This is a genomic window from Sphingomonas sp. (genome assembly GCF_029239295.1).
In the GTDB taxonomy this organism is placed as follows: domain Bacteria; phylum Pseudomonadota; class Alphaproteobacteria; order Sphingomonadales; family Sphingomonadaceae; genus Sphingomonas.
On sequence record NZ_JAQZBC010000006.1, the window covers coordinates 227,520 to 285,190 of the forward strand.

Here is a 57,671-nt window from a genome sequence, read left to right on the forward strand (position 1 = left end):
GCTTTGCCAGCATCGCCGCGCGCTTCGGCGCCAGCCGCCGTCCCGCCCTCTATGTCCGCCTGTCGCGGCAGCGCGATCCTGCCGCGCCTGTCACGCTGGCGATCGGCGAACGGCGTTTCGTGCTCACCGGCAACGCGCGTGCGGTCTGGTCGCCCGATGCGGCGACTGACCGCGCGATCGTCGCCGCAATGCGCGGCGCGCGCAGCATGAGCATCTCGACGCTGAACCGCAGGGGCCGCCCCTTTGCCGACAGCTACGCACTCGGCGGCGCCGCCACCGCGATCGATGCCGCGACGCTGGGGTGCGCCGGCTGAGGCCAGCCAAGCCAGCGACCTCACCCGCCAGCCGAGTGGAGCCTGCGGCCCCGCTGGAAATCAGCCCCTCATTGCGCTATATCCGCACGATGCAGACACTGTCGGCCGCTCCCATGCCCATCCCGGGGCACATCGATCCCGTGCCCGTCGCGCGCGCCATCACGCCGCGCGCCGATGGTCGGATCGACCTCGTCGGGCTCTCCCGCGACGAATTGCGCGAGGCGCTTGCCACCGCCGGGCTTGAGCCGCGGCAGGCGAAGCTGCGAGCGAAGCAGGTCTGGCACTGGATCTACAATCGCGGCGCGACCGATTTTTCGTCGATGACCGACATCGCGAAGGCGCAGCATCCGTGGCTGACCGAACGGTTCGTCATCGGCCGCCCGCAAGTGGTGGAGGCGCAGGTGTCGTCCGACGGCACGCGCAAATGGCTGCTCCGCTCCGACGATGGTCAGGATTACGAGATGGTGTTCATCCCCGACGCCGATCGGGGCACCTTGTGCGTGTCGAGCCAGGTCGGCTGCACGCTCAACTGCACCTTCTGCCACACCGGCACGATGCGGCTGGTGCGCAATCTCACGGCGGGTGAGATCGTCGGCCAGGTCATGCTGGCGCGCGATGGCCTGGGCGAATGGCCCAGCCAGCCCGAAGGGCGCATGCTCACCAACATCGTGATGATGGGCATGGGCGAACCGCTCTACAATTTCGAGAATGTGCGCGATGCCTTGTCGGTCGTCATGGACGGTGACGGCCTCGCCCTGTCGAAGCGTCGCATCACCCTCTCCACCTCGGGTGTTGTGCCGATGATGGCGCGCGCTGGTGCGGAAATCGGCGTCAACCTCGCCGTCTCGCTCCACGCCGTGACCAAGCCGGTGCGCGACGAGATCGTGCCGCTCAATCGCAAATACGGCATTGAGGAGCTGCTTCAGGCGTGCGCCGATTATCCCGGCGCGAACAACGCCCGCCGCATCACGTTCGAATATGTGATGCTGAAGGACAAGAACGATTCGGAGGACGATGCGCGGGAACTGGTGCGTCTGCTGCGCCACTATCGCCTGCCGGCGAAGGTCAATCTGATCCCGTTCAATCCTTGGCCGGGTACCGCCTATGAATGTTCGACGCCGGAACGGATCCGCGCCTTCTCGAACATCATCTTCGAAGCGGGCATCTCAGCGCCCGTGCGCACCCCGCGCGGCCGCGACATCGACGCCGCCTGTGGTCAGCTCAAGACCGCCGCGGAGCGCAAGAGCCGCGCGCAGATGGATCGCGAAGCGGCCGAGGCGGCCGAAGCAACGCCGGCCTGACACCGACAGGCGCCGCCCCGCGGGGTCAAAGGTATTTCGGGGAGGGCCCACGCCCTCCCCTTTTTTATTGCATCAATCGGTTCGATCGCCGCGCGGGCGCAGCTGCCCGGGGGAGATGAAGCCGATCGGCTGGATCGACGCCGCATCCTGCTTCAGCCGCGACGCGATCTGCTGGTAATCGCGTTCCATCTCGTCGGTCACGCTCGCGCGCGATTCGCCGAGCGCCGCCTCGAAATCGCCCATGTACACCTCGCGCGCACCCAGCGACCGGCGAAGCGCGATCAGGCCCGCCCGGCGAACCACATCGCCGAGGTCGGCGCCGGTGAACCGTTCGGTCCGCCGTGCCACCACATCAAGGTCGACGTCCTGCGCCAGCGGCATCTTGGCGGTCTGGATGCCCAGGATGCGCCGCCGCCCGGCCTCGTCCGGCACACCGACATAGATCAGCTCGTCGAACCGCCCCGGCCGCAGCAGCGCCGGATCGATCAGGTTCGGCCGGTTGGTCGCGCCGATCACCACCACGGACTGCAATTCCTCCAGCCCGTCCATCTCCGCGAGGATGGTGTTCACCACCCGCTCGGTCACTTGCGGCTCGCCCAGCCCGCCACCACGCGCCGGCACCAGGCTGTCGAGCTCGTCGATGAAGATCACCGTTGGTGCCACTTGCCGCGCACGCTGGAACAGGCGGGCGATCTGCTGCTCGCTCTCGCCATACCATTTGCTCAGCAGGTCGCTCGATTTGGTAGCGATGAAATTCGCCTCCGCCTCGCGCGCGACCGCTTTCGCCAGCAGCGTCTTGCCGGTGCCCGGCGGGCCATAGAGCAGGAAGCCCTTGGCCGGCCGGATGCCGAGGCGCCGGAACGCGTCCGGATCCTTCAGCGGCAGCTCGACCCCTTCCTTCAGGCGCATCTGCGCATCGTCCAGCCCGCCGACATCGTCCCAGCGGACGGTCGGCGCCTGCACCATCACTTCGCGCATCGCGCTCGGCTGGACGCGCTTCAACGCCTCCATGAAGTCCTCGCGAGTCACCGCCAGCGTGTCGAGCACCTCGGGCGGGATCGTCCGTTCCTCCAGGTTCAGCCGCGGCATGATGCGCCGCACCGCCTCGATCGCCGCCTCGCGCGTCAGCGCCGCCAGGTCCGCGCCGACGAAGCCGAACGTCGTGCGCGCCAGTTCGGCCAGGTCCACCTTGTCGCCCAGCGGCATGCCGCGGGTGTGGATGCCCAGGATCTCGCGTCGGCCGCGCTCGTCCGGCACGCCGACCACGATCTCGCGGTCGAACCGGCCCGGCCGCCGCAGCGCCTCGTCCAGCGCCTCGGGGCGGTTGGTCGCGGCGATGACGACCAGGTTAGCGCGCGCCTCCAGCCCGTCCATCAGCGTCAGCAGCTGCGCGACGAGGCGCTTCTCCGCCTCACCCGACACCTGCCCACGCTTCGGCGCGATCGAATCGATCTCGTCGATGAACACGATCGAGGGCGCGGATTTTGCCGCCTCCTCGAACACCTGCCGCAACCGCCCCTCGCTCTCGCCATAGGCAGAACCCATGATCTCGGGACCGTTGATCAGGAAGAATTGCGCGTCGCTTTCATTGGCGACGGCGCGCGCCAGCCGCGTCTTGCCAGTGCCGGGCGGGCCATGCAGCAACACGCCCTTGGGCGGATCGACGCCCAGTCGCTGGAACAGCTCGGGGTAACGCAGCGGCAGCTCGACCATCTCGCGCAGCTGGTCGATCGTCGCCGCCATGCCGCCGATATCGTCATAGGTGACGTCGGCGCGCCGCGCCTCGTTCGGCTCCTCATATTCGGGCCGAAGCTCGACTTCGGTATTCTCGTCGATGTGGACGATGCCCTTGGGCGCCGCAGTCACCACCACCAGGCGGATTTCCTGCAATGCATAGGCCGGCGCGTTGACGAACTGCTGCATCCCCGGCGGCATGTTCGCCACCCGCTGGTGCCCCGCCGTCGCCACCACATCACCCTGCGCCAGCGGCCGGCCGATGAAGGTGCGTTTCAGCGCCACCGTCGATCCCTGCAGGCGCAGGTTCTGCGCCGCCGGCGCGAACACGACGCGCGTCGCGGGCTTCGATTCGGCACGCCGCACCTCGACGAAGTCGCCCGATCCGACGCCCGCATTGGCGCGCTGCAGGCCGTCGATGCGCACGATCGCCAGCCCCTCGTCCTCATGATAGGGGCCGACCGCGCGCGCAGGCGTCGATTTCTTGCCAACGATCTCGATCACATCACCGTCGGTCAGGCCCAGCGATGCCATGAAGGCGCGCGGCAGGTGGGCGATGCCCCGGCCGCTATCCTCTGCCCGGGCATTTGCGACCTGCAACTTCTGCGCCTGTGTCTCGACATCCGCCAATGCACTTCTCCTCCGGACTAGCCGACGATAGATATGGAAGCGCGCCCGCGTTTTTAGAGGGGGGGTGCCACACCCGACCTAACGCCCCGGATGCTTTCACGTGCCGGTGCGGCCGAATTCGGACAAAAAAAGGGGCCGGTCCGAAGACCAGCCCATGAAAGTTTTTAGGAGAGGATGCCTGAAAGGCCCGCCCTAAGTGGCGAAACGGCGTTTTTTGTGCAAGTGCGAAGAAACGAATGGCGAGTGCAAATCCTGCAATCGTCATAACCTGCTTGTTCCGGCGCGGGGCCGGTTTCATGATGGGTGAGTAAGGGGAATGATCCGCCATGCGTCGTTTGCCGCCGCTGACTGCCATTGAGGCGTTTGTCGCTGTGGCGCGGCTTGGGTCGATCAAGGCGGCTGCGCAGGAACTCGCCCTTTCCAACCCCGCACTCAGCCGGCGGATCCAGACACTCGAACGCTTCCTCGGCCGCCCGCTGTTCGATCGCCGCCACCAGGCAATGGTGATGAACAGCGACGGGGAACGGCTACTGGCGCAGGTCGCGCCGCTGCTCGATCAATTGTCCGACGCGGTCGAATCGATGACCAGTTCGGTCGACGTGCTTCGCCTGCGGCTGGGCGTTCTGCCGCTCTTCGCCTCGCAGCGCCTCTTCCCCCGCCTGGGTGAGTTGCGCGGCGCGCATCCGGAAATCCATCTCGACATCGATACCGGCGCGCATGGCATCGCGCGTCTGGGAGAGGGGCTGGATGCCGTCATCGCGCTGGCGCGCGACATCGATCCCAGCCTGTATGCACGCCGGCTCGATCGCAACCGGGTCTATGTGATCGGCAGCCGCGCGCTGGTCGAGCGGGCCGATCCCATCGTCCGGCCGCAACAGCTCGCGACGCTCACTGCGCTCGTCCATCGTGAGATGCCCGATACCTTCACGGCGTGGCGCCAGGCCGCCGGGCTCTACGATATCGAGCCGCTCGCGGTGGATCATTTCGATTCGGGGGCGCTGATGCTGGAGGCCGCAGCGCAGGGCCTCGGCGTCGCCTTCATGCACGAAAGCCACTTTCAGGACGCGGCCGACCCGCGCCTGGTGCGATTGTTCGATATCGAGGTGGTCAGTCCGTACAGCTATTGGTTCGTGTGCCGCCCGCGGGCACTGCAGCTGAAACAGGTCAGGATTTTTCGCGACTGGCTGGTCGCGACATTGGGGTCCGAAAACGTCTGAACCCGTCGTCGGAGCGGGGCGGCACGGCCATCCGGCCGCGCCTCCCCCGTCGAACGTCACGCAGCGCCCGGCTGCGTGACCGATCGCTTACTCAGCGCGTGCCTTGACGATCTTGCCCGGCTCGCGCGGCGGCTCACCCTTGGGCAGCGCGTCGATCAGCTCCATGCCGTTCGTCACTTCGCCCCACACGGTGTACTGGCCGTCGAGGAAGCGCGCGTCGTCGAAGCAGATGAAGAACTGCGAATTGGCGCTGTTCGGATCATTGGTCCGCGCCATCGAGCAGACACCGCGCACGTGCGGCTCCTTGGAGAATTCCTGCTTCAGGTTCGGCTTGTCCGAACCGTGCATGCCGGTGCCCGTCGGATCACCGCCCTGCGCCATGAAGCCCGGGATCACGCGGTGGAATACGACGCCGTCGTAGAAGCCCTCGTTCGCCAGTTCGCCGATGCGCTTCACATGCTCGGGCGCCAGGTCGGGGCGCAGCTTGATCGTCACGTCGCCGCCATCCAGCGTCAGCGTCAGGGTGTTGTACGTATCGGCCATCGCAAGCCTCCTTCGGGTTTTCCGGAAAGCCCGCGCCCTACCGCTCGGCCCGGTCGAACGCAAACCCGCAGGCGGTTGGCACGCGACTTTCAGCCCGCTAGGAGCCGCGCAGATCAATCCGCCGGAGGAGGCCAGCGATGAGCGAAACCGAACTCCGTACTGCCGAGCGCGCGGCTGAGGATGATCGTCAGCTCGACGCGGATGATCGGCTGAAGCCCGACTATGTCGATGCGGTGCTCGACGCCGTTGAACGCGGTGATCCGGAGGCGGCCCAGCGCCTCGTCGAGCCGCTCCACCCCGCCGACATCGCCGACCTGTTCGAACTGACGCCGGAGGATCGCCGCGCCGCGCTCGCTGCCGCGGTGGCCGATCTGCTCGACGGCGACGTGTTCGCCGAAATGAACGATCACGTCCGCGAACAGCTGATCGACGCGCTCGATGCGCGCCAGGTCGCGGACATCGCCTCCGAACTCGACACCGACGATGCCGTCGCGATCATCGAGGATCTTGACGCCGACGATCAGCGCGAGGTGCTCCGCGCGATGGAGCCCGACGATCGCGCCGCGATCGAGGAGGCGCTGAGCTACCCGGAGGAATCCGCCGGCCGTCTGATGCAGCGCGAGCTGATCGCGGTGCCGGAACATTGGACGGTCGGCGACACGCTCGATTTCCTGCGCGGTGACGAGGAACTCACCACCGACTTCTGGGAAATCTTCGTCGTCGATCCGCAGCACAAGCCGGTCGGCACCTGCGCATTGTCATGGATCCTGCGCACGCCGCGCGCGATCGCCATCTCGGACGTGATGGCGCGCGAACAGACGCTGATCCCGGTCGACATGGATCAGGAGGAGGTCGCGCTCCGCTTCCAGAAATACGCGCTCATCTCCGCCGCAGTCGTCGATGGCTCGGGCCGCCTCGTCGGCATGATCACCGTCGACGATATCGTGCACATCATCCAGGAAGAGGCGGGCGAGGACGCGCTGCTGCTCTCCGGCGCTGGCGAAGGCGACATCAACGAACCGGTGTTCGACAGCTACAAGGCGCGCGTGCGCTGGCTGATCGCCAATCTGTTCACCGCGCTCCTCGCCTCGTTCATCATCTCCCGGTTTGAGGGCACGATCGAACGCATGGTCGCGCTCGCCACGTTGATGCCGATCGTCGCCGGCGTCGGCGGCAATGCCGGCACGCAGACGCTGGCCGTCACGGTCCGCGCGATGGCGATGAACCAGCTGACGCAATCCAACACCTCGCGCGCGATCGGGCGCGAGATCCGCGTTGCGCTCTTGAACGGCGCCACGATCGCGCTGGTGATCGGCACCGGCGTCGCGCTGATCTTCGCCAATCCGTTGCTCGGCGGGGTGATCGCCGCGGCGATGATGACCAACATCCTCGTGGCGGGGCTGGCCGGCGTGCTCGTTCCGGTCGTTCTCGAACGATTGCGCGCCGACCCCGCCGTCGCCTCCTCCGTCTTCGTCACCATGACGACCGATTCGATCGGCTTCCTCGCCTTCCTCGGCCTCGCCAGCGCCTCTGGCCTCGTGGGCTGAGGCTCCCCACATGGCAGCCTCCCCAGCTGCCGGAGAGCCATGCCGCTTCACATCACAAAGGTCGCCTTCGGCCACAGCGCGGTCGAACATCTCGCCGATCGCCTGCGCCAGCGCGGCGAGGAAGGCCCGCTGTTCCTGACGACGCGCTATCTGCCCAAACGGCATGAGGAGATCGCCGGGCAAGGCTCCTTGTTCTGGATCATCAAGCATCAGCTCGTCGCCCGCTCGCCGATCCTCAGCTTCGGTGAGGCGGAGGGCGGCCGCGTCGCGATCCACATCGATCCCGTGCTTCGCCTCGTCGCCGCGCGGCCAAAGCGCGCGCACCAGGGCTGGCGCTATCTGGAGGATGCCGATGCTCCGGTGGATCTCGGCGGTGACGGCAGCGGCATGGCCACCCTGCCCCCCGCCCTGCTCGGCAAGCTGGCGGAGCTTGGCCTCGTATAAGCGTGCGCGCCGATCAGATCAGCGCGCGCACCGTTTCCATGAACCGCACCAGGCTGATCGGCTTCGACACATAGGCTTCCGCCCCCGCCGCGCGGATCCGCTCCTCGTCGTCGCGTCCGGCGTAGGCGGTCACCGCCATCACCGGGATGCGCTGCAATTCCTCGTCCGCCTTCAGCTCCAGGATCAGCTCATAGCCGGTCACATAGGGCATCTGGATGTCCATGATGATGAGGTCGGGCATGCATTCGCGAGTCCGCGCCACCGCCTCGCGCCCGTCGCGCACCGGCTCGGCCTCGAATTCATGCGCCCGCAACAGGTCGCAGAACAGCTTGAGGTTGAGTTCGTTGTCCTCGACAACGAGCACCTTCTTTGCCACGCGCTATGGATCCCCCGATTGGTGAGCGACAATAGGCAATGAAAACAGCCGATTCAAACGGAGAACCTGCCGACGCGCTCGCGCTGCAGGCGCTGGCCTGGACATTGTCGGATTCCGACCGCGCCGGGCGCCTCCTGTCGCTCACTGGGCTCCACCCCGATGACCTGCGCGCGCGGCTTGGCGAGGCCTCGGTGCTCGCCGCCTGCCTCCAGTTTCTGGAGGCGCATGAGCCCGATCTGATCGCCTGCGCGTCTGCGCTGGATTGCAAACCCGAGGCGCTGGTCCGCGCCCGCCACGAATTGGAGAGGCCATGACCCGCCCGCTGCTGATTTCCGACTGCGACGAGGTGCTGATCCACATGGTGCGCCATTTCGGCGACTGGCTGGACGAGGCGCATGACATCGAATTCACCCCGTCGAACTGGGAACTGGGCCGCAACATGCGCCGGCGCAGCGGCGGCGACGCGCCCAGCCGCGAGGAGATGCGCGGCTTCCTCGACGGCTTCTTCCCCGCCGAAATGCACCGCCAGACGCTGGTCCCCCATGCGCGCGACGCGCTGGTGCGGATCGCGGAGGTCGCGGACATCGTCATCCTCACCAACCTGCAGGACAGCTGCCGCACGCACCGCATCGATCAATTGGCGACGTTCGGCATCGCCCACCGCGTCGAATGCAATCAGGGGCCAAAGGGCGGCCCGGTCGCCGCGCTGGTGAAGGAACATGGCAACCCTGTCACCGTGTTCGTCGACGATTTGCCGATGCACCATGAATCGGTCGCCGAACATGCACCGCAGGTCCACCGGCTGCACATGGTCGCGGAACCCGCGCTCGCCCCCGGTGTGCCCGCCGCGCCGGCGGCGCACGCGCGCATCGATGCCTGGCCGGATGCGCTGCCCTGGATCATCGATCGCCTCGCCAGCGGGCGTCCCGCTCCCGCCATCTCGACCGCTGCGGCGCACGGTTGACCAGCGGCAGCGGCTGGTGTTCTACCCCGGACCATGACTGACCGTATCGATCGCAAGCTCGAAGAGCTCGGGCTCACCCTCCCCACGGCGGCTGCGCCCGTCGCCACCTATGTCCCGACGGTCGAGGCCGGCGGCCTGCTGCACGTCTCGGGCCAGCTGCCGTTCCGCGATGGCAAGGTCGTGACCGGCCGCCTCGGCGACGATCTCGATGTCGCCGCCGGCTCGGACGCTGCCGTGCTGTGCGCGCTGATGGTCGTGGCACAGGTGAAGGCCGCGCTGGGCGACCTGTCGCGCGTCGCGCGCATCGTGAAGCTTGGCGTGTTCGTGAATTCGGCCCCCGGCTTCGGCGATCAGCCTGAAGTCGCCAATGGCGCGTCCGACCTGATGGTCGCGCTGTTCGGTGATGCCGGCAAGCACGCCCGCGCCGCGGTCGGCGTCGCCGCGCTCCCGCGCAACGCTGCGGTCGAGATCGATGCCATCATCGAAGTGGCGCGCTGAACCTTCGCGTCACCCGGTCGTTCCGGCGAAGCGTGCGCTTGCCTGACCACCCCTTTATGGAACCGGCGCCAGCCGCGGCTCATCCCCGCGCGCTGGCGCAGTCCCGCACCATCGCCGGCACCTCTGCCATGACCGCTGCCGGGTTCAACGCCCGCGCACCGCGCCGCTTGAGGCCAACGCGCGCACCTGCCGGAGCCGCGGCGTGACCCTCTCGGCGCGCATGATGCACGGCGTCGCCAGCATCGCGGCGGATCAATGGGATGCCTGCGCCGGCACCGCCCACCCCTTCGTCAGCCATGCCTTTCTCTCCGCGCTCGAGGATTCGGGCAGCGTCGGTGGCCGCACCGGGTGGCAGCCGGTGCCCGTCGTCGTCGACGGCGATGATGGCGCCCCAATCGCCGTCGCGCCGGCCTATGCAAAGGCGCACAGCCAGGGCGAATATGTCTTCGACCATCCCTGGGCCGACGCATGGGAGCGCGCCGGCGGGCGCTATTATCCCAAGCTTCAGATCGCCGCGCCGTTCACCCCTGTGCCCGGACCCCGGCTGCTGCTGCGCGATCCCACCGCCGCCCCGGCGCTGATCGCCGCGCTGGAGGCGGTTACCGATCAGCACGATCTGTCCTCCGCCCACGCCACCTTTGTTGCGCCCGATCAGATCGACGCGTTCGAGGCCGCCGGCTGGCTGATCCGCGAGGGCACGCAATTCCACTGGCGCAACCAGGGCTTCGCCACCTTCGACGATTTCCTCGCCACCCTCGCCAGCCGCAAGCGCAAGGCGATCCGCAAGGAACGCGCCGCCGCCGTGGAGGGGCTGACCATCCGCCACCTCGTCGGCGATCAGATCGGCAAGCGCGAATGGGACGCCTTCTGGACCTTCTACCAGGATACCGGCAGCCGCAAATGGGGCCGCCCGTACCTCACTCGCCCCTTCTTCCCGATGCTGGGCGAACGGATGGGCGATCGCGTTCTGCTGATCCTCGCCGAGCGTGACGGTCACCCGATCGCCGGCGCGCTCAACCTCATCGGCGCCGACACGCTCTACGGCCGTTATTGGGGCTGCACCGAGGACGTGCCGTTCCTGCACTTCGAGCTGTGCTATTATCAGGCGATCGACATCGCGATCGAACGCGGCCTCGCCACCGTGGAGGCTGGCGCGCAGGGCGAGCACAAGCTGATGCGCGGCTATGCCCCGGTCCCCACCTGGTCCGCGCATTACTTTCCCAATCCGGGTTTCCGCCGCGCCGTCGCCGATTTCCTCGCGCGCGAACGCGTCGCGGTGGAGGCTGACCAGGAATTCCTCGGTCAGCTCACCCCCTTCCGCAAGGGCGACTGACGCCCGATCCCGGCGTTACCGCTGGCGGACGGATTCGCGATCCGGCAGCGGCTGCAGCCCGGGCCCGGTGGTCGGCACCACCTTGGGCGGAACGATCTTGGTGGACAGCTGGAATGATATGCCCACCACCGCGGCATGGTTCATGTTGGCGCGTCCGTTCACCGCCCGCTGTCGCTGGTTCAGATAGCCGAGCTCAAGCGCCGCGAATTCGGAGATCGGCGTGCGCACCCCGGCAAAGGTCCACAGATCGTCATAGCCCTTGCGCGCCCCCCAATCGGCGTCGGTCAGATTCCAGTACAGCTCGACCGACACCACGCCCACCGGCCCGCCGCTTTCCTTCTTGGTCAGCGGTGTCGCCAGCAGCAATTGCTGCGCGACGCGCAGGTTCCAGTCCTTGCCGGTGGATCGCTGGCGCTGCTCGAACCGGGTCTGCGCGCGAACGCCGATCCGTCCGATCGCGCCGATGCGGTACGACGCCTGTTGAAGGAACCGGTTCTCGTGCAGGTCCTGCGGCAACCGCGCCCCATCGATGAAGGCGTAGAGATAGCCCGCGGACAGGATCAGCGATTCGCTTTTCCGCCAGGAAATGATCGGCGGGATGACGGTGATCGGCGCGGTCGCGGCATTCTTGGTTGACCAGCGCGGCTGGATCTCACTGGTGATGAAAACGTCATCGGACAGCGGCGCCGTCACCTGGATTCCGCCCCATATCTGCCCGCCGTGGTTGGTCTCGGCTGCCACCGGCAGCGCCCATCCTATCGCACTCGCAGCAACAGCCGCCCCCCAGCATCGCTTCAATGGTCATCCTCCCCTGTGCTTCTTCAACACCGAAAAAGGGAGAAGGTGCCGCAGCGCGGCGATTATTTTGCGCTGCGGCTTTCCAATGGTTCAGGATGGCGGTTCAGCCCATCCGCTCCGGCCCATCTGCGGGCGGATGGGTCAGGACCGTGGTGGCGGCGGCAGGTCGGCCTCGCGCTGGCGCATCTTTCGCTCCCGCATTTCCAAGAACCACTTGGGATACAGTTCCTCGTCGGCGATCTGCGGCGTCGGGCGATCACGGTTCACCTTCAGCAGCGCGCTGGCGCCGGTCGGGGATCGCCAGATCCGGTCGAGGTCGCTGGCGTAGCGCGAATTGAACGGCGGGGTGCGGATCAACCAGACATAATCGAACGCCTCGCGCGGGAAGCGCGCCATGGAGAAATCGATCGGCTTCCACCATTCGCGCGGGCACCAGCCTGGCGTCACGATCTCGGACGGATCATGCGCGAACATGCCCGCCTTGCTGTATTTCGCGGTCAGCAGCTGCGCGCCGGGCATCGACCATTGGTCGTTGGCATAGGCCAGCCGCCGGGTCAGCGCGATCGCCGGCAAATGCTCCAGCCGGCTCATCTTCCACTGGTTGTGGCAATTGGTGCCGACGAAGGTGACGACGCGCGCGCCCTCGGGAAGCTTGTCCAGCGCTGCCAGTTCGGTGTCGTAATCGCGGTCGAACAGCCAATAGCTGACGGTATTGCCCGCGATCCGCGCGACGAAGAAACTCGTCGCCAGCATCGCCAGGATGCCGGCCTTGCGCGCGCTCATCCCCGGCAGCGGGCGGATCGCGATCAGCATCACCGCCACCACGAACGGCGCCAGCCGCATATCGGCATAGGCCGAACCGAAAACGATCCGCGGCAGCAGCACGAATACCGCCGCCAGGAACAGCGCCGACAGCACCAGGTTGCGCGAAAAGCCCAGCGCCGGATCGCGGATCGCGTAGAACATCAGCAGCAGATAGACGGCGGTCGAGCCGACATCCCACAGCTCCCACCGGTCGCGCAGCACCATCAGCAGCCACGCGACCTTCGCCTGCCAGTTGAACCAGTCGGCCGTCTGGCCGGTGACATGGTCGCCCGATCGCCAGAAGATCATCAGCAGCATCGGCAGCGCGAGCGGCACGCAGCTCAGCCCGGCGCGGATCCAGCTTTCCACCCAATGGCCCGACCCGGCATCCTTGCGCGCGTCATGCTGGCGGATCATCTCGGCGGAGAACGCCAGCACGCCCAGCACGCCCCAGCCGAACGTATGGCACAGCCACAACAGGCAAGAGATCGGCACGAAGATGATCGCCCGCAGCCGCAACCGGCCCAGCCGCGCCATGCGCAGCCACAGCGCGAACAGGCATAGCGCCAGCGCCATCGACAGGGAGAAGTTCACGAAGCCGAACTGGAACGGGTAGCAATAGGCCAGCGGCAGAGCGAACATCGCGGTCGGCGGGATGCGTCCATGCACCTCGCGCGCGATCCACAGCAGCCCGGCGACGGTCAGCGCCGGGATCGACATCACGATCAGCTTGACGCCCAGTTCCAGGCCAAAGACCTTGGCGAACGGGACGACCAGCAGGTCGATGCCCAGATTGCCGATCAGCGACCATTGGAAATTGTACCATTCGGCCAGCCACGGCGCCTGTTCCACCGGCGTCAGCTGGACGCGGTAGCGGCCCATGTGCCCGGGCAGGTCGACCAGCGGCGGAATCTCCGGCCAGATCAGCGGTATGATCGAGATCAGCGTCGCGATTACGACAAACGCGCGCGTCTGCCACCAGCGAAGGGGCGTCCCCATTTGCTCCATCAAATCGCCTTAAGGGCGACGGGCGACGGGGGGCAAGGGGCGAATGACGCGCCAGCCCAGCGCCGGCGTGCCGGTCGCGATCGGCTGCAACCAGTCGAACCGCTCGCCGCGCTGCAGCCGCGCCCAGAAGCCTTGCGGAAAATCACGGCGGTACGTTTCCGTCTCGCTCAGCCCAGGACACGCCGCGATGTACGATGCCCCACTCGCCATGATGATCCGACGCGCCTCAGCGGGCGATCCGGTAAAGGCGCTCAGCACCCGCTCCATCGGTTCGGGCGCGCGATGGTATCCGCCGGCAATCGCGTCATGATGGGTCGTCGCGATAATGTCGGGCCCGATGTCGATCGGGGCAAAGACGATTCCGCGCGGCAGGCGCCCGATCACGCGAACATCGCCGACTTTTTCGCAGGACGGACGCTGCTGGCCGGCCACCGTACTGCCGCGGCCGATCTTCTCCGGGGACAGGCCGGATTGCGCCGCCGGCCGGTCATCCGCGGCCACTGCCTTCCCGGCCACCACGCCGATCGCCGCCACTTGTCCGGGCGATGCCACCAGCAGCGCACCCGCCGTCGCCACCAGCCGCCTGCCCGTCCCGGGCACCGCCCGCGCCCGCTTCAGCAGCGCCAGCAACAACGTCGCCGCGCCCGGAATGGCCAGCGCGTTGGCGGTTGCCCCCGCCCGGTTGACGAACACCGCCACCAGCGTCGCGAGCGTCAGAATAGCCAGCAACAGCAACCACTTGACCCGCAGCTCGCCCTGCGCCGAACGATAGCCGCGCCATGTCGCATACAGCCCGACCAGCGGCAGGCCGATCGTCATCGCCGCCCAGTCCGGCGTCTGCTCCCACAGCGGCCGCCCCTCGCTCACCCCCACGTACCAGATGTCGTGAACGATCGGCGGCAGGCGCGCGAACGGCCCCGCCAGACAATCCGGCGACACCAGCACCAGCACCCCCGCCGTCAGCCCTCCTGCGCCCAGCAATCCGCCGAGCCGAGCAGCCGCTTGACGCTGCTGAAACAAGGCCGCTGCAACGCTTGTCGCCACCGCCGCCGTCCCCAGCATCGCCAGCCAACCGGGCGCGATGGCATCGCAGGCAGGCGCCCAAAAGTTCGGCCCGCGCGTCACCGCGTGCAACAGTACCGCGCCACCAAACAGGCTCCAGACCAGCCCCAACAGGAAGTCACGGCGCCACGGTTGCAACACCCACGCGAGCGCCGCGACACCCGCAATCGCCGCCGCGATCGGCATGCCCTCCAATGAGATCGTCAGCAGCATCGCCAATGCCAAGCCCGCGATGGCGCCTTGGCCGGCGCCTTCGCGCCCGGGCGCAGGTGTTCGCCCGACCAGCATCGCCACGGCGACCAGCGCCAGCACGATCTGCCAGCCATGATGATCGACCCGCATCGGCCTCAGCTGAAAGACCAGCGGCGCCGACAACGGCACCAGCAGCACTGCATAGCGTGCGGCTTCTGCGCCTGAGAGGCGGCGCGTCATGTCCGCGACCAGCGTCATGACGGCGAGCAGCGACAGTAACGGCACCACCACCATTGCGACCCGAATCGCCGCCTCTTCGCTCACGAACAGGCGCGTCACCGCCAGCACGGTAGCGATCGGCAGATCAACCAGCCGCGACCAATGCATCGGAAAGTTGCCGTTCAGGCGGTGCTGCGCAACGTCCCACCAGCTTTGCCCCGCCAGCCAGTCCCGCACCTCCATCAGGCGCATGGCATCGTCGGGATCGGGGAAGCGCAGGTTCGCGATATCGGCCGCAGTGGCCAGCAGCAGAACTACCGCCGTCAGGAACCACCCGATCAGCACCGGACGATTGATGCCGTGCGAACTCATTGTCCCCCGGGTGGCGGCGCAATTCTCCAGCAACTCGTCCGGCGCGCCCGGCGCGTCGCTCAGCGCGCGGCGTGCTTCCACGGCTGGCACGATGTCACGCTGCCTTCAGCCGCTCGGGCACTCCGCGAACGCTGGCGAGCGCCGCGCGCTCCCCCTCGTTGCCGCTCTCGTGATATTCGGCGTCCTCGTTCACCGCCCAGATATCATACACCCGCGCGCCGGCCTCAATGTTGCGCACCGTCAGCATCGCGGTCATCATCGCGTGATCCTGATTGTTGTAGCGGTGCATACCGTTGCGCCCGACACAATGCAGCATCGGATAACGCGCCTCGATCTCCTGGCGCAGCACCTCGACATTGGCGGCATAATCCTCGTCGTAGACGGGATAGGCCTTCTCCTGTCGCACCACCGTGCCGCCCACCACCTGCTCGGCCGCACACAGCCCCAGCTGCGCCATCTCCTTCGTGGCCAGCGCGACCAGTTCGTCGTCGCTCGCGGACCACAGCCCGTCGCCCTCGAAGCAGAAATATTCGAGGCCGACGCACGCGAGATCGGGATCGGGTACCATCTCGGGCGACCACGACCGGAAGTTCTGGACCCGCCCCACCTTCACCTTGGAATCGTGGATGTAGATCCAATTGTCCGGGAACAGGTCAGGCGATCGGATCATCAGTGCGACCGTCAGGAAGTCGCGATATTTCAGGTTCGCCGCCTCGGGCAACGCGGTCGGCAGTGGATGCAGCCGGCTCGCCAGTTCGCGCATCGGAGCCGAGGAAATGACGTGCGCCGCTTTGATCGCGACCTGAGCGCCCTCGCTGTCAGTCGCGGTCATCGTCCACTGTTGCGTGACGTCGTTGAACGCCAGCTGCTTCAGCTTGTGATCCATCAGCACATGATTGCCATGCGCCACCACATGATCGCGCGCTGCTTCCCACATCATGCCGGGACCCAGCCGCGGGTAGCGGAAGCTTTCAAGCAGCGTCTTCACCGCCATGCCATCGTTCGGGCGCTTGTTGAGGCCGAGGCTGCGCTTCAGTCCATCGACCACCGCGCCCCACAGCGACAGCCCCTTGATCCGCTGCGCCGCCCAGTCCGCGCTCATCTCGTCGCACGGCATGCCCCACACCTTCTCGGTGTAGGTCTTGAAAAAGATCGAATACAGCTTCCAGCCGAACGCGTTGACGGTCCAATCCTCGAAGCTCTTCACGCTCTTGGCTGGCATCAGCCTGGCCTTGGCGAAGCTCGCCATGCACAGCGCCGATCGCAACACGCCGAGGTTCCACAGCGCTTCGAACGCGCGCAGCGGATAGCTGTAGAACTTTCCCTCGTAATAGATCCGGCTCATCCGCGGCCGCTCGATGAAATCGTCGGGCAGGATCTCGTTCCAGAGGTCGACGACCTCCTTCGATCGCGAGAAGAACCGGTGCCCGCCGATGTCGAAGCGGAAGCCCTCATGCTCAACCGTTCGGCTGATCCCGCCGACATAGCGCGGATCCTTCTCGATCACGGTGACCGAATAGCCGGCCTTGCCGAGCAAATAGGCCGCCGTCAGCCCCGCCGGTCCCGCGCCGATGATCGCCACGTCCACCGTGCCGACAGGATTCGCCATCTGATGCTGCCCCATAGCAATGCAGCATCGGCAATGAAGCAGGTTGGTTGAGGCGTGGTTAATGCCCCGCCCGAAGGAACGCGGGGTGATGCCTCAGCGGCTGGCGAGGTGCTGCAGTGCCGGTGAGTCGCGATCATAGACATCGGCGACATATTTCACGCCCCGGCCGGTCTCGGACGGGCTGGCGGTGAAATACATCAGATAGACCGGCACCGGCTCGGGGACTGGCACATGCTGCTCGGGCTGTGAGCTGTCGGGTTTCAGCGGGCGATCGAACAGCCACCGGCCCAGCCGCCCGGCATCCTCCAGCCGGACGCAGCCGTTGGAGAAATGCCGGTCTGCCTTCGTGAACAGGTTCTTTTGTGGTGTGTCGTGGAGGTAGATGCCGTGATCGTTGGGGAACATGAACTTGACCGATCCCATCGAATTGCCACGCCCGGGCAACTCGCGCACGCGCGGCTCAACCGTTCCGTCGGACACGCCCTTCCAGTCGATCGATGCAGACGGGATCACCTGCGCCTCATTGGTCCAATCTGACAGTGCCTCATAGCCCTGCCGCTCCAATGAGGTACCCGCCAGCACCTTGGGCGCGATCCGCTTGCGCACTAGGTCGACCGGAACGTTCCAATAGGGATTGAGCGTGGCGTAGCGGACCAGCCCTGCCATCATCGGCGTCTGCGTCTCCGCCGTGCCGGCGACGACCCGCATCGTCCCCTGTTCCGCCCCGCCGCCGTAATACCACAGCCGTGCCGCCGCCGCGTCTACGACGATGTGCCGCGTGTATGCATCCGGCAGCAGCCGCGCCCGTTCCAGGTTCAGGCGCAATTGCGCGACGCGGTCGACGCTTGCCCCGCCGGTGCCGTTCAGCGCCGCGATCGTCTGGGCGCCGGCGATCCCGTCCGCCGGCAAGCCGCGCGACGCCTGGAACTGCCGCACGCGCGCCCTCAGTTCGGCATCGTAGTTATCGCCATCATCCAGGCCAAGTCGCTCGCGCAGAAGCAGGACGCGCTCGCCGCTCATTCCCGGCTTCAGCAGCGGCCCCGATGGTACGGTGACATAGCTTCGATCTGGCTCGTCGCGCTCACGCTCAGTCTCCGGCGCAGGCATCGCGGCGCGCAACTGAACGTACAGCGGGCTCATCCATCCGAGATTGCGAACATAGTCGACCGTTGATTTGGCCAGCGCCGCCCGCCGAAGCACTTCCTCGGGCTTCAATCGCTTGGGCTTCAGCGTTTCCTCGAGATATTCGATATCGATCGTCGGCTCGCGCATGTCGCGGACCAGGTTACCCAGCGCCCCGCTTAACGCCACTTCCAGATAGGCGAGCGCGCGCGGATTGCCGTCCTGCGCCTCATCGATCAGGCGCCGCAGACGATCGGGCGAATAGCGATTGGGGTTCAGGCCATCGACGCGCACGCTCTCGATCACGTCGATCAGCGCACTCGCCTGCGCACCGGGCCGATCGTCCACGATCCACAGCGGCCAATAGCCGCGTGCACGGTAAAAGTCCTTCAGGTGCCCGCCCACCTGCCCGCGAATTGCCTGCGCAACCGCGTTGGTCGACTCAGCGACTGCGACAGTGTCCTGCGCGGCGGCGACGCTTGGAAGCGCCGCCGCCGGCAGGAGCAAGGTCAGGATAAGCGCCAGCCGGCTTGCGCGCCGCGCCGGCGCGCCCTCGCCAGCCGACAAGCTCAGCCTCGTTCGCCGCGCGGGGTGGGCGGCGGCGGGGGGGGCGGCGGCGGCGGGCAAGGCGGCGCCTGGAAGGCTACATAGACACCATCCGGCGTGTAATAGCCGTCGACCAGACCATCGCCGTTGCGATCAGCGGCTACCGTTCCGGCCAGCGCACCGGGGCCGAGCGGCGGCGCCGGAGCAACCACGTCTTGGCGATTGTCGGCGCAGGCCGTGAGCACGGTGGCTCCCAGCAGCAATGCGCCAAATGTTGCACCCTTCATCGCTATCTCCCTCATCGGCGGGGACTTCAGCCGCCCCAGGCGGACCAAGAACGTTGATAGCGGCAGGATCGTTCCTGATCGGCAACGATCCTAGGGTTTGTCCGGAGCCGTGGGCACGCGGGGGGCCGGGTTGAACCCTTCCCCGACGTGCCGACAGGCCGATTACAGGCGGTCGCGGCGGCCGAGCAGGCGCAGGCGAAGCGCGTTCAGCTTGATGAAGCCTTCCGCGTCGCGCTGGTCGTAGGCGCCTTGGTCGTCCTCGAACGTCACCACCTTTTCGCTGTAGAGCGAGTTGGGTGACTTGCGGCCGACCACGTTGACGCTGCCCTTGTATAGCTTCAGCCGTACCGTGCCGGACACCTTCTCCTGGCTGTGGTCGATTGCCGCCTGCAGCATCTCGCGCTCGGGCGCGAACCAAAAGCCGTTGTACACCAGTTCGGCGTAGCGGATCGCCAGCTCGTCCTTCAGGTGCGCCGCGCCGCGATCCAGCGTCAGCTGCTCGATCCCGCGATGCGCCAGGTGATAGATGGTGCCGCCCGGCGTCTCGTACATGCCGCGGCTCTTCATGCCGACGAAACGGTTCTCGACAAGGTCGAGCCGGCCGATGCCATGCGAGCGGCCGAGCTCGTTCAGCTTGGTCAGCAGCGTCGCTGGCGAACACGCCTCACCGTTCAGCGCCACACCGTCGCCGCGCTCGAAATCGATCGTGATGTATTCCGGCGCGTCGGGTGCGTCTTCCGGGTTTACCGTGCGCGAATAGACGTAATCGGGCACTTCCTCCCACGGATCTTCCAGCACCTTGCCCTCGGACGAGGTGTGCAGCAGGTTCGCGTCGGTCGAGAACGGCGCTTCGCCGCGCTTGTCCTTGGTTACCATGATCTGGTTCTGCTCGGCGAACTCGATCAGGCGGCTGCGGCTGGTGAGATCCCATTCACGCCACGGCGCGATCACCTTAATGTCGGGCGCCAGCGCATAATAGCCGAGCTCGAAGCGGACCTGGTCGTTGCCCTTGCCGGTCGCGCCATGGCTCACGGCATCGGCACCGACCATCTTGGCAATCTCGATCTGGCGCTTGGCGATCAACGGCCGGGCAATCGACGTACCGAGCAGGTACAGCCCCTCGTACATCGCGTTGGCGCGCATCATCGGAAACACGTAATCCTTGACGAACTCTTCGCGCAAGTCGTCGATGAAAATGTGCTCGGGCTTCACGCCGGCCTGCTCCGCCTTGCGACGCGCTGGTTCCAGCTCCTCGCCCTGGCCGAGATCGGCGGTGAAGGTCACGACTTCGCAGTTGTAGGTCTGCTGCAGCCACTTCAGGATGACGCTGGTGTCGAGGCCGCCTGAATAGGCGAGCACGACGCGCTTGATGGAGGAGTCAGTCATGGCGCGCGCGTCTATTCGCTCGCCGCCTCCGCGGCAATCGCGTTTAGATCACCGGGTCGTCAAATGCTGCCACTTCCTGCTCGTCGGGCTCCTGCAGCGCGAACCAGCAATAAGCGAACAGCGCCACGCAACCTACCCCGGCCATCATGTACGGAAGGGAGTGCCAGAAACCGTACAGGCCGACCCCGATCGACGGGCCCAGGACGAAGCTAGCGCCATTGACGCTCGTCACCTTGCCAGCGACCGATCCTTGCGCCGCCGGCCCGACGGCAAGGCTCGATCCCGCAGTGAAGCCCGGCCGGGTGAACCCGAACCCAAGACTGGCCAGCGCATAGCCAGTCGCAATGCCGTAGAGCGACGTGGCGAACCCGGTGATCACCGTTCCCGCGGCGGCGAAAATCAGGCCCACCAGCACCAGCGCGCGGGGCGCCAAGTTCAGCGTCGGGATGATGCCCCATTGCGCCAGCAACGCAGTACCAGCGCCCATCATCAACACGATGCCAGTCGGCTCCAGCGCCATCGACGGGGGCAGACCGAGCCGGTCGATGACCAGGAAGCCAATCGCCTGCCCGGTCATTGCCTGCGCATGACCCATCACCAGGCCCGCAATCATCCAACCCCGTATCCGCCGATCGAAATAGCTGATCTTGACACCGCCTCTGGGCGCGGTGGCACCTCGCACGCTTGCCCCGGTGCCTTGGCCGCCAATGCTGGGGTAACCAGTCGTGCCGCCATGCACCCCCTGGCTCATCCCGCGATCCTCCGGCAGCATGGCGCGCACCGTCAGGAACATTGCGATCCCGAACAGCGTGAAGACAAAGGCAGGTCCGGCCAGACCAATCTCGATCGCGCCGATATGTCCCAGGATCAGATAAGGCGCGATGGCTGGCCCCAGGATGGTGCCAAGGCCAAAGGCGCTGGCGATCAGCGTCAGCGCGCGGGTGCGCTCCTCGCGCGTCGTCTCGCCTGCCACGATCGCCTGAACCGCCGGCGGCGCCGCGGAGCCGAACGTGCCGTAGATCAGCCTGGCCGCGATGAAGAGCAGGAAAGCGGCCGAGCCGCTGATCCACCCATTGATCCCAGCCGCCAGGAAAAGCCCGCAGGTCGCCAGGCTGACGCAGAAACCGCCCATGCCCAGCAGGATCATCAATCGGCGGCCATAGCGGTCCGAACGGTTCGCCCAGAAGGGCGCAGCGATTACCCACAACAGCGCCGATACGGAAAACGCCGCGGCTACCGCGCTGTCCGCGACACCCAGTGAGCGGCCGAGCGCCGGCAGCACCGATTGCAGTGCCGTGTTGCCCGCCGCGATGGTCAGCATCACCATGAACATCAACGCAAATCGTCGGTCGAACGCGCGTCGCTTCTTCCTACGCCTGGGGATGGCGCGGTGTTCTTGCCCCCGATCCTCTGCCATGCGTGTCGATTAGGCGCTTGGGAGCAGCGCGCAACCCCGCTAAGGCAACTGTCTTGCCCGTGCCGCGTTCGGCACAATTGACGATTTTACCGGGGAGTTACTGTTCCTCCATGCCCAGCTCAACCAGTGCGGTGCGCCGCGCCCGAACCAGCAAGGCCGGCGTGCCCAAGCCGTGGCAGATGTTCTTCTCCGGTTTTCTGAAGCATCCGGTCATGGTTGGTTCGGTGATTCCGTCCTCCGCGAAGCTGATCGACAAGATGCTGGCGCCGGTGGACTGGGCCAATTGCAAGGTGTTCGTCGAATATGGTCCGGGGGTCGGCACCTTCTGCCGTCCGATCCTTGAACGGATGGCGCCCGATGCCACGCTGATCGCGATCGACACGAACGAGGACTTCGTCCGCTATCTCGATCACACGATCGTCGATTCCCGTTTCGTCGCGGTCCACGGCTCGGCGGCCGACGTTGAGTCGATCGTGGCCGAAAATGGCCACGAGAAGGCCGATTATGTCCTGTCTGGTCTGCCGTTCTCCACGTTGCCGGCCGGTGTCGGGCCGGCAATTGCGGAGGCGACGCACCGCGTCCTTCGCACGGACGGCGCGTTCCTAGTGTATCAGTTCAGTCCCAAGGTGCGGGATTTCCTGTCGCCGCACTTCGCGCGCATCGACCATGATATGGAATGGTGGAACGTCCCACCGGCACAGCTCTATTGGTGCTGGAAGGACTGATCATAGGGGCTGGCCCGCTTGCGAAGGGCTGCCCGCCGAAAATCACCTCCAATGAAAAGCCCCGCCAGTCTCCTGACAGGCGGGGCTTTCTCGATGTTCGTGCTATCGCGCACTCCGCACCGAGGGCCTATTCGCTTGCCGAACCAGCAGCCATTGGTTTGCGATAATCGAGCGCCGGGGCGCGATTCCCTAGCATTGCTTCATACTTCCAATCGGCGCCGCGAAGCTTCACAAGTTCCGCCTTCGCTTCCGCCAACACCTGCGGGCTACGGAAGAGTTCGGCGGCGGTCAGCGCGATCGTCTTGGCCGCAACAACGCCTCCCTTGGCGCCGATCGACGAGCCCGATGCCGCGACCGCCTGCCAGCTGTGCGCCGGCGTGCCCGGAACCCAGGTTGCGGTGCCGAGCCCGACAGTCGGCGTCACCCAGCTGATATCCGACACGTCGGTCGACCCGCCGCCATCACCGCGCCAGATCTCGCCGACCTCAGCCGCGCTGGTCAGCGGCTTCTGCGCGGGAAGCGTTTTCTGGATCTTCCCGGCCCATTCGAGCTCCTGCGGGGTCCATTTCGGCGCGCCGACCGCTGCGAGATTGCGGTGCATTACGTTAGCGAGCGTATCGTTGCCGAGCATCGAATAGACGCCGCCGGTCGCCTCGAACTCCTGCGTCGTTCCGGTCGCGATCGCGGCCCCCTCGGCGGCCTTTTGCACCCGCGCCATCACCGACTTCACCACGGCCGGATCGGTGTGGCGAACGTAATAATAGCTCTCGGCAAAGTCGGGCACCACGTTCGGTGCCTCGCCGCCGTTGGTGACGACGTAGTGGATGCGCGTCGACATCGGGATATGTTCGCGCAGGTAGTTGACCGCGACGTTCATCACCTCGACCCCGTCCATCGCGGAGCGGCCCTTGTCCGGGGCAGCCGAGGCATGCGCGCTGAGGCCGCGGAAGCGGAACTTGCCGGAGATGTTCGCCTGGCTTTTGCCGACGCTGACGCTGTTGGAATCGCCGGGGTGCCAGTGCAGCGTTGCATCGACATCATCGAACAGCCCGGCGCGGACCATATAGACCTTGCCCGAGCCACCTTCCTCGGCCGGCGTGCCGTAGATCCGCAGTTCGCCAGCCACCTTGTTGGCGATCATCCAGTCCTTGATCGCCAGCGCGGCCGTGATGCTCGCCGCGCCGAAGATGTTGTGGCCGCAGGCATGGCCGGCGACCTTGCCGGGGATTACCTGCTTTTCGGGCGCAGTCGTTTGCGCGAGGCCGGGAAGCGCATCAAATTCCGCCAGGATGGCGATGACTGGGCCCTGGCCGTTCTTGAAGGACGCGACGAAGGCCGTCGGCATGCCCGCGACGCCGGGCGTCACCGTGAAGCCGCCCTTCTTTAACTGGGTCTGCAGAAGCCCGGAGCTTTTCGTTTCCTGATATCCGACCTCGGACAGATCCCAGATCGCCTTTGCGGTGGCAGCGAGCGCATCGCCGCGGCCGTCGACGTTGGCGACGATCGCGCCACGCTGCGCATCAGGCAGGGCCTGCGCCTGGGCGGCGACGGGCAACAGCGCGGTCGCGCTCAACAGCAGGCTGGCAATGCGCATCATGGGCGATCCTTCGTGTGATAATTCTTGAGGTCCGGCGAGCTTACTTCACGCCAATCGCCGCCGCATCCGGCCGGCGGGAATCGGCGGCGCCGAGGAAGCGCGTGCCATCCACCATGATCGACTGGGTGCTTCCCATCGTGTTCGACGGCCGCACCTTGTGCCCCCGTGCCTGGAGCAATGGCACGATGTCCGGCGAGAAGCCTTCCTCCAGTTCCAGCGGTGCATCGCCGCCGCCTTGGTTCACGCGCGGACGCTGAGCAGCTTCCGCGACGTTGAGGCCGTGATCGAGGACGTTGGACAGGAGCTGGACCATCGTCGCGATGATATATCCGCCGCCCGGCGTGCCGGTGACCAGCCAGGGCTTTTCATCCTTGAAGACGATGATCGGCGTGATCGTCGATCCCACCCGCTTGCCGGGTACCGGCAGCGTCGCCTTGTCATCACCCGATCGGCCCCAGGCAAGATTGCCCAGCGAGTTGTTGAGCAGCACGCCGGTACCCGGCGCGACGACATGCGCACCGTAGGAGGCCGACAGCGTATAGGTGTTGCTCACTGCATTTCCGGCCGCGTCGGCGATCGAATAATGCGTCGTATCCTGGCTCTCGTACGGATAGGGGTTGCCGTCGGCGGCCTCCTTCGCGCCCATCGATCGGTCGGGGCGGATCAGCTTGGCGCGTTCGGCGGCATAGCCCTTGGAGGCGAGACCCTTCGTCGGCGAGCGCCAGTCCGGTCCGCCACCGACGAGGCGACGATCGGCCGACACCAGCTTCATCGTTTCGGAGAGCAGGTGAAGGTTCGCCACCGACCCCCAGCGCTGCTCCCGCACCGGGAAGGTCTCCAAGATGTTCATCGCCTGGGCAACGCTGACGCCCGACGCGGTCGGCGGCATGTACGCGATCTTCTGCCCGCGATAGCTGGACCAGATCGGCGCCGAGACGATGGCCTTGTAGTTCGCCAGGTCCTTCGCATCGATCACGCCGCCGCCGGCCTTGATCCCGGCGGCGAGCCGCTGGGCGAGTGGGCCGGTGTAGAAGCCGTCGCGCCCCTTGGCGGCAATCACCTTCAGCGTCGCGGCAAGATCCGGCTGCTTCCACAGCTCTCCCGGCGCATAGGCGCCGCCATCGGGCTTGAAGAACATCGCGAGCGCCGCGGGGTCGTCGGCCATCGCGGCCTTCTGATCGGCATTCGCCTTGGCCTCGTCATCCGACAGGATGACGCCCTGCTCCGCCATCGCGATCGCCGGCGCGACCAGCGTGCCCCAAGGCATCGATCCGAAGCGCTTATGCGCCTCCCACAATCCCGCGACGGTGCCGGGGATCGACACGCCCTTCATCGAATAGCCCTTGGCCGGATCGAAGCGGCCGTTGGCACCAAGCAGCAGGTCAGGCGTGGTATGGCGGCTGGCCTGGCCGTAATAGTCGATCGCGATGTCCTGTGCCGGCTTGCCGTCCTTCGCGGCCATATGGACCAGCATATAGCCACCGCCGCCGATGTTGCCGGCCCGCGGCAGAGTGACGGAGAGCGCGAATCCCATCGCGACCGCCGCGTCGACGGCATTGCCGCCTTTGCGCAGGATCTCCGCACCGACCTTCGATGCGATCACGTTCTGGCTGACGACCATGCCGCCACGACCGATTACCGGTTTGTGGATCTGATCGTAGGCAACGATGTCCCCGCCCGTTCCGGTGCGGGGGGGCGGTGCGCCCTCCTGCGCCAAAAGCGGGGTTGCAAGCGCGAGAAGCGCGGCGGCGGTAGCGAGGCGGCGCATCAGAAGGTCGACCGCAGGTTGGCGTACCAGTAGCGCGCGTACGGCGTGTAGAGCGATCCAAGGAACCCGCTGGTCGCCAGCGGCGGCTGCTTGTCCGTCAGGTTACGCACACCGATGCGGAAGCGGTGCTGACCCTCCCCACGGCTACGATCGCCGAATTCCACCTGGCCGTAGAGGTTGATCGTGGTGCGACCATCGACCCGCCAAGGCACACCATTCACTGTTCCGTCCGTATCGTTCACATCGCTGGTATAGCTGGTGAAGGTACCGACCTGGAACGGTCCTGAGGACCAGGTCAGCGAACCGCTGACGCGCCATTCCGGCTTTCCGTTCTGACGAACCAGCTCACCCCCGTCGACGATCACGATGTCGCGATTGATCGTGCCCGCTGCGCGCGCGTCGATCAGCGTCTGCACACCCGGCGAAGGCGTGAGGAAATAGCTCTTCAGATAAGCCGCGTTCACGTTTGCGACGATCTTGCCGATCCCGAAATCACGCACGCGCCAGTTGAAGCCGAAATCCCAGCCCGAAACGGTCTGCGGCTGAAGGTTCTGATACTGATCGTTGACGAACTGCACGCGGCCGACCGGCGCGATGCCGCTGCCGTTGAACAGCGCGATGTCATCCGCCGTGGGAGCGGCGCGGATGACGTTCGCATCGCTCGAGCCGCCGACACGCAGCAGATAATCGTTGATGAGCGCATTGGCCTCACCAAAGATGCCGACGATGTCTCGCTGTTTGATGTTCCAATAATCGGCAGTCAGCGTGATCCGGCCCACCGCATCGTCGAGGAAGCTGGGCTGAAGGACGACACCGGCGGTCCAGTTGGTCGACTGTTCCGGCTTCAGGTTCGGGTTGCCGGCACGCTGCGCGGTGGTGGCGAAGCTCTGCGTGCAATTGGTGAAGGAGCTGATCGCGCCCGTCCGCAGCTGCGCCTCGCAGCGGATCGGATCGAGCCGCGTGTTGGACCGCGTAACGAGCTGTGCGTTGACCTGCTCCAGGTTCGGTGCACGGAAGCTCTCGGCATAGGAGCCGCGCAGGCGGATGCCTGGGATGACGTCCCAGGCGCCGGCGATCTTCGGCTTGGCGACCGAGCCGGCGTCCGAATAATTCTCGAACCGTCCAGCCAGCTGAAATTCGAGCCGGTTGACCAGCGGGATGTTCATGTCCGGCGAGATCACCGGGACCGCGGCTTCGACATAGGCACCAAAGACGTTGCGGCTGCCGCGCGTATCAGGCGAGTTGCTGGTCCCGACGAGGTCCGACGGATTGACGAAGCCCGTCACGCTGTCCCTGAACTGGATAGTGCCGTCGACGCGCGGGTCGCGATCGTCGAGTTGGGTTTCGCGGCGCGCCTCGACACCGAAAGCCACGCCGAGGTTGCCGGCGGGAAGAGCCAGCAGGTCAGCCTTTGAACCCTTTAGGTCGGCCAGCGCCAGCGTCGCCTTGCTCCGGCGCGTGGTGGTGATGCGGATTGCGTCGATTGCGGCCTGATTCGACAGGGTCGTGTCGGCCAAGCTCGGCGAGGCCAGATTGCCGCCGTTGAAGGGGTTGTACGCGTCCGGCGTCGCAAGGCCGAGCTGCCGCTGCAGCAACGTAGCACTGATCCCGGTCGAGCTATCAGTGACAGTCGCTTCCGAGTACAGCGCAGCGCTCTCGAAATCGATCCCGAACAGGTTGAAGCGGACACCCGCCAGCGCGCGCCACTGCTCATTGTCGACGTCGACGATGTTAGGCCCGAAGTCGGAAAAATTATAGCTCGTCAGCGTGACGTCGAGGCCAGCCGCGGGTGTGTTGAGGCCCGGGATACGATTGGCACTGCCGACGGCGCCAAACGGGTTGTAGTAATTGCTGGCGGGGATCACGATCGGTCCCGCTGCGAGCGTACCGGGCGAGCTCTGGATGCTGTTGGTCGTCGCGCGGTAATAGGCCGCCTCACCGAACACCTCGAGCGAGTCCGTCAGCTCGTAATTGCCGTTCGCGAAGAGATTGTATCGCTCAACCTTGGGCAAGATTGTCCGATTGTATGCGCGGGTCTGGTCGAACCGCAGGTTGCGATCGCCGAGTGCGGTGTTGTTGCCATCGTCGATGCAAATGCCGGCATTCGAGGGGACGCCCGCGGTGCAGCCGCCGTTCGCCGTCGGCTGAATGTGGAAAACGCCGGCCGCACTGGTCACGAGCGCGCCCGTGGCGCCGCTGCCCTGCCGCACGGGCACGCCGCCGCGCGTGGTGAACACGCCCCACGGCGTGATCGTCGAACGGCCGTCGATCAGCGTCAGCCCTTCAAGCGCGGTGCCGACGAACAATGGGCTCTTGTCGTCGGAGGCGGTATATTCCTGGTCCGCTGCCCGCATCATCGTGCGCGATTCACGCGAGGCGAAGATCGTGATGTTGCCGCGATCGCCCAGCCGGGTGCCGGCGAGAAGGTTCAGATTGGTTTCGAGCAGGTTGGTGTCTTCGCCGAACCCGACCTGTCCTTCCATCTGGACGCCAACAAAATCGGTCTGGAGGACGGTGTTGACCACGCCAGCCACCGCATCGGAGCCGTAGATTGCGGCGGCGCCGTCACGCAGCACTTCGAGGCGCTCGATGCCAAACGCCGGGATGGTGTTGCTGTTGACGGTCAGGACGGGAACGAGGTTCTCGTTGGCGCGGCTGGTCGGGTGATTGACGACGCGGCGGCCGTTCAACAGCACGAGCGTGTTGCCAACGCCCAAGTTGCGCAGGTTCACCGACCCGACGTCGCCACGAGCCGCGTTCGAGCTGTTGGGCAGGTAGCTGGCGTTAAACGTCACGTCGCCAAGCTGCGGGATGGAGCGCAGCAGTTCGTCGCCAGACGTTGCGCCGATCGCGGCGAGATCCTCCTGACCAACTACGGTGACCGGCAGCGCCGCGGCGACGGAGCTGCCACGGATCTGGCTGCCGACGACGACGATGTCATCCGCCGGCGCGACCGGATCACCCTGTACCGCGGCTTCGACAGCTTGCGTCGCAGCCGAGTTGTCCGACGACGGCGCGGGCTGGCTTTGCGCAAGGGCGGAGCTCGAAATGATTATTGAAGCCGATGCCGTAGTTGCCAGAAAAAACCCGCGTGTGATCATCGGTACACCCCCTGAAATTTTGTGATTGGACCCTCCCCCCGGAGGATCCTCGAACCGTATCCGGCTGGCGGTCATGTCGCGGGACTTCGCAATCCGGTCCAGACCTCAGAAGAGCTTTCGTTGCGACTGATGCAAAGCCGCAACATTTAAGTTGCGCGCGACGGGATCCGATTTTTCTAAAATATCAAAAGTCTAACCCTGCCCGGAACGTCCGTATTGTGCGCGCACGACTTGTTGGGCGCAAAAATTATTGCCGTGCGCCGACCTTTTCTCATCATCTAAATCAATACGGGATCAGAATGGGAGGATAGACGCAGTCAATGGAGGACGCGATCCAAGACACCTCACAGGTGTGAACGCACACGAGTTTGGTTCAACCGACGCACGGCGATTTGCTGTCGTCGACAAACGGCCGGGGTAGCCGGGGTGAATAGTGCATTCGAGCCTGCGCCGTTGACGCTGTCGGTCGAAGTTATGGCGATCAGGGAGTTCGCGCCTGGCTGCTACGATCGCAACGGCCGGAAAAACGGCGATCAACAAGAGGCAATGATCTCTGCGCTCGGCAGCTTCAAACTTGGTGAGTGCCTGTGAAGGCGCATCACTGATAGCCGCCGGGTTTCGGGGCTCATCACCAGACAACCTGGGCACCGATACAGGCTGAGAAGCCAACACACTGTAGCGGCTGCCAACACTGCGCTCCGCTCTGCGCGTGCGCAAAACAGAGTGGGGAGCGCGGCAAACCTGCTACAATCCCAGCGCTGACGCCAGGATCAGTAACCCGCGATGCGGAGAAGAGCGGTGACTGAGGATATGTAACCTACAGCGACCGCAAACGGCCTCCATTTCACCAGGATCAAAGTTCGCGATCGGAGGGGAAATGGTGGGCGCGACAGGGATTGAACCTGTGACCCCACCCGTGTGAAGGGTGTGCTCTACCGCTGAGCTACGCGCCCGGGGAGCCTTTCAGCTCGAAACCGGAAGCGGGCCTTTAGGGGGCATCCCGCCCCCTGTCCAGCCCGCCACCACAACAATTTAGTTCAACGAATCCTTCAGCACCTTTCCTGCCTTGAACTTTGGCTGGCTGGACGCCTTGATCGTCATTGGCTCACCCGTCCGCGGGTTGCGACCGGTTGACGCCTTGCGCTTGGTTACGGCGAAGGTACCGAAGCCGACCAGTCGCACCTCGTCCCCCTTCTTGAGCTGCGCGGTGATCGTGTCGAACACAGCCTCGACCGCGCGCACGGCATCGCCCTTTGCGAGTCCCGACGCATTCGCCACGGCCGCAATCAACTCCTGCTTGTTCATGCACGGACCCCCGTCTGATGTGCGTATTGGTGAAAAATGGATTCGGCCCAGCGATGGGCTGATCAAACCAGTAAGGCGGCTGCCCCGCGCCCTGTCAAACGAAACCACGGCGGCTGCGACAAACCACCGTGGTCCGTGAGGCCATTAATCAGAACGACTTAATGGTGAAGTTCGCCCCCCGCCGGGGAGATCGGCGCGGGCGGCTGAGCGGCCAGCTCGTCCGCATCGGTCCAGTCGATCGCTTCGAGTGGCTCGGTGAGCGCGAGGCGAAGCACCTCGTCGACGTGCGTCACCGGGATGATCTTCAGGCCGTCCTTGATGTTCTGCGGGATGTCCGCGAGGTCCTTCTCGTTCTCCTGCGGGATCAGCACGGTGCTGATACCACCGCGCAGCGCCGCGAGCAGCTTCTCCTTCAGGCCACCGATCGGCAGCACCCGGCCACGCAGGGTGACCTCGCCGGTCATGGCCACTTCCTTCTTCACCGGCACGCCGGTCAGCGTGGAAACAATGCAAGTGACGAGGCCGATGCCGGCCGACGGGCCGTCCTTCGGCACCGCGCCCTCCGGCAGGTGGACGTGAACGTCCTTGCGGTGGAACAGGCTCGGCTTGATCCCGTAGGACGGCGCGCGCGCCTTGATGAAGCTCATCGCCGTCTCCGCCGATTCCTTCATCACGTCGCCGAGCTTGCCGGTCAGCTTGATCGCGCCCTTGCCGGGCACCGTTACGCTTTCGATCGTCAGCAGCTCGCCGCCCACTTCGGTCCAGGCAAGGCCAGTGACGGCACCGATCTGGTTCTCCTCCTCGCTGAGCCCGTGGCGATACTTCTGCACGCCCGCGAACTCGTGCAGGTTCTCCGGCGTGATGGTCACGCTGGTTGCCTTGCCTTCCAGGATCTGGCGCAGCGCCTTGCGCGCAAGCTTCGCGATCTCGCGCTCCAGCGTGCGCACACCCGCCTCGCGGGTGTAACGCTGGATCAAAGCGCGCAGGCCTTCCGGAGTCAGCGTGAACTCGCCGTCCTTCAGCCCGTGCGCCTCGATCTGCTTCGCGATCAGGTGACGCTCGGCGATCTCGACCTTCTCGTCCTCGGTGTAGCCTTCGAGGCGGATGATCTCCATGCGATCGAGCAGCGGCTGCGGCAGGTTCATCGTGTTCGCCGTGCAGACGAACATCACGTCGCTGAGATCGATGTCGATCTCCAGATAGTGATCGTTGAACTTGCTGTTCTGCTCCGGATCCAGCACCTCGAGCAGCGCCGAGGCCGGGTCGCCGCGGAAATCCTGACCCAGCTTGTCGATCTCATCGAGCAGGAATAGCGGGTTCGCCGCCCCAGCCTTCTTCAGGTTGGTTACGATCTTGCCCGGCAACGAGCCAATGTAGGTACGGCGGTGACCGCGAATCTCGGCCTCGTCACGCACGCCGCCCAGCGACTGGCGGATGAACTCGCGCCCCGTCGCCTTGGCGATCGACTTGCCGAGGCTCGTCTTGCCCACGCCCGGCGGGCCGACGAGGCACAGGATCGGCCCCTTCAGCTTGTTGGTGCGCGCCTGGACCGCGAGATATTCGACGATCCGGTCCTTCACCTTCTCCAGCGCATAATGATCCTCGTCGAGGATCGCCTGCGCAGCGGCGATGTCCTTCTTCAGCTTGCTCTTCTTGCCCCACGGCAGGCCGAGCAGCACGTCGAGATAGTTGCGCACGACGGTCGCCTCGGCGCTCATCGGCGCCATGGTCTTCAGCTTCTTCAGCTCGGCAGTCGCCTTGGTTCGCGCTTCCTTGCTGAGCTTCAGCGTCGCGATCTTCTGAGTCAGCTCGCCGATCTCGTCGCCGTCGCCTTCCTCGCCCTCATTACCGAGTTCGCGCTGAATCGCCTTCAGCTGCTCGTTGAGGTAATATTCGCGCTGCGTCTTCTCCATCTGGCGCTTGACGCGGCTCTTGATCTTCTTCTCGACTTGCAGAACGCCGAGTTCGCCCTCCATGAAGGCGTAGACCATCTCCAGGCGGCGCGCAGGATCGGATTCGATCAGCAACGACTGCTTGTCCGCGACCTTGATCGAGATGTTGCCGGCTACCGCATCAGCGAGGCGCGAGGCATCTTCGATCTCGCCAAGCTGCGAGGCGGTTTCCGCGGGCAGCTTGCGGTTCAGCTTCGCATAGTTTTCGAACTGATCGATGACAGAGCGCATCAGCGCCGACACCTCGGTGCCTTCCGCTTCGACTTCATCGATTGGGGTCACTTCGGTCGTCACATAGCTGCCGGCATCGACGAGGCCCCCAAGCCGACCGCGCTGCTTGCCTTCGACCAGCACGCGAACCGTGCCGTCGGGAAGCTTCAGCAATTGGAGCACGGTCGCGGTGACGCCAATGTCATAGAGGTCGTCGGCCTTGGGGTCATCCTCGGCCGGATCAAGCTGCGCGACGAGGAAGATCTCCTTGTCGGCAGCCATCGCAGCTTCCAACGCAGCAACCGACTTGTCGCGGCCAACGAACAGCGGCACGATCATGTGCGGGAAAACGACAATGTCGCGCAGGGGCAGAAGAGGGTAGGTCTGGGTCATGAAAACTCCGGCGCCGCTTCGAACAGGCGGCGATTTGCAGTGTATATGGGGTTGCGCGCTTGTCCATCAATCGCCGCGTGTCGCTTGCGGAGCCAATGACCTGCTGGAACATTCCGTTCCCGCATGATCCCGCTTCTTTTGCTGATCGCCGCTGCGTCCTCGCTTCCAGACAAGGGCCAGCCACCGCTTACCGCACAGACACGGGTCTCCGGCGGCGCGCGCCCTGCCGAACAGACCGCGGTCAGATTCGACCACGCCGACCTGTCGTTTGAGGTTCTACCGCGCCAGCGGCGTATTCGCGGCGACGCGCTCCTGACGTTTACCGCGCGGGCACCCCTGACTCGCCTGGTGATTGACCTTGATCGCAATCTTCCAGTGTCGTCCATCGCCATCGATGGGGCACCCCTGCCACGTCGTGCGTGGAGCAATCCGGAGGGGCAACTGACGATCGCTCTCCCACGTCCGGTCGCCGCTGGAGAGACAGTGAAGGCGCGTATCGCCTATGGCGGCACGCCGCATGTTGCGCTGAATGCGCCGTGGGACGACGGCATTGTCTGGAGCACGACGCCGGACGGACGACCCTGGGTCGCCACCACGACGCAGGGTTATGGGTGCGATCAGTTGTGGCCGTGCCTCGACTTTCCGGCAGGAGAGCCCGCCGCCGTCGACCTCCACATCACCGTGCCGCCGGGGTTGAAGGCGCCGTCGAACGGACGCCTCACCGGGGTGGACACGCTAAGCGATGGACGGACGCGCTGGAACTGGCGGGCTCGTCAACCGAATACCTATGCTATCGCACTGGCGGCGGGACCTTTTGAGGAGCTTACCGGGACCTACCGGAGCCGCTACGGCAACGAAATCCCGCTGCATTACTGGTACTTGCCGGGAAAGACGGAGCAGGCAAAGGCGCTGTTTGCGGAGTTCGCACCCACGCTGGACTTCTTCGAAGAAGTTATCGGCCCCTACCCTTTTTCCGATGAGAAGGTCGGCGTTGTGGAGACGCCGCACATGGGCATGGAGCACCAGACCATCAACGCCTATGGCAACAATTACGCCAAGGCGCCGGAAGGGTTCGACTGGCTGTTCCACCATGAATTCGCGCACGAGTGGTTCGGCAACCAAATGACCGCAGCGAACTGGGATGACTATTGGCTGCACGAGGGGTTCGCGCAGTACATGCAGCCACTTTACGGCCTGTGGCGTGAAGGCGACGCACGCTATCTCACCATGCTGGAAACGCAGCGTAATCGTATCACCAATAGGGCGCCCATTGTGAAGAACAAGCTGCTGACGGAGGAGGAGGTGTACGAGCCCTCTCTCGGAGGCGCGGGAACCGACATCTACTATAAGGGCGCCTTGACGCTGCACACCTTGCGGTGGCTGATCGGTGATCAGGCCTTCTTCTCTTCGGTGCGTCGTCTCATTTACGGCCGCAAAGACCCGCTTCCTGGAAACTTCCGGCCGCGTTTTGGCTCGACCACGGAGTTCGAGAAGGTCGTAGCGGAAGAGAGCAACCGCGACCTTCGCTGGTTCTTCGATGCCTACCTTCGCCGCGCCAATCTGCCCGATCTTACGATCAATCGCGATGGCGGAGTTCTGCGCCTCACCTGGGCGGCTGGCGGCAGCTTCCCGATGCCGATCGAGATCAAGGTAGGCGACCGGATCGAACGGGTGGCGATGGAGGGAGGGCGCGGGACATTGAGCATTCCCGATGACCGGCACGTCGTCGTCGACCCGATGGCTCGGGTTCTGCGCCGTTCGGTCGCCGTGGAGCAATATCAGGCATGGCAGGCGAGAGCACGCAAGTAGGGCGGCCGTTAGCCGAACAAGCGCCGCAAGCTTCTTTCCAACATCACGAACTGCCAGAGCGTCCGGCCATGATCGGATCGGCCGGCGCGGTGCGCCTCCGCAAGACCCGCCAGCGCAGTGAGATCGAACCAACCGGTGTCCGCCAACGTGCGCGAGCGTGCGAGCGCAGCCGCCTCGCCTGCCAGCGGCCCTCGAAACCACGCGCTCACCGGTGTGACGAAGCCCATTTTCGGCCGGTACAATACCTGTTTCGGCAAATAGCGCTCCATCGCCTTTTTCATTAGCCACTTGCCCTCACCGCGGCGCAGGCGAAGCGAGGCTGGCAGAGAAGCGGCGAAGGACACGAGCCGGTGGTCGAGCAGCGGTTCCCGCGCCTCCAGGCTAACTGCCATGCTGGTTCGATCGGTCTTTGCCAGGATGTCACCGGGCAGCCAGATCTTGATGTCCGCATATTGCGCGCGGTCGATCGCATCGCGCGCGGGCGCTGCGTTCATCGCGGAAACATAGCGGTCCTCTGCCCGATGACCGCCGAGTGCGCGACGCGCCGTATCGGTGAACAAGCGAGTTCGCAGCAGAGGATCGGTTACACCGACCGAGCGAGCATATCCCTCCCCGCCATCCATCGCGAGCGAGAGCAATGTCGTTTTTGCCCGGAGCGGACGCGGCGCCCAATCCGCCTTCGGATAGGCAGCACCCACAGCACCGAAGACGCGGCGGAGCCATGGCGCAGGGAGGAGCGAGCGAACCCGCTCCTCAGCCGCCTGGAACCTATAGCGCCGGTATCCAGCGAAGATCTCGTCGGCACCATCACCTGACAGGGCGACGGTTACCTTCTCCCGAGCCAGCGCGCATACCTGATAGGTAGCCAGTGCCGAGGCATCGGCAAAGGGTTCGTCAAACGCGGCGACGATCCGGTCAATCAGTCCGAAGTCATCCGATCGCACGACCCGTTCGCGATGATCGGTGCGGAACCGATCGGCGACCATCGCGGCATACGCACGCTCATCATGCCCCGCCTCGTCAAAGCCGATCGTGCAGGTCTGCACCGCGTGGGGAGAAGCTTCGGCCATCAGCGCTACCACTGCCGAGCTGTCGACGCCGCCGGACAGGAAGGCACCCAGCGGCACGTCGGCCACAAGGCGTGAGCGAACCGCAGAGCGGAGATGCTCGACCAATTCCTCCTCAAGCGCGCGGGTCGAACCTCGGCGGCGATCGGCGAAGGACACGTCCCACCATTGCACCGGTGGAGGCACGGGTTTCCCACGCTCCACCAGCAAATAGTGGCCGGCGGGCAACTTGCTGACGCCCGCAACGATGCAGGCATCGTCGGGCACATAGCCAAAGGCGAGAAAGTCCTCGACCGCGCGCACGTCCGGCACGCGGCGCAGCAACGGATGTGCGAGCAAGCCCTTCAGTTCCGAGGAAAACGCCAGCGCGCCATCTGCGAGGCGCGCGTAATGAAGTGGCTTCACGCCCAAACGATCGCGCGCCATGAACAGGCGCTGCGACCGAGCATCATGAAGGACGAAGGCGAACATGCCGTCCAGCCGATCAAGCATAGCCGGGCCCCAGGCCGACCATGCCGCCAGCAGCACCTCGGTATCGCCAGCGGTCTGGAACACCCAGCCCTTTGCTCCCAACTCGGCGCGCAATTGCTGATAATTGTAGATGCAACCGTTGAAGAGCACCGACAGTGCCCCGGAGGGGTCATGCATCGGCTGCGGCGATCCCTCGACGTCGATGATCGACAGGCGGCGGTGACCAAATCCGACGCCCGGCGCCGTCCAAACACCCTGGCCGTCCGGACCGCGCGAAGCCATGGCATCCGTCATCGTGCGGATGCGCGCCGGGTCTACCGGCTTGGGCGTCTCAGGATAAAAGAGTCCCGCCAACCCGCACATCAGTGCATCACCGCTGCCGTCGCGTCGTCGATCCGGCCCAGCGAAGCGCGAAACCGCGCGATGGCCGCGGCGGGATCAGACCCCGGGGCTTTCACCGCTGACAGATGCAGCGCGACCGCGCCCGGCTCACCGCCCAGCAGTCGCGCCTTCAACGTGGCGAATTTGACGATGGCGGGCTGGCTGGTCACGATTCCGCCGACCCGGTACCATGTCGCCACGACACGCTCCACTGGCTTCCCGTCGCCGGCCGGGGCGGTGATCCGAACGACGGCTGCACCATCGATCGGCGATAGATCCGCAATCCGCACCCAGCGATCGCCCTCTCGCAAAACGCCAGTGCCGTAGGAGACGATCTCCTTCCCCTCTTCTTGATGAGTGAAGACGGCGACCGCCAGATCGACGGCCTTTCCTTGCGGATCCACATAACGGCCAATCACTTGATGATCGGCAGAGGGATAGAAGGGCTGCCAAGGCGCACGCGTATCTAGCGGTGCACGGGTCCATCCCGGCACGTCGGGCAGGTCGATTGTGGCAGGCAAGGCTTGTGAACGCGCGCCGAGTGCGCTCGCCCAGGCCGGGAACACCGCTGTCGTGGCGACGACCAGCAGCGCGGCAAGCGGCGCGGCAAGGACGTGCGAGGACGGGGCCGCGAGGGACTTCGGATCGAAGGCGGGGTCATCCGGCGCGCGATCAAACCAGCGCCAACCGACTGCCATCACGACGGCCATCACAAGCGCGAAGAAGAGCCAGCCGTAGACGATATGATCAAACCCGGTCGCGGCCTGCAGACCCACCAACTGCGCGGCGTAGATCGTGCCGAAGGCGCGTACTCCATTGGCCAACACGGGCAGCACCAGCGAGATTGCGAGGAACACTGCGCGGCGCCGCGGCGATCGGAAGCAGGTGTTCGCGACGAGTGTCGCGAAGGCCAGCATCGACAGGACGAACTTCGACCCCGAACAAGCCTCGGCAACCTCGAAGTAATAAGGACCGGCGTGGATCAGGACGCCATCCGCCGCGGCCGGCACCCCGGCGAAATGAAGAAGCGGCATGACGATCCGCACCGTCACTTGCTGCAGCGGCGGTTCGAGCCATTCGCCAAACGGTATCGCGAAGAAGGCGTAGGCCAGGGGAAACAGCAGGGCACGGGCGACATGTGGGCCCAGGATGGTCACCACCGCGCCCTCCAATGTGATCAGCAGGCCGAAATGCCGGGCGGCAGCAACGCCCGCGGCCTCACCCACCAGCCATCCCGCGCCTCCCGCAAGGACCAGCGCCAACCCCGGCCACCATGCGGTGGGGATCAACGGGGCAAGCTCCTGCCGCCGGATCCACACCAACCATGCGACCACCGGCAGGATGAACAGGCAGTGGCCGTAAGTGGTGCTGGTCCACCACAGCGTCAGCAGATCGCCGAGGTCGCGGCGGAACAACAGCAGGATTGCCGCTGCGGCAAGCACGAGTATTACCAGCTGCGTGCGCCAGGCGCTTGCCGCGGGCGTAGCGGAGGGTGACGCGGCAAGGCTCATGCTGGTGCCAACCCCATAAGTTCGTCGAGCGGCTTGAGGCGTGCGTCCCAGCCGTAGCGGGCGATCACCTGCTGGCGCGCTGCTGCGCCTAGCGAGGCCGCCTGTGCCGGGTCGTCCAACAGGTCACGGATCTTGCTGGCATAGTCCGCTGCCTGCGCGGCGATCTGGATGGTGCCAGCGTGGTCAATGCCTTCTGCCGCAGCCGGGCTGGCGATGACCGGGCGGGCCATAGCCATCGCCTCCAGCACCTTGTTCTGGATGCCGCGGGCAAGGTGCAGCGGCGCAACCACGACATCCGCAGCGGCGAGCCAGGATTGCACGTCGGCGACCTCTCCGGTCACCGTCACCTGCTCCCCGGCGAGCGAGCGCACCTGCGCCGTCGGCGCGCGCCCGACGATGGCGAAATGCACGTCTGGCAGCAGGGGCGTGACCCTTTGAGCAAACCACGCAACTGCATCCACATTCGGCCGATAATCCATCTGGCCCGTAAAAACGATCAGCGGGTGTGGTGCGGGTGCGGCTACCGCGTGCGCGGGATCGTAGCGGACCGTGTCGATCCCGTTTTCGATCGCGATACTGCCCGGCAGAAGCGCGGCCTCGGGCGCGCTGACGAACAGGCTGGCGGAGACTCGGCTGGCCACGTCTTGCTCGAACGCGTTTAACAGCCTCGCCTCGCGACGCATCATCCACTTAATGGGGCCACGGGCGTCATCGGCGTAGGCGGCGAACTTGGCCGAGTCGAGATCGACGAAATCCATGATGATGCGCGAGAAATCACGCGGCAAATACTGCGCCATCTGACTTGAAAAGGCGTAGATCGCATCGATCGGACGACGGCCGAGTAGATCCTCCACGGCCGCGCCGATCCGCCGATCGGCAAAGGCCGTCAGCGATACGGGGCGGTTGGTGGCCAGTCCCTCCACAGCAGCCCGTGCCTGTGACTTGGAACGCGGCACGAGGATACATTCGTCCACCAGCGCGCGATGATCAGCCGCGACCTCAGCCCCATCGTCGACAAAGGCGACCAAGTGAACGCGCGCGCGCGCCGCCAGGTAGGACAGTATGTTGAAACTACGGATGCGGTCACCGCGGTCGGGCGGGAATGGCGCGCGGTGCGCCAGGAACAATATCTCCACCCTAACCGAGCCCGCGGCTGATCCAAGGCCCGACGAGCGTCGCCACCGGCAGCGGCAGTTTTTTCCAGCCACGTACCATCAGCGCGTATTTCGGGTTGAGCGGATTGATCTCTCGCGCTGCCCCTTGCGACCATTTGCCATAGGTAAGCGGCACGCCCTCAAAACCCCAGTTCTTCTTGAACGCAGCAGGGCCGGTTCCCGTCTTCGACCGGCCGAAGTCGAAGCGGGTGCAGCCGCGTGCGCGCGCGTGCGCCATCAGTTCGAAATACATCCGGTCGTTTGCGCGTAAGCCCCGCGCAGCCGCGGTACCGCCCCCCCAATAGGGATAAACCGCATCGTTGAAGTAGAGACTGAGCACGCTGGCCACGGCGCGGCCGCCTGCGCGCACGGTCAGGATGTCGCTATCCAGACGGTTCAGGAACTCGGCAAAGAGGGGCTTGGGGAACACCGGGGTGCCGAGATTGCGCACCGATTCAGCGTAGATCCGGTAATGCTCGTCGGCAAGTTCGCGGCCGCCAGTCACCACCTCAAGATCAGTGGCCAGCGACTTGCGCACTTCAGCGCGCTGCTTGCGCGGAATAGCGAGTAACTCGGCTGCGTCATCGCCCGCCAACGGGCGCGAGAAGCCCAGATAGCTGGTGTCATCGACCGACCATCCGTCAGGCACCGGACCACCGCGAAACTCGATCGAGGGATAGCCGAGCGCGCGGGCGGCGGCCGCGAGCGGGCGCACTCCCTCCCCCAGTACGCCGCCGCCCACGCCGAAACCGGCCGATACCAGCGCCTTGCCGAAGAGAGGTGAGCGCATCTCGCTAAGCGGCAACAGGCCGACGATCGCGCCGTTGCGCTCGGCGACCAGGAAACGCCCTCGCTGGCCGCAGCCGCGCTCCACCGCCCGGGTCCATCCGCTGAGATGAAAGGGGGTGGCGGCGGGGTGCGAGCGGACAAAGCTGTCGATCCGCGCGTCCTCATCGACGGCCTCGCGCACTATGACATCGTTGATCGCTGTAGCGGTCATGACTGTGTCTGCGTGGTACGCGGTACCGCTACTCACCGCCAAGCTGCTCACCAGTGCCGCTCCTGCTGCGCAACGGCATCAACCCGTCCCCAGTGATGGCGGCCGAGCAGCGCGCGCAGCTTTCCTGCCATCGCGCCGAGCCGGCTGTAATGCCGCAGCTTGGATCGCAGCGGGGCATTGGCGACGCGCGGTTGCGCCGGATCAACCTCCCACGGGTGGAAGTAGAACATGCCAGCATGGCCGGCGCGGTTTGACTGCCGGACGGCGATGTCGGTCAGCGCGGCCGGGAGAAGCCGGAAGAAGCCGCCACCTACGGCCATGCGTCGGCGGGCCAGTTCAGCAGTCGATACCGGCAATTCGATCAACGTCGCATCAGCAAGCGGACGCCAAGCGAAGCGTGGGCTGTCACGCCAGCCATAATGATCATGGGCGACCGGCGCGACGCTGGACGAGTAAGAATAGCCCTCCTCCGCCAGCACACGATGCGCCCAGGGGGTACGCGCGTCGATCGAGAAACTAGGCGCGCGGTAACCGGAGACCGCGACACCGCCGGCATCCTCCAGCGCCGCCCGCGCTTGAGCCAAGTCGGCGCGAAACTGGTCGGCAGTCATGGTGAATACGCGCTGATGATCCCAGCCATGGCTGGCGATCTCATGCCCAGCACCAACGATGCGCCGGATGAGCGCCGAGTGGCGGTGCGCAACCCAGCCAAGCGTGAAAAAGGTCGCCTTGACCCCAGTCTCGCCGAACAGGTCGAGCACCATGCTGGTGTTCGTCGCCACGCGGCTGTCGAGACGATCCCAATCATCCTTGTCGATCGTGCGTTCGAAGGCGCCGACCTGAAACCATTCCTCCACGTCGACCGACATGCCATTGAGAATCGTCATGTCATGCAGCCGCGCCGCGCACCGCCTCCAGGCCGCCGCGCGGGGCCGGCGCATCGCTCTCCACCCAATCCACGAGCAGCGTCAGGATGCGCCGCAAGGCAGCGTCCTGTTCCTCGACCCGCGCCTCCAGCATGGCGATGCGCTGGCGCAATTCGACGTCGGCGCCGGCGTCCGCTGGCGCAGACCCGACCGGAGCGGACCGGACGGGGTCCGGCACGGCGCGCACGGCCGGCGTCACCCGCGCTGCGCTCGGCAAATCCTTGGCAGCATCGGCACGCACGGTGTTCACGAGCGCAGCGTCGATGACCGTCGCCTCCGTAATCGCAGCGTGCAGCAGGACGCGCCCCATCAGCTGGTTCAACCGCCGCGGCACACCCCCGGTGGCACGGTGAAGCACCTGGAAGACGTTGTCGGCGAAGTCAGGCGTCCCCTTCCACCCCGCGATGCGCAGGCGATGCGCGACGTAATCGGCGACCTCCTCCGGCTCCATCGGATCGAGATGATGGATGGCAATCACACGCTGGCGCAGCTGCTCGAGTCGATCGGAGCCGTTCAGCCGCTCGCGAAACTCTGGCTGGCCCAGAAGGAAGATCTGGAGCAGCGCGCGATTGCCGGCCTGGAAATTGGAGAGCATGCGAAGCTCCTCCAGCGCCGATACCGGCAACGCCTGCGCCTCATCGACGATCAACAGCGTACGTCGGCCAGTGCGAGCGACGGCATGAAGCCCGCGTTCGATCACCGTCAGCAATTCCGCCTTTGAGCGACCGACAGGGTCGATATCGAGCCCCGTCGCGACGACACGCAGGAGGTCGTCCGCCTCAATTGCGGTCGACACGATGGTGATGACAGTCAGGTTCGCTGGATCGATCTGTTCCGTGACATGGCCAACGAGCGTCGTCTTGCCGGCGCCGATGTCGCCAGTGATGACAATGAAGCCCTCACCCTGCGCCAAACCGTAGCCAAGATACGCCATCGCCTTCTTGTGGGTTGCCGAATCGAACCAGTACCGCGGGTCTGGCGTCAGCTGAAACGGGCGTTCGGTCAGGCCGAAATGATCCTCGTACATACCAAGCTTCCTCAGAAGGTATAACGCGCGCCGAGCAGCGCCTGTGCCGACCATTGGCTTTCAAAGCGTTCCTGGTCGAAGGTGTAAACGCCCAGCGAGGCCACCGTACCGAGCCGCCCGAACTGGTGGCTGTAGGTGCCGGTGGCGCCTAGATTGAACACGCCGTCGGCGCCCGGCAGCCCGCTTTCATAGTAATTGGCGAACAGATTGGCATCGACCTGTGACACGCGGCTGAGTGCTCGCGACCAGAAAAGCTGGGCGTAGTAGCTTTCGTCGGTGATGCCGTAGGCGACCGTTCCCGGCGCAAGTTGCGGCACGTTGAGGCGCCGATTGGAATAGCCAGCGCCAAAGCCGTAAGCGGTGCGGCCCTGACGCGTGGAAATCACGCCATCCACTCCCCTGGCGCGATAGCTGGCGGTCGAAATGGACTGGAACACATCGTTCAAACAGTCCCCGGCGCCACCACCGGCGCCGCCAGGATTACTGCCGAAGATGCAGCCGTTGAACTGCTGGCCAAAGGGGTTCGCGGATCCCTGAAAGGCGGTGGGCAGATCACGCAGGCCGTTGCGCAACTGGCGACCGAAAGTACCGATGCCGTCGTACAGCACGACCTGAAGCCCGGTATCGCGTGCCATGTTCCAGTTAAGCGACCCAAAATAGGTTTCCCCACCGTAGCGGTAGCCGGCGTTCGCCTGAAGTTCGAACCGCGGGCTGGGGCGCCAGATCACGCCAGCGTCGTAGATCAGCCCATCTGTATTGTACGCGATCCGCTCGGGCGATCCGGGATTGGTGACGAAGCGACCGTTAGCATCGAGAACGGGGTTGCCCGCTGCATCCACCAGCGCGTCGCGCTGGGTTGCCTTGATCTTTTCATAACCGGCGCCGGCACGCAGGGCGGCGGTGCGGCTGACGGGCAACGTCACGTCCGCGCGCGCAAAATACCCTTCGTACTTCTGGCCTAGCTGGCCGGCCTCTTCCCGTTCATACGCGCCACTGACGGAGACGCCGACGGGCAGAACTGCGCCGGCGGCCACCCCCGCAGATGCCTGAGCGATGACATTCTTCGAATCGTCATAGTAATCCAGGCGCTGCTGCCCTGGCGCCAGGCCGGTCGCGTTAGGCACCTCCACCTTCGTGTAGCCCGCGAAAGCCGAAGCCGCGATCCGCACCGGACCCGCTTGGGTGGTCACGCTGGGCCCGGCGTACAATGAGTACACCTGCGTCAGATTATCGACCTGCCCGACGAACGTGCCGGGCGCTGCGCCGCGAATGTCGCTGCGCGCGCGCGTGGCGATCGCTCCACCCTCAAGCGCCAAGCCCGGCGCGACCGTGACGGACGCGCGCGCGAGACCGGTGTGCACGCCATCGTCAGCGTAGCGATCGTTCCACTGGATGCGGCGTTCGTAGCGGTAGCTTACCTGGCCTTCGGCATTGCGCCCCGAGAGGCCGGCATCAACGCCGACCGCGACCTGAGAATAGGTCAACACTTCGTCGTTGGTTAGATCGGCCGCGACCACCTGAGTCAGTTCGACATACGGCCGCACGTAGCGCGAGCGGGCTTCCGCAGCGCCAGACGCTACCAGAGCCGCCATCGCGACCCCGCAGCCAAAGTGGCGCCGCATCCTCACGCCGTTATCCCTGCTGGCCATAATAGCTTCCGAAGCGGCCGCCCCCCGGCTCGTAAGAGCGCGAATTCAACACCAGGCTGATCTGATCGCAGCCGTCCAGCAGCGCGACTGACTCGCGAACGTCCGCTTCCGTCGTCCGATCGGCGCGCACTACCAACATCACCTGGCCGACCAAAAGCGCAAGCACCGAGGCCGGCGACGCGGCCAACGTGGGCGGCGTGTCGAACACAATGATCCGGCGCGGATCATTGGCCAGCAACTTATCGATAACCTCGCCGGTGCGAGCGCTGGCGAGCAATTCCGTATCCGAATGGCTGCGCTTGCCCGCTGGCAGCAGCGACAGCTGTGGCACGTCAGTCGGCACGACAAACGCCTCCGGATCGAGCGTCTCGTCGGCGAGGATGTCGAGCAGCCCGGTGGAATCGCTGAGGCCCAGCGAGGCCATGATGTCGGGCTTGGCAAAGTCGCTGTCGACCAACAGCACCTCTACGTCCCGTTCGGCGGCGAGGCTGATTGCAAGATTGATGGCGCAGAAGGTCTTGCCGTCACCCGGCTTGCCCGAGCCGACCAGAATGGTGCGCGAGCGCTCACCAAGAGGCCCCTTCCCGATCGCTCGGGCATTGAGAAGCAGCTGCCGCTTCACCAGGCGGAACTCCTCCGCCAGGGCACCAATCGGCGCACCTGGAACGAGCATGCCCTTTTCCGCCAGCATTGCACGGTCGATCCGCGCGATGCCGTCGTCATACAGGATCGGCGAATCGTCTTCTTCGGCGCCAGCGCGCAGCTCCGGGGGGATCGCCATCAGCGTCGCGGCGGCCATCGGGGAGAGTGTCTCCGCCCCCTCCGGGGCCGGCGGCGCGGCGGCGAGAAGATCAAAGGTCAGGTCGAGCGGCTCCTGATCTACCGCCTCCTGCCCGCCGCCTGAAGCTTCACCCACTTCGTGAAGAAGCGTCGTGTCGGCGAAGGACGATTCGAGCGGGAGTGGGGCTTCGGCAACGGCGGGCGCCGCAGCGCCCCTCGCGGACGAGGCGGCCGGTTCAGCCGGCGGCGACGCATCGCGCCGGCGCAAATGAGCCCCAAAGTCATAGACCTGCGCCGCGCGCTCGATCAGCGACTCTTCGCGCTTTCTGACGTTGCTCATGCCGCTAATCCCCGCTGGAGCATTTCAACGCCAAGAAGCGCCACATAACTGACGCCGAGCGCGGCCGCGCCGCCGGCAAACAGCTTCAGCCGCTTGCGGCGCAATTCGGCCTGTTGACGGGTCAACATCTCGCCAATCGAGCCGATCACCGGCATGCCCGAGGCCTTTTCCAGTCGCTGCGCGGTCGGGAAGGTCGCCTGGACACGCGACATGGCAAAGGCGCCGCCGATCCCGCCGAGGGTGCCAACGATCAGCACTCCGGTGAGCAGAAGAACCCGGTTCGGTGCCGACGGCGCGCGCGGCTGCGTGGGCGGATCGATGACCGAGAATTTGACTGCGTCGGTTTGCGTCTGCGCCTGGCTGCGCAGGCTCACCTGTTCGCGTTGGGCGAGCAGGCGATCGTACTGGTCCTTCAGCACGGTATAGTTGCGTTCGATCTCACCCTGCTGCGCGGCGACCTCAGGATCCTCGGTCAACTTCGCGTTCAGCGTGTCGAGATCCCCTTGCAACTGCTGGCGGCGTATGCGCAGTGCCGCGACATTGGCCTGGCGATCAGCAAGCATCGACTGGAGTGAAAGATACGCCGGATTGGGAACCCCGCCGCCTGCGGCGGCGCCGGCTGGCTCGCTACGCGCGGCGGCCTGTGCCTGGCCGAGTTGCGCCTTCAACGCCACCACATCCGGGTGATTATCGGTATAGCCGCGGCCGCGCGCATCGGCGAGCTGGCCCTGGATCGCCGCAACCCGTGCGCGGGCCGGTCCGACACCCGGCGCCGTGCCGCTGCTCCCCGCGATGCTGGCGGGCGTGCCGGCCAACTGGCCCTGAAGTGCCGCGAGACTGGTGGAGGCAGCCGCGAGATCGCCGTCGACCTGGCTCAGCTGCGCACGTGCCGCGCCGATGCGATCGCTGACCGACCCGGTGCCCGGCAGCGACCCGAGATAGCGGTTCTGGAAGTCAGCACGCTTGGCCTCGGCATCCTGCAGCTTTCCGCCGAGCGTCTCGAGCTGCCCTTCAAGGAACTGCAGCGTCTGGCTGCTCTGCTGACGATCGTCGGACAGGTTCGTCTCGACAAAGATGTCGATCAGCTTCTGGGTGATAGCGGTGGCCAGCTTCGGCGATGCGGCGGAGGATACGATCTCGAACAGATTGTCTTGCTGCGCCGTGATCTTGATCGCGTTCTGCAGACCGGCAGCGCGATCGGCAATGTCGCGATCCGACGACACCGTCTTTGCCAGATCGGTGCCACGAACGACCTTTTGCAGGTTGACCGACGAGGTCAGCGTCTGGCGAACCGTGTCAATATCACGCTGCTGATCGCCCATCGCGCCGGGATCGGCACTCGCGGGGAGGATCGAGCGCATCTGTACGAAGACGCGCGCGTGGCTTTCGTAGCGGCTGGGGATCTGGCTGACGGCGAGCCAGCCCAGGATGCAGATGCCCCAGGCGATCGCCAGCGCCAGCCAGCGCCGCGTCCAGATCGCATGGCCAGCGATCCTGATCTCTTCGTAAAGCCCGGTCACCGATCGTCCTTCTTAGAACATGCTCTCGGGGATGATAATCACGTCACCCGGTTCCAGCCTGACGTTGGCGGACGAATCGCCGTTCTTCAGCAGCCGGTTGATGCTGAGCTTGTACTCCTTCTGCTTCCCAGTCGCGCGGTCGTAGCGGATCAGGCGCGCGCGATTGCCCGCAGCATATTCGTTCAGCCCCCCGACCGCGATCATCGCGTCGAGCAGCGTCATATTGGCGCGATAGGGTAGCGCTGCCGGCTTTTCCGTGGCGCCGACGATGCGGACCTGCTGACTGTAAGTGCCCGAGAAGCTGTCGACGATGACGCTGACGATCGGGTCCTTGATGTATTCCGCAAGCGCAAGCTTCATGTCGTCGGCGAGCATCGCCGGAGTCTTCCCCACGGCCGGCATGTCATTGACCAACGGGGTCGTTATGCGGCCATCGGGGCGCACCTGGACCTTCGCCGACAATTCCGGATTGCGCCAAACGAAGATCTGGAGGGAGTCGAGCGGGCCGATGATATATTCCTCACCCGGCTGCTCCTTGCTGGCGACAAAGGCGGCCGGCGGCAGTTCCGGCCGGGTGCTGCCCGTGGTCGCACAGCCTGCCAACATGGTGGTGGCCAGCAAAGCCGGTGGCAGAAAACTCAACCCACGCGAAACACGCATCGAAAAACCTCCGTCGGGCGCACGCAGCCGGCTACGGAAAACATGGCTCCCGACCAGCATCGCTCACGGTCAACTATGTAAGTAAGAGGTGAAGATAGCGTTTAGGGTCGCGTGGCGACACACTCTACCGCTGGCGGGTGTCCCAGAAATAGACTCGGGCTGGCGGTCGCGCCATAGGCACCGGCAATAAAGATGGCGATCGTATCGCCGACATCGGCAGGCGGAAGCAGCACCTTGTCCGCCAGGCGGTCGAGCGGCGTGCACAGGCAGCCGACCACTGACACTTCCTCGCCCCCCGCCTCACCCATGCGGTGCGCCACGGCGACGGGATAGTTGCGCCGGACGACCGTGCCAAAATTGCCGCTGGCCGCGAGTTGGTGATGAAGCCCACCATCAACCACAAGGAAGGTTTCCCCGCGGCTTTCCTTGCGGTCGACCACTCGCGACAGATAGACGCCGCTTTCCCCCACCAGCCATCGCCCCAGTTCGATCGCATAGCGCGATTGCAGGCGGGTATGCTCAAGTGCATCGCCCAAGGCGTCGCCGATCGCCTTCAGATCGATCGGCGTGTCGCCGGCGAAGTGCGGAATGCCGAAGCCGCCGCCCAGATTCACCAGCGGCGGCATGTGACCTGCTTCGTCGCTGAGCCGCTCGGCAAGCGCGAGCGTCGCTGCCTGGGTTTCGATCAGCGCTTGGCTGTCGAGCGCCTGGCTCCCAGCAAAGATGTGGAATCCGCGCCAGTCGGCCCCGCCCGCGACGATCGTGCGCACCAATGCGGCGACGCGTTCCGCATCGACGCCAAAGGGCGACGGACGGCCGCCCATCTTCATCCCGGATCCTTTGAGTTCGATGTCGGGATTGACGCGCACAGCGAGGCGCGGTGCCCTGCCCAGCCGCTCGCCAATCGCCAGCGCGCGCGCGGCCTCCCCTTCCGATTCGACGTTTAGCGTCGCCCCGGCAACGATCGCAGCCTCCAGCTCATCGTTGCGCTTACCTGGCCCGGCAAAGCTGATCGTGCTGTCGGGTTTGGCGCCGAGCGCCTTGTGCAGTTCGCCGGCAGAGGCGACGTCCAGACCATCGACCAAGGGTGCGATGGCCGCGAGCATCGCAGGATGTGGGTTCGCCTTGATCGCGTAATGCAGGTCCACGGCGGGGAAGGCAGAACGAAACGCAGCGACCCGGCTCGCGACAATTGCAGGATCATAGACGAAGATGGGGGAGCCGTGATCAGCCACCCACTCCGATGCGGCGCGCCCACCGATCATGAGATCGCCCGCCTGCGCGGCAAACTCCGGCGGCAGCGGTCCGAACGGCTTGCTCATGCTTTGTCCTCGTCAGCCGCGCCCTGCCCTTGTCGTGCCAGCATTGCTGCACGCAGGCCCGCGCGGTCCAGCTTGCCATTCGCATTGCGTGGCAATTCGTCGCGCCATTCGAAATGGGTTGGCTGCATGAAATTAGGCAAGTCGCGCCGCAGACGATCACGCAGCGCTGGCTCGTTGGCCGCATCACCGCGGGCGACGACCAGGATCGCTTGGCCAAGCCGCGCATCCGGGACGCCGATTGCCACGGCCTCCGCCGCTTCGCCGCCGGCCACGACCGCTTCCTCCACTTCGCCAGGACTGATCCGGTTGCCGGCCGACTTGATCATCTCGTCATCCCGGCCGACGAAACGAAGCAAGCCATCCTCGCCCCGCATCGCGGTGTCCCCCGACCACACTGCGATACCACCGTAGCGCGAGAAGGCCGGTGCGGGCCGGAAGCGTAATGCGGTACGCTGGTGATCGCGCCAATAGCCGTGCGCTACCAGCGGGCCGGCATGGACCAGTTCGCCGGGCTCTGCCGCCGGAGCCTCGCTGCCGTCGGGGCGAACGATCATTACCTCGGCATGCGGAATGGCGGCGCCGATCGCCTCCGGGTGGGCATCGACAAGTGTGGGGTCGAGGAAGGTGGAGCGGAACGCCTCGGTCAGCCCGTACATGGGATAGAGATCCGCGTGCGGGAAACGCCCGCGGAGGCCGCGAACCAGCCGCGGGGTCAAAGCGCCGCCGGAATTGGTCAGCCGGCGCAGGCGGGCAGCCGTCTCGACCGGCCAGTCCGCCTCGAGAACCTGGACCCACAAGGGCGGCACCCCTGCGAGCGTGGTGGCGCCCACCCGCTCGACCGCCTTCACCACGTCGCGCGCGGTCAGATAATCGAGCGGCGCAACGGCTGCCCCGGCTGCCCAGGTGGAGAACAACTGGTTCTGCCCATAATCGAAGCTGAGCGGCAGGACGCCGAGCACCACATCGTCGGGGGCGAGGCGAAGGTAGTGGGCCACGCTGTTGGCGCCGAGCCACAGGTTGGCGTGACTGAGCATCACACCCTTTGGCCTACCGGTTGAGCCGGACGTGTAAAGAATGGCCGCTAACGCATCAGGATCGGCCCCGGAGCGGGGCATAGGGGTGCCTTCGCCGGCCTCGACGTGAACGATAACGCCCTGTGTGTCCGCGGGATCGAGCGTTGCGGCACGCGCCGGTTGCGTCAGCAGCAACCGAGCGCCGCTGTCGGCAAGGATGTGGGCGACCTGCGCACGCTTGAGCAGCGGGTTGATCGGCACATGAACCAGCCCGGCGCGCGGCGCGGCGAGCGGCATCAGGCACGCCTCCCGCGTCTTGGGCAGCCAGGTCGCGACTCGGTCGCCCGGTGCAAGGCCCTGCGCCGACAGCCAGCCGGCGAGCCGGGCCACGCGGTCTTCCACCTGGGCATAACTGAGCGCGCCCGCGCGATCGACCAGCGCCGGCGCATCTGCTGCACCAGCGAGAACGTGGTCGATCGGCTGCGGAACGGGATCGAGCGGCACCATCACGCTACCCTTGCCCCGGAAAGTTGCGGAATTCATCCCCCCGGCTTAACGGCGGTGCAACAAATTTGAGGGGACGCAGGTGATTCCTGAAGGCAAGCCCGAAGTCGACGCGGCGTTGCGTGCGATACTAAAGGACGTGCTCGCTCTGTCCGACGAACAGGTTGCGGGGTTCAATGACACCACCCCGTTGTTCGGCGCCTTGCCGGAACTCGATTCGATGGCCGTGGCCGGCGTGCTGACCGAGATTGAGGATCGGCTTGGCATCGTGATCGACGATGACGAGGTTGATGGCGAGATGCTGGAAACCTTTGGCGCGCTAACCACCTTTGCCGCCTCTAAGGCGCTCGTGTGACTCGGGGGGCCTGAGACGATGGCCGGAGTGCCCGGCCTGACGATCGAACATTACGACTGGCCGGGCGGACGCGAGGCGATGCTCCGCTTCGGGCCGCCTCACGGCCCCACGATGGTGGCGGCCCTGCCCTTCTTCGAGGAAGCCAATCGAACGCGTGCGGCGATGGTCGACGTGCTTCGACAATTGGCGGTGCGGGGAATCGGCTCGATCCTGCCTGACCTTCCCGGCACGAACGAAAGCCTGCTTGCCACAAGCGATGCCACGCTGGCGGCGTGGCGGGGTGCCTTTGCCGCTGCCTGCGCGAGCGTCGCCGGCCCAGTTCACAGTATTGGCTGGCGCGCCGGCGCGCTGGTCGACGCGGAGGCGGAGGTGGCGAGCCGCTGGTATCTGGCGCCACAAACCGGCGACAGCGTGGTTCGCGAACTTGGGCGGCTGCAGCGCGCCGGCGGCGGCGATGATGCGGGCGGCAATGCAATTTCGGCGGCGATGATGGCACAACTGGCCGGCGCACAGCCGACCACGGCCGGCGCATTGCGGGTCGTTCGGCTGGACAGCGACCCCAAGGTCGCGGATCGCAAGCTGCCGGGCGCCCCACTGTGGCGGGCTGCCGAGCCGACGATCGATCACCCACTTCAGACGCTGATCGCGGAGGATATCGTCGCCTGGCTTGCGGGGGGCGACACGTGACGCGGCGGCTGCTGACCTTCCCGTGCGAAGGCGAGATACTGGTCGGCACGCTGGATGAGGGATCGGGGAGCACCGGGCTGCTGATCGTGACGGGTGGCAACGAGGTACGGGCCGGTGCTCATCGCGGCATGGCGCTGCTTGCCGCGCGGCTGGCCGGACGTGGCACTCCCGTGTTTCGCTTCGACCGGCGCGGCGTCGGCGACTCATCCGGCAGCAACACGGGCTTTCGCGGCGCACGCGAGGACCTGCTGGCGGCGGCCGCAGCCTTCCGCGCGCAGGCACCCCACGTCACGCACCTGGTCGGCTTCGGGAATTGTGATGGCGCGACCGCGCTTGCCTGGTGGGGCCGAGAAGCCGGCTGCGATTCGGTGGTTCTCGCCAATCCATGGGCAGTGGAGCCCACCGACGCGCTGCCCCCGCCCGCAGCGATCCGCGCACATTACGCCGCGCGATTGCGCGATCCGGCGGCGTGGGTGGGGATCATGCGCCGAGGCCTGTCGCTGCCGAAGCTGCTGCGCGGCCTGCGCAGCATCGCCGCGCCCGCGGGCGACGACGGATTGACCGCCCATACCATCGCATCAATCGCGCAATGGAGCGCCGAAGCGACCATCGTCCTTGCGCAGGAGGACGGCACCGCCATTGCCTATGCCGATGCGGCACGGCGCGCGGGGATTTCCCCGCGCACCGTCACCGTCGAGACCGGATCACACAGCTTCGCGCGCACCGGCGATGCAGAAGCGCTGGAAACGGCGATCCGGCAGGTTCTCAACGCGCCCGAATAAAGGCGCGGATGTCGTTTGACAGCTTCCGCAAATCCTCATCGCGAACGTACATCATGTGCCCCGCATTGTACCAATGCCAGCTGATGCGCCCGTCATTGGGGATGCCGGTGCGATTGAGTGAGTATTCCGCGCCGAAGAAGGGCGTCGCGAAATCATAATAGCCTTGGCCGACGAAGACGCGCAGGCCGCTGTTCTCGCGCAGCGCCTTGCCGATATAGGGCGCGACATTGAGATAGCCCTCCCCGCCGCGCGGGCCGCCGATCTTCCAGTCCCAATCGCGCACGCCGCCAATCGAGACATACGTCACGTCGGGCGAGTATTTCAGCGTCTCACGCGAATACGCGTTCATTGCGGCGGTGTAGGCGCCGTCGATGGCATAGAAGCTGGGATCATTGTCGGGTGTTTCGCCGGCGTCGTCATAATCCTTTCCGACGTAGCGCGTGTCGAGCCGGCCGATTGTCTGGCCGCGATCGCGCAGCAGTTCCTTGTAGAAGCGGCGGGGCGAGAGGCGAAGGTCAGCGCGGGCGAGGTAATCCTGCGACACGCCGGTGTAGCGCGACAGCTGCGGCAGGATCTGCTGTCGCTCCTCGGCACCGAGCGAATTGCCCTTCAGCAGCGCGGCGGCATAGGGGCCGATCGCGAACGCCTTTGCCTCGGCGATGAATTCCTCGACCGTCGCGGGACGATTGGCGACCTTGTTATGGTACCAGGCGGTCGCCGCCATCGACGGCAGGTTGGTGACATAGCCAAGTTCGTTGCCGGGCGAATCAGCCGCGACGCTGAAATCCAGGATCGAGGAAATCAGCAGGATGCCGTTCACCGCCACGTCGGTGTAGGTGCCCTCCAGCTCGTTGATCACCGCCGCAGAGCGGGTGGTGCCATAGCTTTCCCCGCCGATGAACTTGGGCGCGTTCCACCTGCCGTGCTCGTTCAGCCAGAGCCGGATGAAGTCCGCCATCGACTTGGCGTCCTTCGTCACGCCCCAATAATCCTTGGGATCAGTCTTCCCGAGCGCGCGGCTGAAGCCGGTGCCGACCGGATCGATGAAGACGATGTCCGTCACGTCGAGCAGCGAATCGACATTATCGACGATCGGATAAGGCGGCGCGCCATCGTCGCGCGCGTCCGACGGAAGCACTACACGCTTCGGCCCGAAGGCGCCCATGTGCAGCCACAGCGAGCCAGAACCGGGTCCGCCGTTCCACAGGAACGTCACCGGGCGCTTGGGATCGACCGGGCCTTCCTTGATGTAGCTGTAGGAGGTGATCGCGGCGAGCGGCTTGCCCGCCTTGTCCTTCAGATAGGTTTCGCCGGCGATTGCACGATAGTTGATGCGCGTGCCGCCAAAGGTGCCTGAATGCCGCGTGACAGAAACGGCGGGCGGCGGGATGCTGGTGTCGTCGGCGGCCTGTTCCGCCTTGCTGTTCGGCTTTTCCTGCGCGGTCAGCGGCGCGGCAACGAGCGCGGCGCCAAGCGCCAGCGCGATGCGTAACTTCATGCAATCCCCCAAATACGGTCATACCGGCATTGCCCGGCATCCACTTTTTATCGCGTCCTCGACGCGTGCCGAGAGTGCGGCAGGGTGGATGCCGGGACAAGCCCGGCATGCCGTTTTTCGGGGCTTTTACTCTGCGGCTTCGGCCATTTTCTCAAATTCGGCCTCGGCAAGGAAGCGCTCGGCGTCGAGCGCGGCCATGCAGCCGGTGCCTGCCGCGGTGATCGCCTGGCGATAGGTCTTGTCCATCACGTCGCCGCAGGCGAACACGCCAGGCACGCTTGTGCGCGTCGACCCGGTATCGACCTTGATGTAATGATCCTCGTCCAGCTCGAGATGGCCGCGGAACAACTCGGTCGCCGGGTGGTGGCCGATCGCGACGAAACCGCCCTCGACATCGAGACGGCTATGCTCGCCCGTCACCGTGTCGACAAGATCGAGCGCGACGAGGCCGGCATTGCCGCCGCCGTCGACGAACTCGCGCACTTCCTTGTTCCACAGCACCTTCACCTTGGGATGGGCGAACAGCCGCTCCTGCAGGATGCGCTCCGCGCGTAGCGAATCGCGGCGGTGGATCAGCGTCACGTCGTCGGAATGGTTGGTGAGGTAGAGCGCCTCCTCAACCGCGGTATTGCCGCCGCCGATCACCGCGACCTTCTTGCCGCGATAGAAGAAGCCGTCGCAGGTCGCGCAGGCGGAAACGCCCTTGCCCTTCATCGCTTCCTCGCTCGCGAGGCCGAGCCACTTGGCCTGCGCACCGGTGGCGATGACGAGAACGTCGCCCTCATAGATATCGCCGCTGTCGCCGATGAGGCGGAACGGGCGGCGCGACAGATCGACCGACACCACCGTGTCCCACACCAACGTCGTGCCGACATGCTCGGCCTGCTTTTGCATCTGCTCCATCAGCCACGGGCCCTGGATCACCTCGGCGAAACCGGGGTAATTTTCCACGTCGGTGGTGGTCATCAGCTGGCCGCCGGGCTGGATGCCCTGGACAAGGATCGGCTTCATCCCGGCACGGGCACCATAGATGGCGGCCGAAAGGCCGGCGGGGCCGGAACCCAGGATAAGCATGCGAGTCGAGTGAGTGGTCATGCGCGCGATGTAGGGTGCCGCGGGACCCAAGGGAACCGCGCGTTGCGCCGACGGGAAAGTCCTGCTTTGCTTGCCCCATGACCGACTTTTCCAGCCTTCTCGCCGCCGACCGGGGCCAACCCGCGCGCACCATCCACGTCGTCCATCCCGACCGGTTCGAGGAATGGCTGGCGGGGCAACCGGCGCGTACCCGCGCCGCGGTTGCAGCCAACAAGGTGATTGGTAACCCGGGCAACCGGGCGATTCTTCCCGGAGACGCGGCCGATGATTGGGCGATGCTGCTGGTGTGCAACGAGGATGTGACCTCACCCTGGCGGATCGCGTCGCTGGGTGATGGGCTTCCCGAGGGGACCTATCGGCTGGCGGAGGGAGAGCCAGGCGCGGCGATGCTGGGTTGGTGCCTCGCGCAGCATCGCTTCACGCGCTACCGGCGCGCAGATCCGCAAGGCGCGCGGGTGCTGTTGACCGGCGAGCCCGGGCGGATCGAGGAGACGGTGCGGCTTGCCGCGGCGACCGCGCTGGTCCGCGATCTGGTCGACACCGGCGCGTCCGACCTAGGCCCGGCCGAACTCGAGGCGCAGATCGATGCATTGGCCAAGACGCACGCCGCAACGGTGCGCGTGACGCGTGGCGACGCGCTGGCGATCGAATATCCGATGATCCACGCGGTCGGCCAGGCGGCGAGCAAGGAGCGCGCACCGCGGTTGATCGAACTGGAATGGGGTGACCCAGCCGATCCGCGCATCGCGCTGGTCGGCAAGGGCGTCTGCTTCGATTCGGGCGGGCTCGACATCAAGACGTCGGGTGGCATGCGGCTGATGAAAAAGGACATGGGCGGGGCAGCGCACATGATCGCCCTCGCCGGCCTGATCATGGGAGCCAAGCTGAAGGTGCGGCTCCATCTGCTCGTGCCGGCGGTGGAAAATGCCATCTCGGGCAGCGCCTTCCGCCCCGGCGACGTGCTGCGGAGCCGCGCTGGGCTGACGGTGGAGAATACCAACACCGACGCCGAGGGCCGGCTGATCCTGGGCGACACGCTGACGCGGGCGGCAGAGGAGCGGCCCGAACTGATCCTGGATTATGCCACGCTGACCGGCGCGGCGCGCATCGCGCTTGGCCCCGATTTGCCGCCGCTGTTCACCAATGACGAGGATCTGGCCGCCGACTTCCTCGCCGCCGGCACCGCCGCCCATGATCCCTTGTGGCGGCTGCCGCTGTGGGATGGGTATGACGACATGTTGAAGTCTGACGTGGCGGACATGGTCAATGCGCCCGACGGCGGCTTCGCTGGCGCGGTTACCGCCGCGCTGTTCCTGCGACGGTTCGTCCCGAAGGACATCGCCTGGGCGCATGTCGACACCTTCGCGTGGCGCCCGGCGGCGAAGCCCGGACGGCCCAAGGGCGGCGCGGCGCTGGGCCTCGCAGCCGCCTGGGGTGTGCTGCGCAAACGCTACGGCTGACCGACACCGCAGCATCGGCAACCTGGCGTCGTGCGCAGGGCGCGACGCCAGCGTCGTTCAGCCTGCCGCCTTGATGATCGGAACGAACTTCGCCGCGGTAAGGCTGGCACCGCCCACCAGCGCCCCGTCCACTTCGGCCGCGTGCAGGAGGCCGGCGGCGTTGTCCGCCGTCACCGAGCCACCGTACAGCAGGCGGATGCCCGCTGCCTCCTCGGTACCGAGCGCTGCGACCAGTGCTGCCCGGATCGACGCATGCATCGCCTCGACATCGGCGATGGTGGCGACCTTACCCGTACCGATTGCCCAGATCGGTTCATAGGCGATCGACAGCCAGTGGCCCGACGCCCCGTCGGGCAGCGAGGCGCGTACTTGAGCGGTGACTACCTCTTCCGCCTTGCCTGCTTCGCGCTGTTCCAGGGTTTCACCGACGCACAGGATGGCATCGAGGCCGTGGCGCCGGAGCGCCTCCGCCTTGGCTTTCACATCCGCATCGGTTTCGTGCTGGCCCTGCCGCCGTTCCGAATGGCCGACGATGGAGAAGGTAGCGCCAGCCTCCTTCACCATCGGCGCCGAAACGCAGCCGGTGTGAGCGCCACTATCCGCGCCGTGCACGTCCTCCGCCCCGATCGCGAACCGCGCGCGTGCTGCGGCGGGATGGATGAGTGTCGCCGGAACAGCGATAGCGACATCGACCGCGCCGCCGGTTTCCTGATTGATCGCGTCGAGTTCGGCCAAAGCCTCAAGGCTGCCGTTCATCTTCCAGTTACCGGCTACCAACTTGCGCCGCATGATCTCTCCCCGCTTGGTTGTGCCGTTGCGGTAACGAAGGCGGCCCCCTAAAGCGAGCATCGTTCAACGGATTGGCGCTGCATGCTCGGGTTCTTTCGTCGTATCATCAATTCGCGCGTAGGCGTGATCGTTACCATGGGCGTTCTCGGCCTGATCGCGATCGCGTTCGCACTGGGTGACATCACCGGTCTTCAGACCGGCGGGGCATCGGGCGCTACCGTCGCCAAGGTTGGCGGCGAGAGTGTCAGCGAGACCGAACTGACCCGCCGCGTGCAGGACGAATTGCGTGGCGCGCAGCAGCGCAACCCTGGCCTGGAAATGGGCCAGCTGGTCGCCGAGGGCGGCGTCGAAGCCATCCTCGACCGGATGCTGAACGGCCTCGCGCTGCAGGCGTTCGGCCATGATCAGGGCATGGTGGTCAGCAAGGCGCTGGTGGGCAGCGAATTGCGCAACATCCCGGGCCTGCAGGGCCCGACCGGCAAGTTCGACCAGGCGGTGTATGAGCAGGTGCTGGCCCGCAATCGGCTGACCGATGCGCAGGTGCAGGAAGACATTGCGCGGGAGACGATGGTGCAGTTCCTGATGCGTCCGCAGATCGGCGCCACGCAGGTGCCGCAGTCACTCGCGTTGCCCTACGCATCGCTGCTGCTGGAGCGGCGCGCCGGCCAGGTTGCGTTGATCCCCGCCTCCGCCATGCCGACCGGGGCTGCCCCGACCGACGCGCAGCTGCAGGATTGGTACAAGCGCAACACCGCCCGTTATTCGCTGCCGGAGCGGCGGATCGTGCGCTACGCCATGGTGACGCCCGAGTTCGTCAAGGCGCGCGGCACCCCAACCGATGCTGAAATCGCCGCGGCCTACAATGGCGACAAGGCGCGCTGGGCATCGCGCGAGACCCGCACGGTGTCGCTGGTAACGGTGCTGGATCAGAATGCCGCCAATGCGCTGGCTGCCAAGATCCGCGGCGGCACCCCGGTCGCCGATGCGGCACGGGCAGCCGGGCTGGAGCCCCGCCGCCTGGAGAAGCAGGACAAGCAGGCGCTGGCGAGTGCGACGTCGCCGGCCGTCGCCAATGCCGCCTTCGCCGCAGCGAACAA

48 protein-coding genes and 1 tRNA gene (2 of these 49 cut by a window edge) are annotated in these 57,671 nt (G+C 65.7%); 17 read left to right on the forward strand and 32 right to left on the reverse strand.

The window, feature by feature from the left end; genetic code table 11:
• On the forward strand, positions 1-314 hold the 3' portion of the coding sequence (locus K0S66_RS08270) for a hypothetical protein (protein WP_366520797.1). It extends 136 nt beyond the left edge of the window; 314 of the gene's 450 nt are visible here — the last part of the coding sequence; the start codon falls outside the window, past its left edge; its stop codon occupies positions 312-314.
• Between the two features lie 89 nt (positions 315-403).
• Positions 404-1,615, forward strand: a complete 1,212-nt coding sequence (rlmN, locus tag K0S66_RS08275) for a 23S rRNA (adenine(2503)-C(2))-methyltransferase RlmN (protein WP_301074861.1) — start codon at positions 404-406, stop codon at positions 1,613-1,615.
• A gap of 72 nt (positions 1,616-1,687) precedes the next feature.
• On the opposite strand, the gene K0S66_RS08280 is transcribed toward rlmN, so the two are convergent.
• Entirely contained in the window at positions 1,688-3,979 is a 2,292-nt protein-coding gene (locus K0S66_RS08280; protein WP_301074862.1) for a CDC48 family AAA ATPase, read from the reverse strand.
• Positions 3,980-4,305: 326 nt separating this feature from the next.
• On the opposite strand from K0S66_RS08280, the gene K0S66_RS08285 reads away from it, so the two are divergent.
• Positions 4,306-5,196, forward strand: coding sequence for a LysR substrate-binding domain-containing protein (locus K0S66_RS08285; RefSeq protein WP_301074863.1), 891 nt, complete (start codon positions 4,306-4,308; stop codon positions 5,194-5,196).
• Positions 5,197-5,283: 87 nt separating this feature from the next.
• Here K0S66_RS08285 and K0S66_RS08290 read toward each other — a convergent pair whose 3' ends face one another.
• Positions 5,284-5,739 carry a peptidylprolyl isomerase gene (locus K0S66_RS08290; protein ID WP_294443581.1) on the reverse strand — a complete coding sequence of 152 codons (456 nt, stop codon included), beginning with the start codon at positions 5,737-5,739 and terminating at the stop codon, positions 5,284-5,286.
• Between the two features lie 137 nt (positions 5,740-5,876).
• Here K0S66_RS08290 and mgtE point away from each other — a divergent pair, with 137 nt between their 5' ends.
• Both mgtE and K0S66_RS08300 read left to right on the forward strand, forming a co-directional pair.
• Positions 5,877-7,286 (forward strand): magnesium transporter, encoded by a 1,410-nt coding sequence (gene mgtE, locus K0S66_RS08295; protein WP_301074864.1) that lies wholly within the window; start codon positions 5,877-5,879, stop codon positions 7,284-7,286.
• 39 nt (positions 7,287-7,325) lie between these two features.
• Complete coding sequence (locus K0S66_RS08300; protein ID WP_301074865.1) at positions 7,326-7,730, forward strand: DUF1489 domain-containing protein; 405 nt, start codon at positions 7,326-7,328, stop codon at positions 7,728-7,730.
• A 13-nt stretch (positions 7,731-7,743) separates the two neighbouring features.
• Here K0S66_RS08300 and K0S66_RS08305 read toward each other — a convergent pair whose 3' ends face one another.
• On the reverse strand, positions 7,744-8,106 hold the full coding sequence (locus K0S66_RS08305) for a response regulator (RefSeq protein ID WP_301074866.1): 363 nt from the start codon (positions 8,104-8,106) through the stop codon (positions 7,744-7,746).
• 38 nt (positions 8,107-8,144) lie between these two features.
• Between K0S66_RS08305 and K0S66_RS08310 the strand changes: the two genes are divergently transcribed.
• The 4 genes from K0S66_RS08310 to K0S66_RS08325 all read left to right on the forward strand — a co-directional run bounded on the left by K0S66_RS08310 (position 8,145) and on the right by K0S66_RS08325 (position 10,901).
• Positions 8,145-8,420 carry a DUF3572 family protein gene (locus K0S66_RS08310; protein WP_301074867.1) on the forward strand — a complete coding sequence of 92 codons (276 nt, stop codon included), beginning with the start codon at positions 8,145-8,147 and terminating at the stop codon, positions 8,418-8,420.
• Positions 8,417-9,070, forward strand: a complete 654-nt coding sequence (locus K0S66_RS08315; RefSeq protein WP_301074868.1) for an HAD family hydrolase — start codon at positions 8,417-8,419, stop codon at positions 9,068-9,070. The genes K0S66_RS08310 and K0S66_RS08315 overlap by 4 nt, the downstream gene beginning before the upstream one ends.
• A gap of 33 nt (positions 9,071-9,103) precedes the next feature.
• A complete protein-coding gene (locus K0S66_RS08320) occupies positions 9,104-9,568 on the forward strand; it encodes a RidA family protein (RefSeq protein ID WP_046411562.1) in 465 nt (154 codons plus the stop codon).
• Between the two features lie 220 nt (positions 9,569-9,788).
• On the forward strand, positions 9,789-10,901 hold the full coding sequence (locus K0S66_RS08325) for a GNAT family N-acetyltransferase (protein ID WP_301074943.1): 1,113 nt from the start codon (positions 9,789-9,791) through the stop codon (positions 10,899-10,901).
• A 15-nt stretch (positions 10,902-10,916) separates the two neighbouring features.
• On the opposite strand, the gene K0S66_RS08330 is transcribed toward K0S66_RS08325, so the two are convergent.
• The 8 genes from K0S66_RS08330 to K0S66_RS08365 all read right to left on the reverse strand — a co-directional run bounded on the left by K0S66_RS08330 (position 10,917) and on the right by K0S66_RS08365 (position 21,639).
• Positions 10,917-11,642, reverse strand: coding sequence for a DUF2490 domain-containing protein (locus tag K0S66_RS08330; RefSeq protein WP_301074869.1), 726 nt, complete (start codon positions 11,640-11,642; stop codon positions 10,917-10,919).
• Positions 11,643-11,840: 198 nt separating this feature from the next.
• Positions 11,841-13,502: a hypothetical protein gene (locus K0S66_RS08335; RefSeq protein WP_301074870.1), complete on the reverse strand. Its 1,662-nt coding sequence runs from the start codon at positions 13,500-13,502 to the stop codon at positions 11,841-11,843.
• 18 nt (positions 13,503-13,520) lie between these two features.
• Positions 13,521-15,437, reverse strand: a complete 1,917-nt coding sequence (locus tag K0S66_RS08340; RefSeq protein ID WP_301074871.1) for a hypothetical protein — start codon at positions 15,435-15,437, stop codon at positions 13,521-13,523.
• Positions 15,438-15,450: 13 nt separating this feature from the next.
• Complete coding sequence (locus K0S66_RS08345; RefSeq protein ID WP_301074872.1) at positions 15,451-16,965, reverse strand: NAD(P)/FAD-dependent oxidoreductase; 1,515 nt, start codon at positions 16,963-16,965, stop codon at positions 15,451-15,453.
• Positions 16,966-17,058: 93 nt separating this feature from the next.
• Positions 17,059-18,654 (reverse strand): L,D-transpeptidase family protein, encoded by a 1,596-nt coding sequence (locus K0S66_RS08350; protein ID WP_301074873.1) that lies wholly within the window; start codon positions 18,652-18,654, stop codon positions 17,059-17,061.
• A gap of 2 nt (positions 18,655-18,656) precedes the next feature.
• On the reverse strand, positions 18,657-18,920 hold the full coding sequence (locus tag K0S66_RS08355; RefSeq protein ID WP_301074874.1) for a hypothetical protein: 264 nt from the start codon (positions 18,918-18,920) through the stop codon (positions 18,657-18,659).
• 162 nt (positions 18,921-19,082) lie between these two features.
• Positions 19,083-20,306 (reverse strand): argininosuccinate synthase, encoded by a 1,224-nt coding sequence (locus tag K0S66_RS08360; protein ID WP_301074875.1) that lies wholly within the window; start codon positions 20,304-20,306, stop codon positions 19,083-19,085.
• 43 nt (positions 20,307-20,349) lie between these two features.
• On the reverse strand, positions 20,350-21,639 hold the full coding sequence (locus K0S66_RS08365) for an MFS transporter (protein ID WP_301074876.1): 1,290 nt from the start codon (positions 21,637-21,639) through the stop codon (positions 20,350-20,352).
• Positions 21,640-21,833: 194 nt separating this feature from the next.
• On the opposite strand from K0S66_RS08365, the gene K0S66_RS08370 reads away from it, so the two are divergent.
• Positions 21,834-22,448: a methyltransferase domain-containing protein gene (locus K0S66_RS08370; protein WP_301074877.1), complete on the forward strand. Its 615-nt coding sequence runs from the start codon at positions 21,834-21,836 to the stop codon at positions 22,446-22,448.
• Between the two features lie 127 nt (positions 22,449-22,575).
• On the opposite strand, the gene K0S66_RS08375 is transcribed toward K0S66_RS08370, so the two are convergent.
• The 3 genes from K0S66_RS08375 to K0S66_RS08385 are packed head-to-tail and all read right to left on the reverse strand — an operon-like array spanning position 22,576 to position 28,914.
• A complete protein-coding gene (locus tag K0S66_RS08375) occupies positions 22,576-24,045 on the reverse strand; it encodes an amidohydrolase (RefSeq protein ID WP_301074878.1) in 1,470 nt (489 codons plus the stop codon).
• A gap of 40 nt (positions 24,046-24,085) precedes the next feature.
• Positions 24,086-25,813: a gamma-glutamyltransferase gene (gene ggt / locus K0S66_RS08380; RefSeq protein WP_301074879.1), complete on the reverse strand. Its 1,728-nt coding sequence runs from the start codon at positions 25,811-25,813 to the stop codon at positions 24,086-24,088.
• Positions 25,813-28,914, reverse strand: a complete 3,102-nt coding sequence (locus K0S66_RS08385; RefSeq protein WP_301074880.1) for a TonB-dependent receptor — start codon at positions 28,912-28,914, stop codon at positions 25,813-25,815. Before K0S66_RS08385 ends, ggt begins: the two co-directional genes overlap by 1 nt.
• Before the next feature lie 453 nt (positions 28,915-29,367).
• Here K0S66_RS08385 and K0S66_RS08390 point away from each other — a divergent pair, with 453 nt between their 5' ends.
• Entirely contained in the window at positions 29,368-29,505 is a 138-nt protein-coding gene (locus tag K0S66_RS08390; protein ID WP_301074881.1) for a hypothetical protein, read from the forward strand.
• Positions 29,506-29,792: 287 nt separating this feature from the next.
• Here K0S66_RS08390 and K0S66_RS08395 read toward each other — a convergent pair.
• From K0S66_RS08395 to lon, 3 genes are all read right to left on the reverse strand, one after another.
• Positions 29,793-29,867, reverse strand: a tRNA-Val gene (locus K0S66_RS08395).
• A 79-nt stretch (positions 29,868-29,946) separates the two neighbouring features.
• Positions 29,947-30,219: an HU family DNA-binding protein gene (locus K0S66_RS08400; protein WP_301074882.1), complete on the reverse strand. Its 273-nt coding sequence runs from the start codon at positions 30,217-30,219 to the stop codon at positions 29,947-29,949.
• A 158-nt stretch (positions 30,220-30,377) separates the two neighbouring features.
• Positions 30,378-32,774, reverse strand: coding sequence for an endopeptidase La (gene lon, locus K0S66_RS08405; protein WP_301074883.1), 2,397 nt, complete (start codon positions 32,772-32,774; stop codon positions 30,378-30,380).
• A gap of 123 nt (positions 32,775-32,897) precedes the next feature.
• On the opposite strand from lon, the gene K0S66_RS08410 reads away from it, so the two are divergent.
• On the forward strand, positions 32,898-34,583 hold the full coding sequence (locus tag K0S66_RS08410) for a M1 family metallopeptidase (protein ID WP_301074884.1): 1,686 nt from the start codon (positions 32,898-32,900) through the stop codon (positions 34,581-34,583).
• A gap of 8 nt (positions 34,584-34,591) precedes the next feature.
• On the opposite strand, the gene K0S66_RS08415 is transcribed toward K0S66_RS08410, so the two are convergent.
• From K0S66_RS08415 to K0S66_RS08470, 12 genes are all read right to left on the reverse strand, one after another.
• Positions 34,592-36,484, reverse strand: a complete 1,893-nt coding sequence (locus tag K0S66_RS08415; protein WP_301074885.1) for an XrtA/PEP-CTERM system amidotransferase — start codon at positions 36,482-36,484, stop codon at positions 34,592-34,594.
• Positions 36,484-38,013, reverse strand: coding sequence for an exosortase A (gene xrtA / locus K0S66_RS08420; protein WP_301074886.1), 1,530 nt, complete (start codon positions 38,011-38,013; stop codon positions 36,484-36,486). The genes K0S66_RS08415 and xrtA overlap by 1 nt, the downstream gene beginning before the upstream one ends.
• Positions 38,010-39,149: a TIGR03087 family PEP-CTERM/XrtA system glycosyltransferase gene (locus K0S66_RS08425; RefSeq protein WP_301074887.1), complete on the reverse strand. Its 1,140-nt coding sequence runs from the start codon at positions 39,147-39,149 to the stop codon at positions 38,010-38,012. The genes xrtA and K0S66_RS08425 overlap by 4 nt, the downstream gene beginning before the upstream one ends.
• A gap of 1 nt (position 39,150) precedes the next feature.
• Positions 39,151-40,167: a FemAB family XrtA/PEP-CTERM system-associated protein gene (locus K0S66_RS08430; RefSeq protein ID WP_301074888.1), complete on the reverse strand. Its 1,017-nt coding sequence runs from the start codon at positions 40,165-40,167 to the stop codon at positions 39,151-39,153.
• A gap of 47 nt (positions 40,168-40,214) precedes the next feature.
• Positions 40,215-41,054 (reverse strand): XrtA system polysaccharide deacetylase, encoded by an 840-nt coding sequence (locus tag K0S66_RS08435; protein WP_301074889.1) that lies wholly within the window; start codon positions 41,052-41,054, stop codon positions 40,215-40,217.
• A 1-nt stretch (position 41,055) separates the two neighbouring features.
• A complete protein-coding gene (locus K0S66_RS08440) occupies positions 41,056-42,120 on the reverse strand; it encodes an AAA family ATPase (RefSeq protein ID WP_301074890.1) in 1,065 nt (354 codons plus the stop codon).
• Positions 42,121-42,131: 11 nt separating this feature from the next.
• On the reverse strand, positions 42,132-43,742 hold the full coding sequence (locus K0S66_RS08445; protein ID WP_301074891.1) for a hypothetical protein: 1,611 nt from the start codon (positions 43,740-43,742) through the stop codon (positions 42,132-42,134).
• A gap of 10 nt (positions 43,743-43,752) precedes the next feature.
• Positions 43,753-44,889 (reverse strand): AAA family ATPase, encoded by a 1,137-nt coding sequence (locus K0S66_RS08450; protein ID WP_301074892.1) that lies wholly within the window; start codon positions 44,887-44,889, stop codon positions 43,753-43,755.
• The gene (locus K0S66_RS08455) at positions 44,886-46,409 is read right to left on the reverse strand and encodes an XrtA system polysaccharide chain length determinant (RefSeq protein ID WP_301074893.1); all 1,524 of its coding nucleotides are present in this window, start codon (positions 46,407-46,409) and stop codon (positions 44,886-44,888) included. Before K0S66_RS08455 ends, K0S66_RS08450 begins: the two co-directional genes overlap by 4 nt.
• Positions 46,410-46,421: 12 nt before the next feature.
• Positions 46,422-47,069 carry an XrtA/PEP-CTERM system exopolysaccharide export protein gene (locus K0S66_RS08460; protein ID WP_301074894.1) on the reverse strand — a complete coding sequence of 216 codons (648 nt, stop codon included), beginning with the start codon at positions 47,067-47,069 and terminating at the stop codon, positions 46,422-46,424.
• Positions 47,070-47,170: 101 nt separating this feature from the next.
• Positions 47,171-48,391, reverse strand: a complete 1,221-nt coding sequence (locus K0S66_RS08465) for a pyridoxal-dependent decarboxylase, exosortase A system-associated (RefSeq protein ID WP_301074895.1) — start codon at positions 48,389-48,391, stop codon at positions 47,171-47,173.
• Positions 48,388-49,911 (reverse strand): acyl-CoA ligase (AMP-forming), exosortase A system-associated, encoded by a 1,524-nt coding sequence (locus tag K0S66_RS08470; protein WP_301074944.1) that lies wholly within the window; start codon positions 49,909-49,911, stop codon positions 48,388-48,390. Before K0S66_RS08470 ends, K0S66_RS08465 begins: the two co-directional genes overlap by 4 nt.
• A 79-nt stretch (positions 49,912-49,990) precedes the next feature.
• Here K0S66_RS08470 and K0S66_RS08475 point away from each other — a divergent pair, with 79 nt between their 5' ends.
• From K0S66_RS08475 to K0S66_RS08485, 3 genes are read left to right on the forward strand one after another with little or no spacing between them, the layout of a single operon-like run.
• A complete protein-coding gene (locus tag K0S66_RS08475) occupies positions 49,991-50,263 on the forward strand; it encodes an acyl carrier protein (RefSeq protein WP_301074896.1) in 273 nt (90 codons plus the stop codon).
• Positions 50,264-50,281: 18 nt separating this feature from the next.
• Complete coding sequence (locus tag K0S66_RS08480; RefSeq protein ID WP_301074897.1) at positions 50,282-50,950, forward strand: hypothetical protein; 669 nt, start codon at positions 50,282-50,284, stop codon at positions 50,948-50,950.
• On the forward strand, positions 50,947-51,732 hold the full coding sequence (locus tag K0S66_RS08485; protein WP_301074898.1) for a hydrolase 1, exosortase A system-associated: 786 nt from the start codon (positions 50,947-50,949) through the stop codon (positions 51,730-51,732). The genes K0S66_RS08480 and K0S66_RS08485 overlap by 4 nt, the downstream gene beginning before the upstream one ends.
• On the opposite strand, the gene K0S66_RS08490 is transcribed toward K0S66_RS08485, so the two are convergent.
• Both K0S66_RS08490 and trxB read right to left on the reverse strand, forming a co-directional pair.
• Positions 51,716-53,230, reverse strand: coding sequence for a peptidase S10 (locus tag K0S66_RS08490; protein WP_301074899.1), 1,515 nt, complete (start codon positions 53,228-53,230; stop codon positions 51,716-51,718). The two genes, K0S66_RS08485 and K0S66_RS08490, sit on opposite strands and share 17 nt — an antisense overlap.
• Positions 53,231-53,356: 126 nt before the next feature.
• On the reverse strand, positions 53,357-54,325 hold the full coding sequence (trxB, locus tag K0S66_RS08495) for a thioredoxin-disulfide reductase (RefSeq protein ID WP_301074900.1): 969 nt from the start codon (positions 54,323-54,325) through the stop codon (positions 53,357-53,359).
• Between the two features lie 77 nt (positions 54,326-54,402).
• Between trxB and K0S66_RS08500 the strand changes: the two genes are divergently transcribed.
• Positions 54,403-55,785: a M17 family metallopeptidase gene (locus K0S66_RS08500; RefSeq protein WP_301074901.1), complete on the forward strand. Its 1,383-nt coding sequence runs from the start codon at positions 54,403-54,405 to the stop codon at positions 55,783-55,785.
• A gap of 57 nt (positions 55,786-55,842) precedes the next feature.
• On the opposite strand, the gene tpiA is transcribed toward K0S66_RS08500, so the two are convergent.
• Positions 55,843-56,577, reverse strand: coding sequence for a triose-phosphate isomerase (tpiA, locus tag K0S66_RS08505; protein ID WP_301074945.1), 735 nt, complete (start codon positions 56,575-56,577; stop codon positions 55,843-55,845).
• 78 nt (positions 56,578-56,655) lie between these two features.
• On the opposite strand from tpiA, the gene K0S66_RS08510 reads away from it, so the two are divergent.
• Positions 56,656-57,671: the 5' portion of a peptidylprolyl isomerase gene (locus tag K0S66_RS08510; RefSeq protein WP_301074902.1), read on the forward strand. Its footprint extends 928 nt past the window's final position; the window shows 1,016 of its 1,944 coding nt (coding positions 1-1,016); its start codon is at positions 56,656-56,658; its stop codon lies beyond the right edge, outside the window.

Excerpts from the sequence above, each read along its gene's own strand:
- K0S66_RS08315 (WP_301074868.1), top strand. The coding sequence starts at position 8,417 with ATGACCCGCCCGCTGCTGATTTCCGACTGCGACGAGGTGCTGATCCAC.
- K0S66_RS08375 (WP_301074878.1), bottom strand. The coding sequence starts at position 24,045 with ATGATGCGCATTGCCAGCCTGCTGTTGAGCGCGACCGCGCTGTTGCCC.
- K0S66_RS08300 (WP_301074865.1), top strand. The coding sequence starts at position 7,326 with ATGCCGCTTCACATCACAAAGGTCGCCTTCGGCCACAGCGCGGTCGAA.
- K0S66_RS08310 (WP_301074867.1), top strand. The coding sequence starts at position 8,145 with ATGAAAACAGCCGATTCAAACGGAGAACCTGCCGACGCGCTCGCGCTG.
- xrtA (WP_301074886.1), bottom strand. The coding sequence starts at position 38,013 with ATGAGCCTTGCCGCGTCACCCTCCGCTACGCCCGCGGCAAGCGCCTGG.
- K0S66_RS08360 (WP_301074875.1), bottom strand. The coding sequence starts at position 20,306 with ATGACTGACTCCTCCATCAAGCGCGTCGTGCTCGCCTATTCAGGCGGC.
- K0S66_RS08345 (WP_301074872.1), bottom strand. The coding sequence starts at position 16,965 with ATGGCGAATCCTGTCGGCACGGTGGACGTGGCGATCATCGGCGCGGGA.
- K0S66_RS08290 (WP_294443581.1), bottom strand. The coding sequence starts at position 5,739 with ATGGCCGATACGTACAACACCCTGACGCTGACGCTGGATGGCGGCGAC.
- K0S66_RS08500 (WP_301074901.1), top strand. The coding sequence starts at position 54,403 with ATGACCGACTTTTCCAGCCTTCTCGCCGCCGACCGGGGCCAACCCGCG.
- K0S66_RS08450 (WP_301074892.1), bottom strand. The coding sequence starts at position 44,889 with ATGAGCAACGTCAGAAAGCGCGAAGAGTCGCTGATCGAGCGCGCGGCG.
- K0S66_RS08415 (WP_301074885.1), bottom strand. The coding sequence starts at position 36,484 with ATGTGCGGGTTGGCGGGACTCTTTTATCCTGAGACGCCCAAGCCGGTA.
- trxB (WP_301074900.1), bottom strand. The coding sequence starts at position 54,325 with ATGACCACTCACTCGACTCGCATGCTTATCCTGGGTTCCGGCCCCGCC.
- K0S66_RS08365 (WP_301074876.1), bottom strand. The coding sequence starts at position 21,639 with ATGTTCATGGTGATGCTGACCATCGCGGCGGGCAACACGGCACTGCAA.
- mgtE (WP_301074864.1), top strand. The coding sequence starts at position 5,877 with ATGAGCGAAACCGAACTCCGTACTGCCGAGCGCGCGGCTGAGGATGAT.
- K0S66_RS08480 (WP_301074897.1), top strand. The coding sequence starts at position 50,282 with ATGGCCGGAGTGCCCGGCCTGACGATCGAACATTACGACTGGCCGGGC.
- K0S66_RS08335 (WP_301074870.1), bottom strand. The coding sequence starts at position 13,502 with ATGGGGACGCCCCTTCGCTGGTGGCAGACGCGCGCGTTTGTCGTAATC.
- K0S66_RS08400 (WP_301074882.1), bottom strand. The coding sequence starts at position 30,219 with ATGAACAAGCAGGAGTTGATTGCGGCCGTGGCGAATGCGTCGGGACTC.
- K0S66_RS08460 (WP_301074894.1), bottom strand. The coding sequence starts at position 47,069 with ATGCGTGTTTCGCGTGGGTTGAGTTTTCTGCCACCGGCTTTGCTGGCC.
- K0S66_RS08465 (WP_301074895.1), bottom strand. The coding sequence starts at position 48,391 with ATGAGCAAGCCGTTCGGACCGCTGCCGCCGGAGTTTGCCGCGCAGGCG.
- K0S66_RS08440 (WP_301074890.1), bottom strand. The coding sequence starts at position 42,120 with ATGTACGAGGATCATTTCGGCCTGACCGAACGCCCGTTTCAGCTGACG.
- K0S66_RS08320 (WP_046411562.1), top strand. The coding sequence starts at position 9,104 with ATGACTGACCGTATCGATCGCAAGCTCGAAGAGCTCGGGCTCACCCTC.
- ggt (WP_301074879.1), bottom strand. The coding sequence starts at position 25,813 with ATGCGCCGCCTCGCTACCGCCGCCGCGCTTCTCGCGCTTGCAACCCCG.
- K0S66_RS08370 (WP_301074877.1), top strand. The coding sequence starts at position 21,834 with ATGCCCAGCTCAACCAGTGCGGTGCGCCGCGCCCGAACCAGCAAGGCC.
- K0S66_RS08445 (WP_301074891.1), bottom strand. The coding sequence starts at position 43,742 with ATGCGGCGCCACTTTGGCTGCGGGGTCGCGATGGCGGCTCTGGTAGCG.
- lon (WP_301074883.1), bottom strand. The coding sequence starts at position 32,774 with ATGACCCAGACCTACCCTCTTCTGCCCCTGCGCGACATTGTCGTTTTC.
- K0S66_RS08430 (WP_301074888.1), bottom strand. The coding sequence starts at position 40,167 with ATGACCGCTACAGCGATCAACGATGTCATAGTGCGCGAGGCCGTCGAT.
- K0S66_RS08435 (WP_301074889.1), bottom strand. The coding sequence starts at position 41,054 with ATGACGATTCTCAATGGCATGTCGGTCGACGTGGAGGAATGGTTTCAG.
- K0S66_RS08470 (WP_301074944.1), bottom strand. The coding sequence starts at position 49,911 with ATGGTGCCGCTCGATCCCGTTCCGCAGCCGATCGACCACGTTCTCGCT.
- K0S66_RS08490 (WP_301074899.1), bottom strand. The coding sequence starts at position 53,230 with ATGAAGTTACGCATCGCGCTGGCGCTTGGCGCCGCGCTCGTTGCCGCG.
- rlmN (WP_301074861.1), top strand. The coding sequence starts at position 404 with ATGCAGACACTGTCGGCCGCTCCCATGCCCATCCCGGGGCACATCGAT.
- K0S66_RS08385 (WP_301074880.1), bottom strand. The coding sequence starts at position 28,914 with ATGATCACACGCGGGTTTTTTCTGGCAACTACGGCATCGGCTTCAATA.
- K0S66_RS08325 (WP_301074943.1), top strand. The coding sequence starts at position 9,789 with ATGATGCACGGCGTCGCCAGCATCGCGGCGGATCAATGGGATGCCTGC.
- K0S66_RS08410 (WP_301074884.1), top strand. The coding sequence starts at position 32,898 with ATGATCCCGCTTCTTTTGCTGATCGCCGCTGCGTCCTCGCTTCCAGAC.
- K0S66_RS08355 (WP_301074874.1), bottom strand. The coding sequence starts at position 18,920 with ATGAAGGGTGCAACATTTGGCGCATTGCTGCTGGGAGCCACCGTGCTC.
- K0S66_RS08285 (WP_301074863.1), top strand. The coding sequence starts at position 4,306 with ATGCGTCGTTTGCCGCCGCTGACTGCCATTGAGGCGTTTGTCGCTGTG.